The organism is Aquincola sp. J276 (assembly GCF_024700035.1).
GTDB classification, from domain to species: domain Bacteria; phylum Pseudomonadota; class Gammaproteobacteria; order Burkholderiales; family Burkholderiaceae_C; genus Aquincola; species Aquincola tertiaricarbonis.
Genome location: NZ_JAJONC010000002.1, coordinates 2347037 through 2401362, shown reverse-complemented (window position 1 = coordinate 2401362; position 54326 = coordinate 2347037). Strand labels below are relative to the sequence as shown.

Sequence of the window (54326 nt, the reverse complement as noted above, 5' to 3'; positions counted from 1 at the left end):
ATACAAGTTCAGGGCACCGGCGTGTAGCCGGATACGAATCGCTGGCGGCTGCCGTCCAGCCCGTAGGTGGCGCGCTCGATGGTGCCGATGTCGGCGCCGTACACATGGATGCTGATCGACACCTGGTCGTCGAAGGCGTTGTGCACGCGGTGGATGTCGCCCACGCGTGGCGACACCGCCTCCACCTGGCCCGGCGCCAGCCGCACCGGCGGGCCGGCCTCCACCAGCTTCGCGGGCCCGGCGAAGCGATAGCCCTGCGAGAACTCGGCCCCGCGCAGCATGCCGATCAGGCCCCATACCGTGTGGTCGTGGATCGGCGTGGCCTGGCCCGGCCCCCACACGAAGCTCACCACCGAGAAGCGGCCGGCCGCGTCGCGGTGCAGCGGGTACTGGCGGTAGCGGTCGCCCGGCGTGGCATATGCCGCGGGCAGCCAGCGGTCGTCGGCCACCAGCGCGCCCAGCAGGCGGCCGCCTTCGTCCAGCAGCCGCGGCTCGGGCGGCGCCTGCGCGACCAGCGCTTCGAGCGACGCGATGAACGACCGGAAGGCCGGTGCTTCAATCGTCATGGCAGGGTCCTTCCCAACAAGCCGGAGGAACCGGCATGGTGCCTCAAACCGGCGGCCTTCATGCCGCCGAGCCTTCGAAAGCCAGCAAGCCGGCCTGCTGCAGGATGCTGTCGTCCTGTGGCGTGTGGATGCGGCTGCACAGCACGTCGCGGTGGTGGCGCTCCAGCGGATTGCGCCGCGCCAGGCCGTGGTTGCCGCTCAATTCCAGCGCGATGTCGACCACGCGGATGGCGTTGCGGCTGAGGTTCCACTTCACGAGGCTGCTGTCGGCCACGCGCGGCACCGCGCCGCCGTCGGTGGCGCGCACCAGGCCGTCCAGCAGGGCGTCGTTGGTCCACAGCAGCGCCTCGATCTCGCCCACCTTCTCGCGCACCCGCGGCAGCGTGGACAGCGGCGCGCCCAGGCTGCCCGGCGCGCGCTGCGACAGGAAGTCGAGCAGCCAGCCGCGCGCGGCCCGGGCCACGCCGTCGTACAGCGCACCCAGCAGCACGATCATCCAGGCGTACTGGTCGTGATCGGGGCCGGCCGCCCAGTCGGCCGCGGGGCGGATGTCCACGGCCTGGTCCGCCGCCAGCGGCACGTCGGTGAACACCACCTCGTGGCTGCCAGAGGCGCGCAGGCCCAGGTGGTCCCAGCTCTCAATGACGCGGATGCCCGGCGCATCGCGCGGCACCAGGAACACGCCCACGCGCGGGTCGGGATCGTCGGTGCGGCCCCACACCGCCAGCCAGCGCAGCGCCGGGATGCCGGTGGTGTAGAGCTTGTGGCCGCTCAGGCGCCAGCCGTCGGCCGTGCGGCGCGCCACCGTGGCCGGCAGGCCGCCGCGGGCCGGCGAGCCGAGCTGCGGCTCCACCCGCAGCGAATTGGCCAGCGCGCCCTCGGCCACCGCGCTGCGCAGCACCGCGTCGCGCCAGTGCGCCGGCCAGCGGCTGTCGGCGCGGGTGATGCTGCGGTGGATCAGGAAGGTCATCGTGAGCACCAGCGCAGTGGCCGGCTCGCCGCGGGCCACTGCGCCCACGATGCGCCGTGCCGTGGCCAGCGAGGCGCCGCCGCCGCCCAGGGCCACCGGCACCACCGAGGCGACCAGCCCTTGTGCATGCAGGTCGTCGAAGTTGGCATGCGGGAAGCGCGCGTCGCGGTCGTGCTCGGCCGCGGTGGCCGCGAAGCGGCGCGTCAGCCGCGCCAGCACCGCGCCCAGCTCATCGGGGTGCGCCGCGGCCGGCGGCTGCAGATGGGCGGGGGCGGCCACCAGGTCACTGCTCATGGGGGGCTTCCTTCTACAAGAGCGTGCAGCGTAGGCGCCGCGGCCGCGTTGTGGAAACAAGCAAAACGCATAGACAACTTCGGTTTGCTTCGTTGGACATCGTGCCCTGCAGCCTTAGCGTGCCGCACCGGCCGCCAAGGCCACCAGGCCACCCAGGCCCAGCAGTGAGGGAACACGCCATGAGCATTGAATTCATCGGGATGATCCAGAGCCAGAAGGTCTCGGAGATCCATGCGGCCACCGGCCCGGCCATCGACCGCGAGTATGTGAAGGCCTTCGCCCGGGCCCACGAGGCCGCGGGCTTCGACCGCATCCTGGTGCCGCACCATTCCACCGGCCCCAGCGCCACGCTGACCATCAGCTATGCCGCGGCGCACACCGAGCGCATCCACTTCATGCTGGCGCACCGCCCGGGCTTCACCGTGCCCACGCTGGCGGCGCGGCAGATCGCCTCGCTCGACCAATTCAGCGGCGGCCGGCTGGGCGTGCACTTCATCTCCGGCGGTTCCGATTCGGAACAGCGGCGCGACGGCGACTACCTGGACCACGACCAGCGCTACGAGCGCACCGACGAATACCTGACGCTGCTGCGCCGCCTGTGGACCAGCGACGCGCCCTTCGACCATGAAGGCAAGCACTACCGCTTCGAGGCCGGCTTCTCGGAAGTGAAGCCGGTGCAGCGGCCGCATGTGCCCATCTACTTCGGCGGCGCCAGCGAGGCGGCCATTCCGGTGGCGGGCAAGCATGCGGACGTGTATGCGTTGTGGGGCGAATCGCTGGCGCAGGTGAAGGAGCTGACCACCCGCGTGAAGGCCGAGGCCGCGCGCCGAGGCCGCACGGTGCGCTTCTCGGTCTCGTTCCGCCCCATCCTGGCGGCCACCGAAGAGGCGGCCTGGGCACGTGCCGAAGGCATCCTGGAACGCACCCGCCAGTTGCGCCAGGAAGCCGGCTACAGCCGCGGCGGTCCGCAGCAGAGCGAAGGCGCGCGCCGCCTGCTGGCCGCCGCCGCCCAGGGCAGCCGGGTCGACAAGCGGCTGTGGACGGCCATCGCCCAGGAGACGGGCGCCCGCTCCAACAGCACCGCGCTGGTGGGCACGCCCGAGCAGGTGGCCGAAGCACTGCTGGACTACTACGACCTGGGCGTGACCACCTTTCTGATCCGCGGCTTCGACCCGCTGGAAGACGCCATCGACTATGGCCGCGAGCTGATCCCGCGCACCCGCGCGCTGGTGGCCCAGCGCCTGGCCGAACGCCCGCAACTCGCCGCCTGACCGGAGCCGCACGTGATCAAGCACCTCACCCGCCGCGGCCTGCTGCGCACCGCCGGCGCCGCCGCCGTCATCGGCCCCATCGGCATCGCCACCACCGGCGCGCTGGCGCAGCCGCGCAAGCTCACCTTCGCCTGGAATGCCAATGCCTTCTGCCTGTCGCCCGTGGTGGTGGCGCAGGAGCTGGGCTACTTCGAGCGCAACGGCGTCTTGGTTGATCTCATCAACTACACCGGCAGCACCGACCAGCTGCTGGAATCGCTGGCCACCGGCAAGGCCGACGCTGCGGTGGGCATGATCCACCGCTGGCTCAAGCCGCTGGAAGCCGGCTTCGACGTCAAGCTGATCGGCAGCTCCCACGGGGGCTGCGTGCGGCTGATCGGCGCCAAGGCCACCGGCGCCACCACGCTGCAGAGCCTGAAGGGCAAGACCATCGGCGTGCCGGACCTGGCCGCGCCGGGCAAGAACTTCTTCTCCATCCTGCTGGCCAAGAACGGCATCGATCCCGACAAGGACGTGACCTGGCGCCAGTACCCGGCCGACCTGCTGGGCGTGGCGGTGGACAAGGGCGAGATCCAGGCCATCGCCGACGGCGACCCCAACCTGTACCTGCTGGAAAAGCGCAAGCCCGGCCAGTACACCGAGATCGCCAGCAACCTGACGGGTGAGTACAAGGACAAGGTGTGCTGCATCGTCGGCGCCCGCGGCGACCTGGTGCGCAAGGAGCGGCCGGTGGCGGCCGGCGTGGCACGGGCCATCGTGCAGGCGTCGGACTACGTGGCCGACAACCCGAACGAATCGGCCAAGCTGTTCGCCAAGTACTCGCCCAAGGTGCCGGTGGAAGACCTGCGTGCGCTGCTGGGCACGCTGACGCACCGCCACCATCCGCTGGGCGGCGATTTCCTGAAGGAGATCGAGTTCTATGCGCGCGACTTCCGCTCGGTGGGCGTGCTGAAGCAAAGCACCGACCCGGCCAAGCTGGCGCGTCACGTGTACGCCGACGTGCTCGGCTGAAGGACCTGCGATGACCATCACCTCCGCGCCGCCGCTGCAGGCGCCGGCGTCCGCGCAGCCTTCGGCCTTTCCCGCCGTGTGGTCGCTGGGCCTCGTGGCCGCGGCCGCCTGGGCCGGCGTGGGCGCGCTCACGCTGCTGCTGCCCAACCAGGTGGAAGGTTTCACCGAATGGGTCTACACCCGGGAGTTCGGCCTGGTGGCGCTGGCCCTGGCCGCGCTGCTGGCCGCGGTGGCGCTGCTGGCACCGCTGGCCGGCCGCGCGGGCCGGGCGCTGCAGGCCACGCTGCGGCCGGCCGGTGCCTGGCTGGTGGCGCTGGCGCTGATCTTCGGCGCCTGGGAGCTGTTCACGGCCAAGCTGGCCTGGCTGCCCACGCCCTTCTTCGCGCCGCCCACCGCGCTGGCCGAGGTCTATACCGACGACTGGCGGCGGCTGGGCGACAGCGCCTTCAATTCGGTCAAGCTGCTGGCCTTCGGCGTGGCCTGGGGCGCCAGCGTGGGCTTTCTCATCGGCGTGGCGATGGGCTGGTCGCGGCTGGTGGGCTACTGGGCGCATCCGGTCATCCGCTTCCTGGGGCCGGTGCCGGCCTCGGCGCTGCTGCCGCTGGCGTTCTTCGTGTTTCCCAGCAGCTATGCAGCGGCCATCTTCCTGATCGCGCTGGCCACCGGCTTCCCGGTGGCGGTGCTCACCTGGTCGGGCGTGGCCGGCGTCAACCGCAACTACTACGACGTGGCGCGCACCATGGGCGCCTCGCCGCTGTTCCTGGTGCTGCGGGTGGCGATCCCGGCGGCGCTGCCGCAGGTGTTCGTCGGCCTGTTCATGGGCCTTGGCGGCGCGTTCTCCATCCTGGTCACGGCCGAGATGATGGGCGTGAAGTCGGGCCTGGGCTGGTACCTCACCTGGGCGCAGGGCTGGGCTTCGTACAGCAACATGTATGCAGCACTGATCGTGATGGCCGTGGTGTGCTCGGGCCTGATCACCCTGTTGTTCGCGGTGCGCGACCGCGTGCTGTCGTGGCAGAAAGGAACAGTGAAATGGTGAGCGCCGCCGCCGCGGGCGCTCGTATAGACATCCAGGCCGTCAGCCACCGCTTCGACCTGCCCGCCGGCCCGCTGCCGGTGCTGCAGCAGATCGACCTGAAGATCCAGCCTGGCGAGTTCGTGGCCCTGCTGGGCCCCAGCGGCTGCGGCAAGTCGACGCTGCTGCGGCTGGTGGCCGGGCTGGAGCCCGCAGCCGAAGGCACGCTGCAGCAGGACGGCCGGCCGATCGACCGGCCCGACCCGTCGCGCATCGTCGTGTTCCAGGACCCCACGCTGTACCCCTGGCGCACCGTGTGGGACAACGTGGCCCTGGGCCTGCAGGCGCGTGGCCTGCTCAAGCTGCGCCGCCACCGGGTGGACGAAGCGCTGGCCCTGGTGGGCCTGACCGACTATGCGCAGATGCATCCGCACCAGCTCTCGGGCGGCATGGCGCAGCGCGTGGCGCTCGCGCGTGCACTGGTCAACGACCCGAAGCTGCTGGTGCTGGACGAGCCGCTGGGCAAGCTGGATTCGCTCACGCGGCTGACGATGCAGAGCGAGCTGGTCGCGCTGTGGCAGCGTGCCGGCTTCTCGGCGCTGCTGGTCACGCACGACGTGGAGGAAGCGCTGTTCATGGCGCAGCGAGTGATCGTGTTCAGCGACCGGCCAGCGCGCATCCTGGCCGACATCGCCAACCCGCTGCCCTACCCGCGCCACCGCGGCCACCCGGAACTGGCCGCCCTGCGCCACCAGGTGCTGCGCCTGCTGGGGCTGGACGCCACCTGGTAGCCGGCGGCCAGGGTGGACACGACCACGCTGCAGAACCTGCTGCTGCAGGCGGCGCAGGCCGTGCAGCGCGGCGTGCTGCAGGCGTTGCATGCGCTGGGCTTGGCCGACACCGTGCACGGCCAGCCGGCCTGGCCGCTGGCCTGGCGCATCGCGGTCGAGAACCTGGTGATCGACGGCGGGCTGGCCCGGCAGGTGGCGCTGTGGGTGCTGATGGCGGGCCTGGCCCTGCTGTGGGCCGCGGCCGCCATGGCCTGGCGCCGCCGGCGGCTGCCGCTGGCCGCGGGCGCCCTCATCCTGCTGGCGCTGGCCCCGTGGCCGCCGGCCCATCTGCTCTGGGCGCCGGCGGTGCCGACCAGCTTCCACCGATCGCCCACGGGCTTCGAGGCCACGCGCATTGCGCAGGGCTTGAAGCTGTACCAGGCGCACTGCGCCGCCTGCCACGGCCACGACGGTCGCGGCGAAGGCCCGCTGGCCGCCAGCCTGCCGACCTGGCCCCCCACGCTCAGCGCCGGCCTGCTGTGGAAGCGGGCCGAAGGCGAACTGCTGTGGCGGGTGCAGCACGGCCTGCACGATCGCCAGGGCCGCCCCACGATGCCGGGCTTTGCGGGCAGCCTCAGCACCGACGACACCTGGGCCGTGCTCGACGCGATGAAGGTGCTGGCCGCCGGCGACGGCGCCACGCGCCAGGCCGCCTGGCCCTGGCCGGTGACCGCGCCGCAGACGGCCGTGGATTGCGCCGATGCCCCCGGCCCGCGCCCGCTGGCCCACTGGCGCGGCCAGCGGCTGCGCATCGTGCTGGCCGGCGCGGCGCTGCCGCAGCCGATCGAAGACCCGCGCTTCGTCACCGTGGTGGTGGGCAGCAGCCAGGCGCGGGCCGCGGGCGTCGAATGCACCGCTGCGTCAGCCGACGCCGCCACGGCCTACGCCCGGCTGGCCGGGCTGCCCGACGCCCAGCAGGCGGCCGGCCTGCAGTTCATCGTCGACCGCCAGGGCTGGGTGCGCGCGATGTCCCGGCCGGGTCGGGGCGGCTGGTCGGAGGACGACCTGCTCTGCCGGGCCGAAGCCGCACCCCCCGCGCAGAGCCGCGCCGCCGATGCGCCGCCGGCCGCCGGGCTCGACGCGCTGATCGCTCGGATGGAGGCGGAGCCGGTGGAGGTGGCGCGGCTGGGGGTGCCGCATGGGCGGTGAGTGGGCCGGCGGATAACAACGGGGCAGCCAGTGCCTGAGGAGACGGTCACTGTCAGGACTGCAGCCTTCACGCGTGAGTCGGTCGTATACGGACTTCGCGCATCATCTGCCGATGTTGCTGCCCTTGCCCATCCTCTACTCCTTCCGCCGCTGCCCCTACGCCATCCGCGCGCGGCTGGCGATCCGCGCGGCGGGCGTGCCGGTGGCGCTGCGGGAGGTAGTGCTGCGCAGCAAGCCGGCCGAGCTGCTGGCGGCTTCGCCCAAGGGCACGGTGCCGGTGCTGGTGCTGCCCGACGGCACAGTGCTGGACCAGAGCCTGGACATCATGCGATGGGCGCTGGCGCAGCACGATCCGCTGGGCTGGTTGCAGCCCGAAGAAGCTGACGAGGCGCACGCGCTGATCGACCTCAACGACCAACGCTTCAAGCCCCTGCTCGACGCCTACAAGTACGCGCCCGAGCGCGCGGCGGCCAGCCGCGACGAGGCCGTGGCGCTGATGCTGGCGCCGCTGGAGCAGCGGCTGCTGCGCCACAGCCATCTGCTGCGCGACACCGCCAGCCTGGCCGACATGGCCTTGCTGCCCTTCGTGCGGCAGTTCGCCGCGGTGGATGCCGCCTGGTTCGCTGCCGCGCCGCTGCCGAAGCTGCAAGCCTGGCTGCAGCGGCTGACCGGCGCCGGGCTGTTCGAGTCGGTGATGGCCAAGTACGCACCCTGGCAGGCGGGCGACGACGCGCCGGTGTTCGGGCGCTGACGCCTCGACCCGCCAAGGTGCTTTCGCCGCGCGCAGCGGCAGCCGATCAGCCACCCGCCCGACCTGGCCTTGCCCGCCTGCCCCAGGCCCCCAGCAGGGCGGCGCCGCCCAGCCACAGCGCCACCGCGCCGGGCTCCGGCACCGCCGACACGGTGGCCACGAAGCGGGCCGACTCGAAGCCGGCCGTGGCATAGCCATAGCTCACCGCCGTGCCGTCCTCGCCTTCCAGGTAGGCGGCATTGATCGTGAGCTCGGCACGCACTGCCGCATCGTCCGGGTTGATGGCGCCGCTGCCCGCAAAGCTGTCACCGTTGAACTGCAGCGCAAATGGCAGGCCGTAGGACCAGCTGGCGTCGCCCACCACATTGCGGCTGCCAATCACCTGCAGCTGCAAGCCGTCCAGCCGCCAGCCGGGCTTGGCCTGGAAGCTCAGACCACTGAACTCGAACCAGCCCCGCAGCTCGTGGTAGCCATTGCGGCCGCTGCCGCCAACGCGCAGCTGCAGTCCCGGCACGAACGAGAAGCCTTCGGTGGCACCGGCACTCGTGAGCGCCAGCGTGCTGAACAAGTTGGGCTGGAAGACGTAGTCGCCGTCCTCCCCGTTGAGGAACTCGGCGCCTGCCGCATACGACGCGGCGCCCTGGGCCAGGGTGACCATGACGCGGCCCAGGTCGAAGCTGCAGGGGTCGCTGGATCCGTCGCAGGTGCCGGGTGCGGCCCAGGCCGCGTGGGCCACGGCGCCCAGCAGGGTCGTGATGCAGATCCACCGGCCGGTTCTCAGAGCGTGTTGCATGACGTCGTCTCCTCGTGTTGGCTGCACTGGATGTGTGCCGTGCGATGTTGCGCCGCCCCGTGTCGAAAAACAAAGCGGCATAACCTAAGCCGCAAACCTTCGTTCGCAAGCGGCGCAGGGCTGCCTATGGTTCGGTGTCTTCGATGCAGCACCGGCCCTGGCCGGACATGAGATGAGCGCAGTACTGTCCCGCCCCGACCCGCACGACACCGACCCCATCACCGCCACCGGCCTGCGGCTGAACCCGCATCCGCAGCGCCAGGACTGGTTCGAGGACGAGGCGCCGCGCAGCCTGGAGGCCGAGCGCCTGCACCGCCAGCAGCGGCTGGCCGCGGCCTTCCGCATCTTCGCCCGCTACGGCTTCGACCAGGGCCTGGCCGGCCACATCACCGCGCGCGACCCGGAGCTGACCGACCACTTCTGGGTCAACCCCTTCGGCCTGCATTTCTCGCGCATCAAGGTGTCCGACCTGCTGCTGGTGAATGCCCGCGGCGAGATCGCGGTGGGCCGCGGTCCGTTGAACCGCGCGGCCTTCGCCATCCATGCCGCCATCCACGAGGCGCGGCCCGACGTGGTGGCCGCGGCGCACACGCATTCGCTGTACGGCAAGGCCTGGGCCTCGCTGGGCCGCAAGCTCGATCCGCTGACGCAGGACGGCTGCGCCTTCTACGAGGACCACGGCCTGTTCGAGGACTTCAACGGCGTGGTGTACGAGACCGACGAAGGCTTCCGCATCGCCGAGGCGCTGGGCCAGCGCAAGGGCGTGATCCTGAAGAACCACGGCATCCTCACCGCCGGCCCCACGGTGGAAGCCGCGGCCTGGTGGTACATCGCGCTGGACAACGCCTGCCACACGCAGCTGCTGGCCGAAGCCGCCGGCACGCCGCAGCCGATACCGCACGAGATGGCCACGCTGACGCACCAGCAGGTGGGCCGCGCCGCCGGCGCCGCGCGCGCCTTCGATGCGCTGTACCAGGGCCTGGTGGAAGCCGAGCCGGAGGTGCTGCGGTGAAGCGCCGGCAACTCGCGCTCGGCCTGCCCGCGTGGGCCGCCGCCTCGGCGATTGGCGCCGCGTCGATGACCGCACAGGCTCAGCCACGTACCGTGCTCAAGGCCGGCGACCAGAAGGGCTGCCTGCGCGCCCTGCTGGAAGCCGCCAACGAGTTGCAGGGCCTGGCCTACGACATCCAGTGGGCCGAGTTCCCGGCCGCCGCGCCGCTGGCCGAGGCCTTGAATGCGGAGGCCGTGGACTTCGGCCCCATCGGCGACGCGCCGCTGATCTTCGCGCTGGCCAACGGGGTGCGCATCAAGGCCTTTGCGGTCAACTGCTCCGATCCGTATGGCACCGCGGTGCTGGTGCGGCCCGATTCGACGCTGAAGACGGCAGCCGATTTGAAGGGCAAGCGCATCGGCACCAACCGCGGCTCCATCGGACACTTCATCGCGCTGAAGGCGCTGGCCTCGGCCGGCTTGAAGCCCGAGGCCGACACCTTCCGCTTCCTGCCGCCGCCCGATGCCAAGCTGGCCTTGACGCAGGGCGCCATCGACGCCTGGGCCACCTGGGAGCCCTACACCGCGATGGCCGAGACGGCCGGCCAGGCCCGGGTGCTGGTCAGCGGCCGCGGGCTGTCGTCGGGCCTGAGCTTCCTGGCCGCGACCGAGACGGCGCTGGCCGGCAAGCGCGCCGTGCTGCACGACTTCGCGCAGCGGGTGGTGCGGGCGCAGCGCTGGTCGTACCAGCACGTGCCGGAGTTCGCCGGTGCGCTGGCCCGGATCATCGGCATCGCGCCCGAGGCCGCGCGGCTGCAGTTCGAACGCCGCGCGCAGCGCTGGATCGCGGTGGATGCGCAGGTGCTGGCCGACCAGCAGCGCACCGCCGACTTCTTCCTCGAATCGGGGCTGCTGAAGCAGCGGCTCGACGTGCGCAACACCTTCGACAACGGCTTTGCGCCCGGCGCCTGAAGGCGCCCCCTCCTTTCTTGCAGTCACGCAGGTCCTGCCATGTCTTTCCATCGACGCACCCTTCTCACCCGCACCGGCGCGCTCGGCGGCGCTGCCGTCTTCGGCCTGCCGTGGTGGCATCCGTCCGCGCTGGCCCAGGCCAGCGGCGGCACGCCGGTCAAGGGCGGTGTGCTCAACATCGCGGTGTCGCCCGAGCCCACGATGCTCACCTCGGCCTTCATCACCACGATGAACATCGGCATGCTGTCGAGCAAGGTGCTGGAAGGCCTGGTGAGTTACGACCTCAACCTGCAGCCGGTGCCGGCATTGGCCACCTCGTGGGAACAGGCGGCCGACGGCCGCACGCTCACCTTCAAGCTGCGCCAGGGCGTGAAGTGGCACGACGGCGCCGACTTCACTTCGGCCGACGTGGAATACACGCTGCTGGAGGTGTGGAAGAAGCTGCATCCCTTCGGCCGCGCCGCCTTCGCCAACGTGGAGAAGGTGGACACGCCCGACAGGCACACCGTGGTGCTGCGCCTGAGTTCGCCCGCGCCCTACATCCTCAACTACATCAACACCTACGGCGCGCAGATCCTGCCGAAGCACCTGTATGCCGGCAAGGACGTGCTGACGAACCCGCTGAACAGCGCGCCGGTGGGCACCGGGCCCTTCGTGTTCAAGGAGTGGGCCAAGGGCAGCCATGTGCGGCTGGAACGCAACCCGAACTACTGGGGCAAGGGCCCCGACGGCACGCCGCAGCCCTACCTGGACGGCATCGTCTTCAAGTTCATCCCCGATGCGGCCGCCCGCACCGTGGCGCTGGAGGCCGGCGAGATCGACGTGGCGCTCGGCTCCATCATCCCGCTGACCAACCTGAACCGCTTCAAGGACAAGGCGCGCTACAGCATCAACACCGACGACGGCCGCTACCTGTCGACCATCTTCCTCACGCAGTTCAACGTGCGGCGGCCGCACCTGCAGGACAAGCGGGTGCGGCAGGCCTTCGCCCATGCCATCGACCGTGAAGCGTTGCTGAAGATCGTGTTCCTGGGCTACGGCAAGCCGGCCACCGGGCCGGTGCCCTCGTCGGTCGTCAACTACTACAGCGCCGACGTGCGCAAGTACCCGCTCGACCTGAAGAAGGCCGAAGCCCTGCTGGACGAAGCGGGCCTGAAGCGCGGCGCCGGCGGCAAGCGGCTGGCGGTCACGCTCGACTTCGATGGCGGCAGCGGGCCCACGGCCTCGCGCCCGGCGGAGTTCATCAAGCAGTCGCTGGCCAAGATCGGCGTGGACGTGGAACTGCGCGCTGGCGACACCGCCACCTACCTGCGCCGCATCTTCACCGACCAGGACTACGACCTGATGATCTCCAGCCTGCACCGGCTGCCCGACCCCACGCTGGGCGTGCAGCGGCTGTACTGGACGAAGAACATCATCAAGGGCGCGCCCTGGACCAACGGCTCGGGCTACAGCAACCCCGAGCTGGACCGCGTGATGGAGGCCGCCGCGGACGAGCCTGACCCGGCCCGGCGCAAGGCGCTGATCGTGCAGTGGCAGCAGATCGTGCAGGAAGAGGTGCCGCTGCTGGAGCTGATCGAGCAGACCTGGGTCACCGTGGCCAGCGCGCGCTACCGCAAGCTCAAGCCGCAGGGCGACGGCCTGTTCGCCTCGCTGGCCGATGCCTGGCTGGAGCCGAAGTCCGCATGACCGCCTGGCGCTACCTGAGGAGCCGGCTGCTGCAGGTGCTGCCGGTGGTGCTGGGCATTGCCCTGCTCAACTTCCTGGTGCTGCAGCTCGCCCCCGGCGACGTGGTGGACGTGCTGGCCGGCGAGGCGGGTGCCGCCACGCCCGAGCAGATGGCGGCGCTGCGCGCGCAGTTCGGGCTCGACCAGCCGGTGCTCGTGCAGCTGGGCGCCTACCTGGGCCGGCTGCTGACGCTGGACCTCGGCTTCTCGTACCGGCAGAACATGCCGGTGCTCGACCTGATCCTGAGCCGCCTGCCGGCCACGTTGCTGCTGATGGTGCTGGCGCTGGTGTTCGCGCTGCTGCTGGGCATGCTGCTGGGCACCTTGTCCGCGCTCAAGCCCGGCGGCTGGTTCGACCATGCGGTGGCGGTGCTGGTGCTGTTCGCCTATGCCATGCCCACCTTCTGGCTGGGCCTGATGGCGCTGGTGCTGTTCGCCGGCAAGCTGGGCTGGCTGCCGGCCGGCGGCATGGTCACCGTGGGCTTGGTTGGTCCCTGGTGGGTGCATGCGCTGGACGTGGCCCATCATGCGGTGCTGCCCGCGTTGACGCTGTCCACCTTCTTCCTGGCGGTGTATGCGCGGCTGATGCGCGGCTCGATGCTCGAGACCCTGGGCGCCGACTTCATCCGCACCGCACGGGCCAAGGGCGCCTCGGAGCCGCGGGTGCTGGCCGGCCATGCGCTGCGCAATGCCTCGCTGCCCATCGTCACCATGCTGGGCTACCAGGTGGCCTCGCTGCTGAGCGGCGCGGTGCTGGTGGAGTCGGTGTTCTCCTGGCCCGGGCTGGGCCGGCTGGCCTTCGAGGCCATCCTGGCGCGCGACTTCAACCTGCTGCTGGGCATCCTGCTGCTCAGCTCGCTGCTGGTCACCGTCATCAACATCGTGGTGGACGGGGCGACCGCCCTGCTCGATCCGCGGGTGCAGCTGCAGGCGGTGCGCACATGACCACGCTGGTTCCGCAAGCCGCCGCCCCGACGCACCCGGCCCGCGCCGCCGCACGCCTGCGCAGCGCCGCCGCGCTGCTGCTGCGCAAGCCCGCGCTGCTGGTCGGCAGCCTGATGCTGCTGGCGCTGGCCGCGGTGGCGCTGTTCGGCCGCTTCTGGTTCAGCGCCGATCCCTGGGACATGGCCGGCCCGCCGATGCTGTGGCCGGGCGAGGACGCCGCCTACCCGCTGGGCACCGACCTGATGGGCCGCGACATCGTCACCGGGCTGGTGTCGGGCGCGCGGGTGTCGCTGCTGGTGGGGCTGGTGAGCACCGCGCTGTCGGCGGTGCTGGGCGTGGCCATCGGCGCGCTGGGCGGCTTCTACCGCGGCTGGGTGGATGCGCTGCTGGGCCGGGTGACCGAGGTGTTCCAGACCGTGCCCAAGTTCGTGCTGGCGGTGGTGCTGGTGGCCTTGTTCAAGCCGTCCATCGCCACCGAGGTGATCGCCATCGGCATCGTCAGCTGGCCGGCCACCGCGCGGCTGGTGCGGGCGGAGTTCCTGCGGCTGCGCGAACGTGAGTTCGTGCTGGCCGCCGAGACCCTGGGCATGGGCGACCTGCGGCTGATGCTGACGCAGATCCTGCCCAATGCGCTGCCGTCCATCGTGGTGGTGTCCACGCTCACCATCGCCAACGCCATTCAGACCGAGGCCGCGCTGGCCTTCCTGGGCCTGGGCGACCCCAACGTGATGAGCTGGGGCACGATCATCGGCGCCGGCCGCGAGCAGGTGGTGGACGCCTGGTTCATCTGCGCGCTGCCGGGCGCGGCCATCGTCGTGGCGGTGCTGGGCTTCAACCTGGTGGGCGAAGGCTTGAGCGACGCAATGAATCCGCAACTCCAGCGCCGGGTGCAGCCATGACCGACGTGCTGCTGCAAGTGCGCGGCCTGCGCACCTGGTTCCACACGCCGGCCGGCACCGCCAAGGCCGTGGATGGCGTGGACCTCACGCTGCATCGTGGCCAGACGCTGGCGCTGGTGGGCGAAAGCGGCAGCGGCAAGTCCGTGACCGCCGCTTCGCTGCTGCGGCTGGTGGCGCCACCTGGGCGCATCGTGGCCGGTGAAGTGCTGCTGGAGGGCACCGACGTGCTCAAGCTCGATGCCGCGGCGCTGCGCCGTGTGCGCGGCGGCCGCATCGGCATGGTGTTCCAGGACCTGTCGGCGCTGAACCCGGTGCAGACCATCGGCCAGCAGATCGCCGAAGCCGTGATGCTGCACCGGCCGGACCTCGGCCGCCGCGCGGCCTGGGCACGCGCGGTGGCGCTGCTGGCGCAGGTGAGGCTGCCGCGCCCGGCCGAGCAGGCGCAGGCGGTGCCGCACCGGCTGTCGGGCGGGCAGCGGCAACGCGCCCTGATCGCGCTGGCCCTGGCCGGCGAGCCGGCGGTGCTGGTGGCCGACGAGCCCACCACCGCGCTGGACGTCACCACCCAGGCCGAGATCCTGGCGCTGCTGGCCGAGCTGCAACGCGCCACCGGCATGGGCCTGCTGCTGATCACGCACGACCTGGGCGTGGTGGCGCAGGTGGCCGACCGCGCCGCGGTGATGTATGCCGGCCGCATCGTCGAGGAAGGTCCGGTGGCCGAGCTCTTCGGCGCGCCGCGCCATCCTTACACCGCCGGGCTGCTGGCCTCGGTGGCGCTGGAGGGCGTGGCGCCGGGCACGCGGCTGCCGGAGATCGGCGGCACCGTGCCTTCGCTGCTGGCGCTGCCCGCGGGCTGCGCCTTCGCGCCGCGCTGCAGCCGCGCTTCGGCGCGCTGCACGCAGGCCGCACCGCTGCTGCAGCGCCATGCCGGCCGCGGCCTGGCCTGCCACGAGCCGCTGCCGCTGCCCGTGGCCCTGCCCGCACGCGCGAGGGTGGCCGCATGACGCAGGCGACCCTGGCAAGCCACCCCACCGCGGCCGGGCCGCTGCATGCGGCCGCCAGCCGGCCGCTGCTGGCGCTGCAGGCCGTGGGCAAGCGCTACACCGGCCACGGCGGCACTGCGGTGCACGCGCTGGACGGCATCGACCTGCACGTCGGCCGCCACGAGACGCTGGGCCTGGTGGGCGAGAGCGGCTGCGGCAAGTCCACCCTGGCCCGCGCAGTGATGCGGCTGGTGAGCGTGGACGAAGGCCGCATCGTCTTCGACGGCGACGACATCACCCACCGCCCGCGCCGGGCGCTGGCGCCGCAGCGCGCGCGCATGCAGATGGTGTTCCAGGACCCGTATGCCTCGCTCAATCCGCGGCTGACGATCGGCCGCGCGCTGGAGGAGCCGCTGCGCGTGCAGGGCCGGGGCGGCAGCAGTGCGGAGCGGCGCGAGCGGGTGCAGGCGATGCTGGCCCGCGTGGGCCTGCGGCCCGAGATGGCGCAGCGCCATCCGCACGAGTTCTCCGGCGGCCAGCGCCAGCGCGTGGCCATCGCCCGCGCGCTGATGCTGGAGCCCGAGCTGCTGGTGTGCGACGAGGCGGTGTCGGCGCTGGACGTGTCGGTGCGCGCCCAGGTGCTCAACCTGCTGCTCGACCTGCGCGAGCACTTCGGCCTGGCGGGCCTGTTCATCTCGCACGACCTGGCGGTGGTGCGCCACATGGCCGACCGCGTGGCAGTGATGTTCCGTGGCCGCGTGGTGGAACTGGCCCCGCGCGACAGCCTGTGGCGCACGCCGCTGCACCCCTACACCCGCACGCTGATCGCCGCCACGCCCGGCCTGCACCGGCCGGCCGCCCCCGTGGCGCCCGCTGCAGTGGCCGAGGCGCCGGCTGCCGCCGAGGGCTGCGCCTTCCGCCACCGCTGCCCGCTGGCCAGCAGCCGCTGCCGCGCGGAAGCCCCGCCGCTGCGCCCGATGGACGGCGGCCACCAGGTGGCCTGCCACCACGTCTGAACACCCCCGAGGAGTACCCGATGACGCATGCCCTTGCCCTGCCCCGTCGCGCGCTGGTCGCCAGCCTGCTGGCCGCCGCGTTGCCGCTGATGGCGCAGACCGCGACGCCGGCCACCGACATCCTGCGCGTGGGCTTCATGCCCGGGCCTTACCGCGATGCCTTCCGCATCGGCATCGAGCCGCAGCTCAAGCGCCAGGGCTACGAGGTGCAGTACGTGGAGTTCAGCCAGGGCGTGCAGCCCAACGACGCGGTGGAGCGTGGGCAGATCCACGCCAACATCTTCCAGCACTCGGTGTACCTGGAGGCGAGCAACCAGCGCCAGAAGTTCGACCTGGTGCCCATCGTGCACGTGCCCACGCCGCCGATGGGCCTGTACAGCAAGCGCTGGAAGTCGCTGGCTGAGGTGCCCGACGGCGCCACCGTCACGGTGCCCTCGGACCCGGTGAACACCGCCCGCGCACTGCGCATCCTGGAAGCGGCCGGCTGGCTCACGCTCAAGCCCGGCGTGGACGCGGCCAGCGTCTCGGAGCGCGACCTGGCCAGCAACCCGAAGAAGCTGAAGATCGTGCCGCTGGATGCCGCGCAGGCCCCGCGCTCGCTGGACGACGCCGACCTGGCCGCCATCCAGGGCAACTTCGCGGTGGCCTATGGGCTGAAGCTCACCGAGTCGCTCAAGCTGGAGGCGATGACGCTGCCCTACGTGAACGTGGTGGCCGTCAAGCGCAGCCAGCAGAACGCGAAGTTCGCCAAGGACATCGTGGCCGCGTACCAGAGCCCGCAGTTCCAGCAGGCCTTCGAGGCCAATCCGGTGTGGAAGGGCTACCGGCTGCCCGACTACTTCAAGCCGTCCAGCGTGGCGACCGCCAAGCCATGAGGCGGCAGCTCAAGCTCGGCGCGTACTTCACCGGCTCTGCGGTGCAGGGCGACAGCTGGCGCCACCCCGCGGCCGACATCGACGCCGCCTGGAACGTGCAGCGCTACGTCTCGTATGCGCGCAAGCTGGAGGCGGCCTGCTTCGACGCCATCTTCTTCTACGACAACGTGTTCGCGGCCACCGACCCGGCCACGGTGGCGCACAGCCCGCAGGCCCCGCGCTGGGAGCCGATGGTGCTGCTGGCCGCGCTGGCCACCGCCACCGAGCGCATCGGCCTGGTGGGCTCGGTGAGCACCAGCTACAGCGAGCCCTACAACGTGGCCCGCGCCTTTGCCTCGCTCGACCACCTCAGCGGCGGCCGCGCCGGCTGGAACGTGGTGACGTCCACCGGCGGCGGCGAGAACTTCAACCTCGACGGCCACCGCGACCATGCCGACCGCTACGAGCGGGCGCACGAATTCGTCGACGTGGTCACCGGCCTGTGGGACAGCTGGGCCGACGATGCCTTCCTCACCGACAAGGCCAGCGGCCGCTGGGCCGACCCGGCCCGGCTGCATGTGCTGCACCACCGCGGCAAGCACTTCCAGGTGCGCGGCCCGCTGAATGCGCCGCGCCCGCTGCAGGGCTGGCCGGTGATCTCGCAGGCCGGCGCGTCGGAAGACGGCAAGGCCCTGGCCGCCCGCGTGGGCGAGATGCTCTACACCGCCGCGCAGGACATCGACGAAGCGCGCGCCTTCTATGCCGACGTGAAGCGGCGCGCCGCGGCCCACGGCCGGGCGCCGCAGCAGATACAGATCCTGCCGGGCGTGATGCCGGTGATCGGCCGCAGCCAGGCCGAAGCCGACGACAAGTGGGGTGCGCTGCTGCAGGCGCGCGATGCCGACGTGGTGCTGCGCGCGCTGGGCAGCTATGCCAGCCTGGGCATCGACCTCACGCGGCTGCCGCTGGATGCGCAGGTGGAGCTGCCCGAGCACATCCCGCTGACCAACAGCCACCAGAGCCGGCAGAAGCTGCTGGTGGACTGGATCCGCAAGGAGCGGCCCACCGTGCAGCAGCTCTACACCCGCTGGAGCGCCGGCGGCCACCGCATGCTGGTGGGCACGCCACAGGCCATCGCCGACGACTTCGAGCACTGGTTCTCCACCGGAGCGGCCGACGGCTTCAACGTGATGTTCAGCAGCACGCCCGGCGGGCTGGACGACTTCGTGCAGCTGGTGGTGCCCGAGCTGCAGCGGCGCGGCCTGTTCCGCAGCGCCTATTCGGGCCGCACGCTGCGCGAGCACCTGGGGCTGGCGCGCGTGCCGAATCGCTACTTCGCCTAGGCCGCCACGCGGAAGCGCGCGGCCACGCCGGCCAGGCGTTGCGCCTGATCCTGCAGGCTTTGCGCTGCGGCGGCGGACTGCTCCACCAGCGCCGCGTTCTGCTGCGTCATGTGGTCCAGCTCGCTCACCGCGCGGCCGATCTCGCCGATGCCGGTGCTCTGCTCGCCCGAGGCATGGCTGATCTCGGCCACGATGCCGTTGACACGCCGTACGCTCTCCACGATCTCGGCCATCGTGCTGCCCGCGCCCTGCACCAGGCGCGCGCCCGATTCCACGCTCTGCACCGAGTCGCCGATCAGCTGCTTGATCTCCTTGGCCGCCTCGGCACTGCGCTGGGCCAGGCTGCGCACCTCGCCGGCCACCACCGCAAAGCCCCGGCCCTGCTCGCCGGCGCGGGCGGCTTCCACCGCGGCATTCAAGGCCAGGATGTTGGTCTGGAAGGCGATGCCGTCGATCACGCCGATGATGTCCGCGATCTTGCGCGAGCTGTCGCTGATGGACTGCATGGTGTTCACCACGTCGCCCACCACCGCGCCGCCCTGCTCGGCCACCTGGCAGGCCGTGCCGGCCAGTGCATTGGCCTGCGCGGCCGCCTGGGCGCTGTGCTGCACCGTGCCGGTGAGCTGCTCCATCGCGCTGGCGGTTTCCTGCAGGTTGCTCGCGGTCTGCTCGGTGCGCTGGCTCAGGTCGGTGTTGCCGGTGGCCACCTCGCGGCTGGCGGTGGCGATCGAATCGCTGGCCACCTGCACTTCGCGCACCAGCTGCGACAGCGTGCCCTGCATGGCCTGCAGCTCGTCCACCACGCCGATGACCTCGTCGCGGCCACGCGGCGCGTCAGGCTCGGGCGTCAGGTCGCCGGCGGCCACGCGGCGTGCCAGGCGCGATGCATGGTTCAGCGGCTTGAGGATGGAGGCCGTGAGCGCCCAGCCCAGCGCGGCCGAGGCCAGCATGCCCGCCAGCACGCCGGCCAGCAGCAGGCCCTGCCCGGTGCGGGCCGAGGCCACCGCCTGGTCGCGCTGCGCGGCCACCAGGTCGGCCTCGTGCCGGGCCAGCGCATCGACTGCTTCCACATAGGCACCGGCGGCCGGGCGAAGCTGGCTTTCCAGCTCCGCGGCGGTCACCTTCTCGCCGGCCGCATCGCGCTTGACCAGCGCGGTGCGCACCTCGCGGAAGCGGTCGCCGGCGCTGTCGATGTCCTTCATCAGCCCGGCCGAGCGTTCATCGTCGATCAACGATTCCAGCCGCTTGCGCAGCTCGGCCGAGCGCTTGGAGGTGCGCTTGCGGTCTGCATCCACGCGGGCGGCCAGGGCCTTGTCGTCGCTGGCCAGCAGCGCTTCGGCGCGAAAGGCGCTGATCTCCACGATGCCGTGCAGCTCGCGGGCCAGCATGGCGCGCTCCGCCGCCGCGCCGCCAAGCTGCGCGGCCGCATCGCCCAGCTGCTGCAGGCGCCAGATGCCCACGCCGGAGGCCATCGTCATCAACCCGGCCACGGCGGCCAGGCACAAGGTGAGGCGGGCACGCAGCCGGAGCTGCAGCAACAACGAAGTCATGGAGGGTCGGGGACTGCTACGACCTGTTGCTTATCGTTCGGCCGGCACCGCAACTTGAGCACCGGCCTACAGCAGCGCCTGCGCCGGCCAGGCCTCGGCGCCCAGCGGCTCGAAGCCGTCGATCAGCAACGCCTGCCGGGCCGCGGCCAGGTGGGGTGCGGCGCAGGCTGCCTGCAGCGCACGGCGCAGCACGGCCAGCTCCTGCGGCGACGTGCCCAGCGCGGTGATGAGCGGCAGCCCCGGCGCGGATGCGGTGCGCGCCAGCACCTGCAGGCCGTGCAGCAGCGCCGGCTGGTGGCGCGCGACCAGCGCATGGGTCACGGCATCGATGGCCGCGATGTCCGCCCGGCCCTCGCGCACCGCCGCCAAGGAGGCGCGATGCGATCCGGTGAACAGCAGGCGGCCGAAGAAGGCCGGTGGCGGCAGGCCGGCCACCGACTGCACCGCCCGGCGCAGCGCCACGCCGCCCGAGAAGGAGCCGGCATCATTGACCGCCGCCACCCGGCCCGACCAGCCGGCCAGGGCCTGCAGCCCCTCGGCCGGCAAGGCTTCCCCGTCCCGCACCACCAGCAGGCTGCAGTAGCGCGTGCCTTCGCAGCCCGGCGCTGCATACCGCATCGCGCCCACCACCTGCACCTGGCCCTGCAGCGTCGTCACCAGTGGATGGCCGCAGGCCTGGCTGAGCAGCAGCCGCGGATGCAGCCAGTGGGCCGGCAGGTCCGCAGGCCAGTCGGGCGTGCCCGGCACGCCGGCCAGGCCTTCGGCCTGCAGCGCGCCGGCGATGCCTTGCCACCAGGCCTGCACCGCCTGCCGCGGCAAGTCGTACATCGGCAACGAGGCCGGGCGCGGCACCGCGCCGGCGAGGTCGGGGGTGGGCTTCACCGGCGGCATGGTCGCATGCGGGCCGGGCCGCGGCGTGCTTCAGGGCTGATGGCGGTGCACCGGCGAATCGATGGGCCGCAGCGCATGGCGGCGCAGCAGGCTGCCGTAGCCCGGCACCAGGAAGCCGCCGTTGCGCACCAGCACCTCGGCCCGCCGGGCCAGGTACTCGCGACGGATGCGCCACCACGGCAGGCCGGGCTGCGCATGGTGCACCGCGTGGTAGTTGTTGTTGAGGAAGAGCCAGCGCCAGAACCAGCCCGCCTCGTTCACCACCACCCGGTGCGCTGCCTGCTCGGCGGGCCGGTGCTCGTAGAACGACCGCAGCATGGCCAGGCCCAGCGCGGGATAGCACACCCCCAGCAGGTAGTGCAGCGGGTGGATGCCGGCCTGCTGCTGCAGCAGCCACAGCAGGCCGGCGAGCAGCGCCAGGTGCTGCAGCCAGCAGCCCAGCTGCGAGAAGTCGCCGCGCAGCGGCCGGCGCAGCATGTCGGCCCAGGTCGGCAGGATGACCATGGCCGGACCCAGCAGCACCCGGCCCAGCACGGTGCGCTGCGCATGGCGCAGCCAGCGGCCGGCGCGGCCCAGGCGGGCATAGTGGTCGGCGCTGACGTAGTTGCTCTCGGGGTCGATGCCGGGCTGGGTGAGCAGCTCATCCCGGTGGTGCGCCAGGTGGGTATCGCGGTACAGGTCGTAGGGATACCAGGCGGCCAGCGGCAGCAGGCCCAGCCAGCGGTTGATGCGCTCGCTGCGCGTGGGGTGGCCGTGCAGCAGCTCATGCTGCAAGCTCATGTGCCAGCAGCAGGCCAGCGCCAGCAGCCCGCTGCCGGCCAGCGGCCCCAGCACCGGCAGCGCGACCACCGCGGCCAACCAGGCCGCATGCACGACGACGATCAAGGCCCAGGTGGGCCATTCGATGGCGGCTGATCTCATGGCCCCCACCGTAGACACCGGCGCTTCATCGGCCAACGAATGGATGCGCGCTTGGTTATGCGCAAAGCCTGCCAACGGTCGGGCCACCGCCATATTCGGCCGCCGCATGCGGGCATGCACAAAGATTCGGCGCCAGCCGCGGCCGGGCTGGCTACGCTGCAGGCGAGACAGCAAACGGCAGAACAAGAGCGGCATGTCTCCTGGCCCCCAGCGGTGGGCGGCCTTTTTCAGGGCCCGCGCAAGCGGGCCCTTCTTTTGCCCTCCAGCGTCCGCATGTCGATCGAAGGAAATCGCGCTTCGGTTCGCCGCGCCGCGGCCGAAGAATGGGGCACGGCTTCTCACGCGCGCCATGTGCCAACTGCTTGCGATCAACAGCAACGTGCCTACCGCGGCCACGTTTTCGTTCACCGGCTTTTCCGCGCGCGGCGGCGCCACCGACCACCATGCCGACGGCTGGGGCATGGCCTTCCACGATGGCGAGGCGCCGCGGCTGTTCCATGACGCCGGCCGCGCCTGCGATGCGCCGCTGGCCGAGTTCCTGCGCCAGCATCCGGTGCGCGCGCGCACGGTGCTGGCGCATGTGCGCAAGGCCACGCAGGGCGCGGTGGGCCTGGCCAATTGCCATCCCTTCACCCGTGAGTGGCGCGGCCGCAGCTGGGTGTTCGCGCACAACGGCGACCTGAAGGGCTTCCGCCCACCCCTGGACGGCAGCCACCTGCCGCTGGGCCAGACCGACAGCGAGCATGCGTTCTGCTGGCTGCTGCAGCGGCTGCGCCAGGCCTTCGGCGGCGGCCAGGGCCCGGCGCCGCACTGGCAGGCGCTGGCGCCGGTGCTGGCCGAGCTGCTGCCGCAGGTCAGCCGCCACGGCAGCTTCAACATGCTGCTGACCGACGGCCATGCGCTGTATGCCCACGGCAGCACCCACCTGCACTGGGTGGCGCGGCAGCATCCCTTCCCGCGCGCGCGCCTGGTCGATTGCGACCTGGAGCTGGACCTGGCCGGCGCCAACGGCCCCGGCGACCGCATGGTGGTGGTGGCCACCCAGCCGCTGACCAGCACCGAGCCCTGGCAGCCCTTCCAGCCCGGCGAGCTGCAGGTCTTCGAGGCCGGCCGCAGCGTGTGGCGGCAGGCGCCGCCGGTGCTGGCGGCAGCAGCCTGAGCGGCCCGGCCCTCGCGCCGGGCCGTTCCAATCACCCCGCCTGGTGCACCCGGCTGCGCTGCCCGTCCACCGACACGGGCACGTCGCCGGCCACCGTCACCCGGCGCACCACGCGGTGCTGGTCGCCGTAGTCGTTGGTGGCGTAGTGCTGGGTGGCGCGGTTGTCCCAGATGGCCACATCGCCCTGCTGCCAGCGCCAGCGCACGGTGTTCTCCAGCCGCGTGATGTGGTTCTGGAACAGCTGGAACAGCAGGTCGCTGTCCTGCGTGTTGTAGCCGATGAAGCGCTGGATGAAGTGGCCCGAGACCAGCGTACGCTCGCCCGTCACCGGATGCACCCGCACCAGCGGATGCTCGGCCTCGATGCGCTTGCGGGTGAACACCTCCTGGTACTTCTTCGCGCCATGGGCATCGGGCTCGATGCGGGTGGCGGCATAGTCGTAATGGTTGCCGTGCAGCGCCCACAGCTGGTCGGCCAGCGACTTCAGCGAGGCCGGCAGCTCGTCATAGGCCAGCGCGGTGTTGGCCCATACGGTGTCGCCGCCATACGGCGGGATGACCACCGCCCGCAGGATGCTGACCTGCGGATAGTCCACCTCGAAGGTGACGTCGGTGTGCCAGGAGTTGGCGCGGCCGCCGTGGCGCGAGTCCAGCTCCAGCAGCCGGGTGCCGTCCTTCGACGGCACGGTGGGGTGCTCCACCAGCTCGCCGAACAGGCGGGCGAAGGCCTCCTGCCCCGCATCGTCCAGGTGCTGCTGGCCGCGCACGAAGAGCACCTTGTGGCGGTACAGCGCCTGCCGCAGCGCGTCGAAGGTCTCGGGTGCCAGCTGGCCCGACAGCCGCAGGCCGCGCACTTCGGCGCCGATGCGGCCGGCCACCGGCACGATGTCCAGGTTCACTTGATCGATGACTGCACTCATGGTTCTCCTCCTGGGGTTCAGATGACGACGCGGGTGCCGTCGAAGCGGGTGAAGGCGAAGCCTTCGAACGGTTCGCGGAAGGTGGCCTTCTGCTCGCGCAGCAGGCTGATGACGAGGTTCTCGCCCTGGGCATACGAGGCCGCCGCGTCGGAGCGCCAGTGGATGCCGGCGGCGGTGCGGCCGGAGCCGTAGTTCAGCGCCAGCTTGTTCAGCTCGCCGCCCAGCGTGAGCGGCGGGCCGGCGTAGGGCACCAGCCGCGTGGGGTCCGCGGGGTCGGGCTGCACCGGGTTGGGGATGACCAGGCTTTCGTCGTAGAAGGCCTTGAGCAGCGTGACCGTGACGGCGCCGATGATGGCCGCGCCGCCGGGATACGACGAGTGGATGGGTGCGCCTTCCGGGTACACCTGCGGCAGCAGGAAGCTGCCGTTGCGCGCACGGCTGCGCTCCAGCGCCTGCGAGCCGAGAAAGGCCTCGTGGATCGGGTAATCGGCCACGCCGCCCGCCAGCCGGTGCTGCACCAGGCCGCCGAAAGCCTCGGGCCGCAGGATGCGCTGCTCATACCACTTCTGGTAGTAATTGACGCGGATGCCCAGCGAGCTGGCCAGCGAGATCAGCGACTGGAAATAGGCCGCCCCGAAGGTGCCCGAGGCACCGCCCTGCGTCTTCGAGCGCAGGTACGGATTGCCTGGCGCCAGCGTGTTCTGCGAAGCGGGGAAGATGCCGCCGAACGATGGGTCGGCCGCCGAGGCCGCGGTGGAAAGCAGCTGGTTGGCGATGACGCCGAAGGCCGCGGCCGAGTGCACATAGGCCGCCAGGTCGCGGGTGCTGCTGATGTAGCGGCGCTGGTTGTCGTAGGCGATGCGGGCCTTGGGCGACTGGCCGTTCTGGATGGCCAGCCAGTCGTCGTACTGGGTGAGGAATTCATTGGCCGGCGTGTAGCTGCGGATGCGGGCCGACAGCGTCTGCGAGCCCAACGGCACGTCGCGCAGCAGGAACTGCGAGACATAGGGCCCGTCGGTCACGCCGGGCGGCGTGGCCCAGCGGCCGGTGCGTCCGCTGGCGTCGCGCTCGTCCACGTACAGCACCGCGCCGCGCAGCAGGGTTTGCGGCGTCACGCGGCCGCCGACCTTCGGGCCCTGGAAGTCGGGCGCGCGGCTCAGCTCGGCGGCCGCGGCCAGCACGTCGCGGTGCTGCGTTCCGTCGTGGAACTCGTTGAAGGGCACGTCGCGCAGCAGCGCGGCCCAGTAGATCTCGATGGCCTCGCTGGCGCGCTGGGCGCTGGCCAGCGCGGGCGCCGGCGGCAGCGCGAACTGCGAGGCGTTCAGGCCGTCCAGGCTCACCGCCAGCGTGCCCACCGGATTGAGCAGCTTGCGCGTGCCGCCCAGCGGGATCTTCTCGAAGTCGGCCGGGTCGCGGCTGGCGAAGGCCGCGGTGGCCAGGCGCCAGGCTTGCGGATCGACCTCGCCGCGCGCGTTGTGCGGCAGGCCGCGGCTGTCGGAGCCGATGCGGTTGGCATAGCGCGCCTCGTCGCCGTTGGTGGGATGCGGCGGCACCGGCTGCTCGGCCGCGGCGCGGGCCAGCGCACTGCGCACCTCGAAGGCGCGGCGGCGGAACTGCTCGTCGTAAGGCAGGCGGTCGGGCAGGTCGGCGGGTGCGGCCGGCGGCGCGCTGCCGCCGGCGGTCTGGGCGGAGGCAGGCAGCAGGCTGCCGGCGGCCAGGCCGGCACTGGCCTGCACCAGGAAGCCGCGGCGGGTGGCGGATGGGGATGCGCTCATGGGGGGCTCCTTCAGGCGGCCTGTGCGGCCACGGTGGCGTAACGGCTGGCGGGGCGCTGCAACCCCAGGTTCTCGCGCAGCGTGCGGCCTTCGTAGGCGGTGCGGAACAGGCCGCGGCGCTGCAGCTCGGGCACCACCAGGTCGACGAATTCATCGAGCGACTGCGGCAGCACCGGCGGCATCACGTTGAAACCGTCGGCCGCGCCGTTCTCGAACCACTGCTGCATCTGGTCGACGATCTGCATCGGCGTCCCCACCACCACCCAGTGGCCGCGGGCGCCGGCCAGGTATTCGTAGAGCTGGCGCACGGTGAAGCGCTCTCGCCGCGCCAGCTCGATCACCACGTGCGCGCGGCTGTTCACGCCCTTGGGCGGCTCGGGGTAGTAGGGCGGCGGCGCGTCCAGGTCCCAGCGGGCCAGGTCGTCGTTCGGCCAGAAGGGCTGCAGCGTGTTCAGCCCCACCGCGGGGTGGATCAGCGCCTGCAGCTCGGCCCACTTCTCGCGCGCCTCCTCCTCGGTGCGGCCGATCACCGGCGAGATGCCGGGCAGCACCAGCAGTTGCTCCGGCCGGCGGCCGTACTTGGCCATGCGGCCTTTCACGTCGGCGTAGAAGGCCTGCGCCTCGGCCAGGCTGGTCCAGGCGGTGAAGATGGCCTCTGCGGTGGCCGCGGCCAGCTCCTTGCCGTCCTCCGACGAGCCGGCCTGCACGATCACCGGGTGGCCCTGCGGCGGCCGCTCGATGTTGAGCGGCCCCTCCACCTTGAAGTGCCTGCCGACGTGGTTCAGCGCATGCAGCTTGCGCGGGTCGAAGTACACGCCCGAGGCGGCGTCGCGCACGAAGGCATCGTCCTCGAAGCTGTCCCACAGGCCCTTGACCACCTCGACGAACTCGTGCGCCCGGGCATAACGAGCGGCGGGGTCGGGGTGCGCGGCCAGGCCGAAGTTGCCATGCACGTTGTCGGCGCTGGTGGTCACCACGTTCCAGGCCGCGCGGCCCTTGCTGATGTGGTCCAGCGAGGCGAACTTGCGCGCCAGCAGGTAGGGGTCTTCGTAGGTGGTGCTGGCGGTGGCCACGAAGCCGATGTGCCGGGTCACCTGCGACAGCGCAGCCCACAGCGTCACCGGCTCGAAGTAGGAGACGCGGCCCTGGCGGCTCAGCGATTCGTCGTCGCCCTTGTGGCGTTGGCCGGGGCTGTCGGCCACGAACACCTGGTCGAACAGGCCGCGCTCGGCGGTCTGCGCCACCTGCACGTAGTGGTCGATGTTGATGCCCGAATCGATCTGCGATCCGGGGTGCCGCCAGGCGGCCACGTGGTGGCCGGTGGCCATGATGAAGGCGCCGAGGCGCATCTGCTTGCGGGTCATGAACGGTCCTCCCTCCAGAGATGGGTGCGGCGCCTCAGGCCGCGCCAGCGAATTCGGCAAGCACGCCTTCCTTGGCCTGCGTGAAGGCGGTACTCAGGCGGTCGCGCGGGTAGCTCAAGGGCACCGGCACCGTGCGGCGGATGCGGCCCGGCCGCGGCTCCATCACCACCACCTTCTGGCCCAGGTACACCGCCTCTTCCACGTCATGGGTGACGAGGATCATCGTGATGCCCTCGGCCTGCCAGATGCGGTGCAGCTCCTGCTGCAGGTGCGCGCGGGTGAGGGCGTCCAGCGCGCCGAAAGGCTCGTCCAGCAGCAGCACCTCGGGTCGGCTGACCAGCGCCCGCGCAATGGCCACGCGCTGCGACATGCCGCCGCTGAGCTGGTGCGGATGCGCCTTCTCGAAGCCGGTGAGCCCCACCAGCGCGATGTGCTCGCGCACCGCGCGGGCCTTGTCGGCCTCGGGCAGCTCGGCGTTGAGCAGGCCGAGTGCAATGTTCTGCTCCACGTTGAGCCAGGGGAACAGCCGGTGCTCCTGGAACACGATGCCGCGGTCGAGGCTGGTGCCCACGATGCGGCGGCCGTCCAGCAGCACCTCGCCCTGGTAGTCGGCCTCCAGGCCCACGATCAGGCGCAGCAGCGTGCTCTTGCCGCAGCCGCTGCTGCCCACGATGCTGACGAACTCGCCCGGGTTGACGGTGAGGGTGATGTTCTGCAGCACCGGCAGGGGCTGGCCCTCGACCTCGAACTGCTTGCTCAGGTTGCCGATGTGCAGCGTGCCTGCATGGGCCATGGTGTGTGCTCCTTGGTTCGGGGATGCGGTTCAGAACTGCGCGACCGAGCGGCCGCGCCAGGCCAGCGCACGCGCCTCGATGCGGCTGGCGATCCAGTTGAGGGCGAAGCCCACCGCGCCCACCACGATCACGCCGAACAGCACCAGGTCCATCCAGAAGTGCTCGCGGCCGTCGATCATGGTGTTGCCGATGCCCTGGCCCGAGACCAGCAGGTACTCCGCGCCCAGCGTGGCCAGCCAGGCGTAGATCAGCGCCAGGTGGATGCCGGCGAAGATCGACGGCGAGGCCGAAGGCAGGATCAGCAGCCGCCAGGTCTGCCGGCGGTTGAACTTCAGGACACGCGCCACCTCCAGCAGGTCGGCCGGCACGCTGCGGATGCCCTCGTAGGTGTTGAGCACCACCGGGAAGAAGGCGGCCAGCGACAGGAAGGCCACCTTGGCCGCATCGCCCAGGCCGAACCACACCGACAGCAGCGGAATCCACGCGAACAGCGAGATCTGCTTGAGCGTGTGGAAGCTTGGCCCCAGCAGCCGGTCCGCCAGGCGCGAGGCCCCCAGCAGTGCGCCGAACAACAACCCGGCCGTGCTGCCGATCGCAAAGCCGATCAGGTCGCGGCGCAGGCTGGCGCCGAGTGCGGCGGACAGCTTGCCGCTGCTCACCTGCTCCACCGCCGTGACCCACACCTTCTCCGGCGGCACCAGCAGCGGCGAGGTGGTCCATCCCCAGCGTGTGGCCAGCCACCAGGCCGCCAGCAGCAGCGCCGGCAGCACCCAGCCGCGCACGGCCTTCGGCACGATCACGAGGCGGCGCGCCATCACAGGCCCGCCTTGCGCCAGCCGAGCAGGCGCTGCTCGGCCACGGCCAGCAGCTTGTCGAGCGACCAGCCCACCGCGCCCACCACCACCACGGCGGCCAGCACCACGTCGAGCTGGAAGAGCTGGCGGCCGAACACGATCATGTAGCCCAGGCCTTCGCTGGAGGCCAGCAGCTCCACCACCACCAGCGCCAGCCAGGCATGGGTGAGACCGTAGCGCACGCCGTTCCAGATGGGCGCCAGCGCGGCCGGGAACACCACCTTGCGCAGCATCTGCCAGCGGGTGAAGCGCAGCACCCGCGCCACCTCGATGTAGCGGGTGGGCACGCCCTGGATGCCCTTGTAGGTGTTGAGCGCGATGGGCACCAGCGCGGCCTTGCTGATGAGGATGATCTTCAGCGCCTCGTCGATGCCCACCAGCAGCATCAGCAGCGGCAGCCAGCCCAGCACCGGCACCTGGCTGAAGGCCTTGAAGGTGGGATAGAGGTAGTCCTTCACCGTGGGCGACAGGCCCATCGCCACGCCCAGCGCCAGCCCGCCGGCCAGGCCGAGCGCGAAGCCGCCCAGCACCCGCAGCAGGCTCACCTGCAGGTGGGCCCACAGCTCGCCGCTGCGCGCGGCTTCCAGGAAGGTGGCGGCCACCGCCTCGGGCGAGGGCAGCACCTGCGGCGCGATCCATTCGTTGCGAGCGGCCAGCCACCACAGCGCCAGCACCGCCAGCGGCACCGGCCAGGCCAGCAGCCAGCGGCCGATGCGGCCCGGCGCCGCCGAAGGACGCCACGGTGCGGCGCCAGTGCGCGGCCGGGCGGCCACGGCGGGGGCCCGTTCCAGGCCGATGTGCAGGGGTTGTTCCATCGCTTCAGGCTCCCAGTGCCTTGCCGTCGGCCTGGTACACCGGCCAGAAGTTCTGCAGCCCTTGCTGGCGCAGTGCGGTGTCCAGCCAGCGGGTGTCGATCCACTGCGCCACGTCGAAGCGCTTGCGCGTGAGCTTGAAGCGGTAGGCCTGCGCCTCCGCGTCCTTGTAGCGGGCCACCAGGAAGGGGTCGAAGTTGGGGTTCAGCCGCACGCGCAGCGGCTCGCCGGCGTAGTCCTCCTTCCAGTGCTCGTAGGGCGTGCCGGCGCGCGCCCACAGGCGCAGCACCTCCTCGCGGTTGGCTTCGTCGGAGGCCCAGCGCGCGGTGCGCACCGCTGCGTCGATCAGCCGCTGCACCCGCTGCGGATGCGCCGCGGCATAGGCCTCGGTCACCAGTACATGGCTCTGCCGGGTGAACACCGGCGAATCGCCCTTGCTGGCATACAGCACCCGCACCTGGCCCTTGTCGCGCAGCCGCAGGATGTCCATCGCGCCGATGGCCGCGTCGATGTCGCGGGTGGACAGCGCGGCCAGGTAGCCCGCGGTGTCCAGGTTGAGGATCTTCAGGTCCTTCTCGGCCAGGCCATGCGCTTCCAGCAGCCGCAGCGCGGGCAGGTGCATGTTGGTGCCGCGGAACAGCGAGACCCGCTTGCCGCGCAGGTCGGCCACCGTCTTCAGCGGCGAATCGGGCGGCACGCCGATGTAGATGTTGCTGCGCACGCCGGTGGCGAAGATCAGCTGGGTCTTCAGGCCCGCGGACTTCGCCACGATGGCCGGCAGGTCGCCCTGGAAGGCGAAGTCCAGCTGGCCGGTGGTCAGCGCCTCGTTCACCGCCGGGCCGGCGCCCTTGAAGAACAGCCACTCCACCTTCACGCCGTCGGCCTGCAGCGCCTCGTCGATCCAGCCCTTGGCATGGGCGATGGCCATCGAGCTGCCGGCCACGCTGGGCGGCTGGCCCACCGCGGGCTGGGCCACGCCGATGCGCAAGATGGGCGCCGACTGGGCCAGGGCGGGCAGGCCGAGCGAGGCCGCGGCCTGGGCCACCGCACCGGCGGCCGCATGCTTCAACGCGGAGCGTCGTGTGAGCTTCATGGGGAGGGTCCTGCGTGTGGGGTCAGCGGGCGGCAGCCAGCTTGCTGCCGATGAGTTCGCCATCGGCGCCGTACTCGTGCCAGTAGCCTTCGAGCTTCAGTTCCTTCAGCGCGGCGTCCAGCCAGCGGCGGTCGAACCAGCTGTCGATCTCAGGTTGGCTGCGGGTGAGCTTCAGCGCATGGGCCTGCGCCGCCGCGTCCTTGTAGCGGGCCACCAGGAAGGGATCGAGCAGCGGCGACAGGCGCACCCGCAGCGGCTGGCCGACGAAGTCCTCGCGCCAGAAGCGCTCGGGCAGCTCGGCCTGGCCCCACTGCGCGAACAACTCGCCGCGCTGCTGTTCATCCGAATAGACCTTGGCCGCCTTCACCAACGTGGTGACCACGCGCTGCACGACCTGCGGCTGGCGCTGCGCGAAGTCGTCGGTGACCAGCAGCACCGTCTGCCGCGTGAAGCGGTAACTGTCCTGCGCGGCCGACCACACCACCTTGGCCGCGCCCTTCTCGCGCAGCGAGAACAGCTCCACGTAGCCGAAGGCGGCGTCGATGTCGCGCGTGGCCAGCGCGGCCTGGGCGCTGGCGGTGTCCAGGTTGATGAGCTTGAGGTCGCTTTCCTTGATGCCCTTGGCCGCCAGCGCGCGCACCGCGGCCAGGTGCAGGTTGGTGCCCTTGAACACCGCCACCCGCTTGCCCTTCAGGTCCTCCAGCCGGGTGATGGAGGAGTCGGGCGGCACGCCCAGGTACAGGCCGTTGCGCACGCCGCTGCCGGCGATGATCCGCGTCTTCACGCCGCCGGCGCGGTGCACGATGCTGGGCAGGTCGCCCTGCCAGGCGAAGTCGAGCTGCCTGTTCACCAGCGCCTCGTTCACCGCCGGGCCGGCGCCCTTGAAGAAGATCCACTGCACCTGGATGCCGTCGCGCTCGAACTCCTTTTCCAGCAGGCCCTGCGCATTGACGATGCCGGTGGTGGAGCCGCCGGTGCGCGGTGGCGCGCCCACGCCGCCGGTGGCCACGCCGATGCGCACGGTGGTGGGCTTCGGCCCCGGGTTCTGCGCCTGCGCCGCCAACGTGAAGACGGCCAGCAGCAGGGTGGCCAGGCCCAGGCCCAGCCAGCGTTGCAAGGTCATGATCGGCATCCCTGTGCGTCGATGAGGTGGATGCACGATAGGCAGCTTGCCTAGACAGGTGAACCTCTGATTTCGAGTTTGGTTATGCAATGCCGCGTGGCTTGCTACAGTGCCGCCCCTTCCTTCGCCCGCCTGCCTTCGCACCTGCCATGAGCCTTGCCGACCTGCGCGCCGCCATCGAGGCCGAGCTGGCGGCCACGCCCGAGTTCTATGACTTCAAGGTGCTGCGCAGCCAGCGCGATGGCGCGCTGTGGCGGGTGACGCTGGAGCCGGGCTATGTGTATGCCGAAGGCCAGCGGCCCGGCGCCGCCTCGGCCCAGGCCCTGCTGGACGACAGCCTGGACGGCGCCGCCGCGTGGTGGGGCGCGCCGGCCAAGGGCGGGGCCAGCGTGCTGGCCGTGCTGGCCGAGGACGACCAGCTGGTGCTGCAGAACGCCACCACGCCGCCGCCGGGGCCGGACCTGCTGATCCGCCTGTATCCCACGCGCTTTCTCAAGGCGGTGGCCGATGCCTGGTGGGACACGCCCTGGGCCGAGCAGGCGCTGGGCACGCTGCCCGACCTGGCGCAGCCGCCCGCGGTGCCCGATGCACCCGCGCTGACCGGCGCCCCCTTCCGCTGGCTGCGGCCGGCGCAGCGGCAGGCGCTGCAGCTGCTGCGGCACGGCAGCAGCTTCCTGTGGGGTCCGCCGGGCACCGGCAAGACGACCACGCTGGGCGTGCTGCTGGCCGAATACCTGGATGCCCGGCCGCAGGCGAAGGTGCTGCTGCTGTCCACCACCAACCAGGCGGTGGACCTGGCCACGCTGGCGGTGGACAAGGCGCTGGACAAGGGCCGCCGCGGCCAGTGGCGGGCCGGCGTGCAGCGGCTGGGCACCCGCTTCGATGCGGCAGCCTATGCCGGGCGCGAGCACCTCATCCCCACCGACGACCATGACCTGATCGGCCGCCTGGCGCGGGCCGAGGCGGCCCGTCCATCGGCCCGCGACGCCGCGGCGCTGAAGGCCTGGGCCGACCGCGTGGCGGCGCTGCGCGACGAGCTGCGCAGCGCCTCGCTGCAGGTTCTGCGCCGCTGCCGGCTGGCCAGCATGACCACCACCCGCGCCGCATTCACGCTGAAGACGCTGCGCGAGCTGTCGGCCGACGGCAGCCCGCCCTTCGACCTGCTGGTGTTCGACGAGGCCAGCCAGGTGAGCCTGGCCCATGCGCTGGCGCTGATGCCGCTGGGCCGCAGCCGGCTGTTCGCGGGCGATCCGCAGCAGCTGTCGCCGGTGCTGCGCAGCACCGATGCGGCCGCGCGCCGCTGGCTGGGCCGCTCGCCCTTTGCGCAGATGCCGGCGCGTGGCGGCTCGGTGGCGCTGCTGGATGAACAGTCGCGCATGGCGGGCCCGGTGTGCGCGCTGGTCAGCGACCTGTTCTACGACGGCGCGCTGCGCGTGGCCGCCGATGCGCAGGCCTCGCCCGCGTGGCAGGCGGCACGGCAGCGGGCGCTGGGCGAGCACATCGGCGCCGAGGTGCATGTGCATGTGCACCGCATCGCCTCCGATGGCGCCTGGTCGGCCGCCGAGCGCGGGCCGGTGCGGCGTGAATCGGCGGAGGCCATCGCACGGCTGGTGGCGCAGGCGCTGGCCAGCGGCCAGTGGCAGCCGCAGGAGCTGATCGTGCTCACGCCGTTCCGCGCGCAGCGGGCCTTGATCCGCCGCCGCCTGGCCGCCCATGGCGTGGGCGAGGCGGTGAAGGTGAGCACGGTGCACCGGGCCCAGGGCAGCGAGGCGCCGGTGGTGGTGTTCGACCCCGCCGACGGCGCCCAGCCCTTCCTGCAGACGGAGGAGGCGCGCCGCCTGCTGAACGTGGCGCTGAGCCGCGCGCAGGCCAAGGTGGTGGTGATGCTGTCGGCGGCCGATGCGGCCAACCCGCTGCTGGCGACCATCGTGCACAAGCTGCGGCTGGCCGACGACCCGCGCCCCGCACAGCCGCTGGAGCTGCTGGCCGGCCGGCCGGGCTTTCCCGCCAATGCGCTGGGCCTGCGGGTGCAGGCTGGCCGCCACACCGGCGAGGTGGTGCGCATCAGCCCCGATGGCCGGCAGCTGTGGCTGGTGAACGAGCGCAGCGGCGCCGAGCAGCTGTTCGATGCCGGCTTCTGGCGCGCCCGGGCCGCCGCATCGCGTCCACCTTCCGGATGACAGCCGCGGGGCCGGCCGCGCAGTACCGTGCCGGCATGCATGCCCCGCCGTTGCCGCCCCTGCCGCCCCTGCCGCGCATCGCCACGCTGGCCGACGTCCGCCGCGTGGAGCAGCAGCCCTACCGGCAGTTCATGCCGCATGCCACGGTGCAGGCGGGGCTGGAGGCCGCGGCGCAGCGGCACGGCGGGCGCGTCGCGATCACCAGCATCGACGAGCCCGACCTGCGGGCCACACCGCGGCGCTGGACCTACCAGGCCCTGCTGCAGGACATCCGCCGCGCGGCCAACCTGTTCCATGCGCTGGGCGATGGCCGGCCGCCGCGCATCGCGCTGATGCTGCCGCCCACGGCCGAGGGGCACATCGCGCTGTGGGGCGCGGAGGCGGCCGGCACCGCCTGCCCCATCAACTACCAGCTGGGGCCGGGCCACATCGCCGAGCTGCTGCGGGCCTGCGGCGCCCAGCTGCTGGTGGCGCTGGGCCCGGCGCCCGACCTGGACATCTGGCCGCAGGTGGACCGCATCCGCGCCGCCTGCCCCGGCCTGCGCCATGTGCTGGCGGTGCCGGCCGGACCCGGCCTGCCGCTGCCGCCGGGCGTGCGCAACCTGCTGCAGGAGATGCAGGCCCATCGGGCCGATGCGCTGGACTCCGACACCCCGGCCACGCCGCTGGCCGCGCTGTTCCACACCGGCGGCACCACCGGCGCGCCCAAGCTGGCGCAGCACAGCCATGCCAACCAGCTGCATGCGGCCTGGGGCGCTGCCTGCATGTTCGGCACCACCGAGCACGACGTGGTGCTCAGCGGTTTCCCGATGTTCCACGTGGCCGGCTCCTTCGTGTATGGCCTGTCCACGCTGCTGTCGGGCGGCGAGCTGGTGCTGCCCACGCGGCTGGGCCTGCGCAATGCCGCTTTCATGGCGCGGTATGCGGAGTTCGTGCAGCAGCACCGCGTCACCTTCCTGGCCGCAGTGCCCACGGTGATGGCCAGCCTGCTGTCGCTGGACCTGCCCACCGGCCTGCTGGGCAGCGTGCGCGGCCTGCTCACCGGCGGCTCGCCGCTGCCCAACGAGCTGGCGGCGGCCTTCGAGGCGCGGCACGGCACCCCGGTGCGCAACATCCTCGGCATGACGGAAAGCGCCGGCGTCATCAGCATCGAGCCGCTGGCCGGCCCGCGCACGCCGGGCTCCTGCGGCCTGCCGCTGCCCTATACGCAGGTGCAGGTGCAGCGGGAGGACGGCACGCCGGCCGCGCCCGGCCAGCCCGGCGTGCTGCGGGTGCGCGGGCCCAACGTGAGCCCCGGCTATACCGATGCGGCCCGCGATGCCGGCACCTTCGAGGCCGACGGCTGGCTGGTGAGCGGCGACATCGGCCATGTGGACGAGGCCGGCCGCCTCTTCGTCACCGGCCGCGCCAAGGACGTGATCATCCGCGGCGCCCACAACATCGACCCCGGCCTGATCGAGAGCGCGTTGCTGCGCCACCCGGCGGTGCTGATGGCCGCTGCGGTCGGCCAGCCCGACGCCTATGCGGGCGAGCTGCCGGTGGCCTTCGTCTCGCTCAAGCCCGGCGCGCAGCTCGACGCGCAGAGCCTGGCCGCCTTCGCCGCACCGCACATCGCCGAGCGGCCGGCCATGCCCAAGCGCATCGACATCCTGCCCGGCATCCCGGTCACGGCGGTGGGCAAGGTGTACAAGCCGGCGCTGCGGGTGCTGGCCACCCAGCGAACCATCGACGAGCAGCTGGCTGCCGCCGGCATCACGCCCGCGCAGGCGCGGGCCGAGGTGCGCGACGAGGCCGGCGGCCTGTGCGTGTGCTTCCACCTGCACGACGAAGCCGCCGCGCCCGCGCTGCACATGCTGATGAAACCCTACGCCCTGCGCTACCAGCTGCTGCCCGCGGCGGCCGCCACCCCATGAACCTGCCTATACAAGTGGCGGCGCACGGCGCTGTGCTGTGCATCACCCTGCACCATCCGGCGCGGCGCAATGCGCTCACGCCCGAGATGCTGTGCCGCCTGGCCGATGCGGTGGTGGCCTTTGCGGCAGACGATGCGCTGCGGGTGGCGGTGATCACCGGCAGCGGCGACCAGGCCTTCTGCGCGGGCGGCGACCTGGCGCGCACCCTGCCCCTGCTGACCGGCGCCCGCCCGCCCGAGGACGACTGGGACCGCCGCGTGCTGCAGGAGCCGCAGGTGATGGCCGCCTCCGGGCTGCGCGACCATCCGCTGCACAAGCCGGTGATCGCCGCCCTCAACGGCAGCTGCATGGCCGCCGGCTTCGAGCTGATGCTGGGCACCGACATCCGCATCGCGGCCGAGCATGCGCTGTTCGGCCTGCCCGAGGTGCAGCGTGGGTTGCTGCCGTTCGCCGGCTCGATGGCGCGGCTGCCGCGGCAGGTGCCGCAGGCGCTGGCGATGGAGCTGCTGCTCACCGGCGAGCCCATCGACGCCGCCACCGCGCTGCGCATCGGGCTGGTGAACCGGGTGCTGCCCGGCCCGCAGGTGCTGCCCGCCGCGATGGCGATGGCCGAGCGCATCGCGGCCAACGGCCCGCTGGCGGTGCAGGCGGTCAAGCGCACGGTGCTGGGCGCCAGCGGCCAGCCGCTGGCGCAGGCCTATGCGCTGGAGGACGAGGCCAGGCGCCTGGTGCTGGCCAGCGACGATGCCCGCGAGGGCCCGCGTGCCTTCATCGAGAAGCGGCCGCCGCGCTACACCGGGCGCTGAACGGGCCGGCCGGCCCGGTCAGATCGACACGCCGCCGCTCACCTCCAGCACCGCGCCGTTGATGTAGCCGGCCTCGTCGCTGGCCAGGAAGGCATGGGCGGCGGCCACGTCCTCGGGCTGGCCGATGCGCTTCATCCAGCAGGCCTGCTCGATGCCGGCACGCACCGCATCCGGCACCGCCGCCAGCATCGGCGTGGCGATGGCGCCCGGCACCACCACGTTCACCCGCACGCCCTTGGGTCCCAGTTCGCGGGCCCAGGTCTTGGTCAGGCCGATGAGGGCCGACTTGCTGGCCGCATAGTTGCCCTGGCCGAAGTTGCCGTACACGCCGCTGATGCTGGCGGTGTTGACGATGGCGCCGCGGCCCTGCCGCAGCAGCGCGGGCAGCACCGCCTGCGTGCACTGGAACACGCCCTTGAGGTTGACGTCGATCACCGCATCCCACTGCTGCTCGGTCATGTGCTGCAGGCGCGCGTCGCGGGTGATGCCGGCGTTGTTCACCAGCACGTCGATGCGGCCCCAGCGCTGCAGCACGGCGGCCACCATCGCATCCACGGTGTCGCGGCGGGCCACGTCTACCGCCTGCGCCATCGACTGGCCGCCCTGCTGCGCCAGCGCATCCGCGGCCTGCTGCGGCGCCTGTGGATCCACGTCGCACAGCACCACCTGTGCACCTTCCTGCGCAAACCGGCGCGCGGCCGCCAGGCCTATGCCCTGCGCCGCACCGGTGACGATGCACACCCTGCCCTGGAACCGCATGCGGCCTCCTCCGATGTGGAAGCCGCAGGCTAAGCGCGGCGGCGGCGCCTGTCTGTCAGCCGCGAGAACGACACGTGACGGCCCGGTGGTAAGGTGCGGCGCATGGCCCTCGACCTCAGCCGTGTGCGTGCCCTGTGCTTCGACATCGACGGCACGCTGTCCGATACCGACGACCACCTGGTGGCCCGGCTGGCCGCGCTGCTGGATGCGCTGCCGCTGGTGAGCGGCCGGCGCGCCGAGCGGCTGGCCCGGCAGGTGGTGATGGCCGCCGAGACGCCGGTGCATGCGGCCTATGCGCAGCTGGATGCCCTGGGCCTGGACGTGCCGCTGGGCTCGCTGCGCGACCGCCTGCGCCGCATCAAGCGCCTGGGTGCCGACCCGGCCCACACCCGCAACGTGGCTGCCGCCGACGAGCTGCCGCACGAGATGGTGGCCGGCGTGCAGCAGATGATCACCACGCTGGCCGCGCACTTCCCGATGTGCACCATCTCCACCGGTGGCGCACCGCGGGTGGAGCGCTTCCTGGCGCATTACGGCGTGCGCCAGCACTTCGTGCAGGTGATCGGCGCGCAGACCACCCGCCGCATGAAGCCGCACCCGGAGCCGTTGCTGTTTGCCGCGCAGTCCATGGGCGTGGCGCCGGAGCAGTGCCTGATGATCGGCGACACCACCATCGACATCCGCACCGGCACCTCGGCCGGCGCGCAGACGGTGGGCGTGCTGTGCGGCTTCGGCACCGAGGCCGAGCTGCTGCAGGCCGGCGCGCACCTGATCCTGCCCACCACCTCCGACCTGCTGCAGGTGCTGCGCCCGGCCAGCGACACCCTGCACGGCTCGGCCGCGCCGGCCGGATAAGCAGCCTCGGAAATCTTCGTTGCGTGGCCGGCGGGCCCGGGCTGCAATGCCCGCTTTGCCCATGGCGCGCATCCCGCACATCCTGCTCAACGCATTCGAGATGAACTGCGTGGGCCACATCAACCACGGCCTGTGGACCCATCCGCGCGACCGCTCGGCCGACTACACCACCCTGCCCTACTGGACCCGGCTGGCCAGCACGCTGGAGCGTGGCCTGTTCGACGGCCTGTTCCTGGCCGACATCGTGGGCGTGTACGACGTGTACCAGGGCAACGTGGACCTGCCGCTGCGCGAGGCCATCCAGCTGCCGGTGAATGATCCGCTGATGCTGGTCTCGGCCATGGCCGCCGTCACCCGGCACCTGGGCTTCGGCGTCACCGTCAACCTGGGCTACGAGCAGCCCTACCTGCTGGCCCGCCGCTTCTCCACGCTGGACCACCTGAGCGAAGGCCGCATCGGCTGGAACATCGTCACCGGCTACCTGGACAGCGCCGCCCGTGCCATGGGGCAGGCCGGCCAGGCCGCGCACGACGAGCGCTACGACCGTGCCGATGAATTCATGGAAGTGGTCTACCAGCTGTGGGAAGGCAGCTGGGAGGACGGCGCCGTGCGGCGCGACAAGGCCCGGCGCCTCTATGCCGACCCCGCCCGCGTGCACCAGGTGCGGCACCACGGCCGCTGGTTCGACGTGGAGGGCTACCACCTCGCCGAGCCTTCGCCGCAGCGCACGCCGGTGCTGTTCCAGGCCGGCAGCTCCGGCCGCGGCCAGCGCTTCGCGGCGCGTCACGCGGAATGCGTGTTCATCTCGCCGCCCGACAAGGTCACCGCAAGGCGCATGGTGCACAGCCTGCGCCAGGCGCTGGTGGAGGCCGGCCGCCGGCCCGACGACGTGAAGGTGCTGATGGGCACCGCGGTGGTCACCGGCGCCACTGAGGCCGAGGCCCGGGCGCTGCATGCCGAGTACCTGCACCATGCCAGCACCGAGGCCGGCCTGGCGCATTTCGCCGCCTCGGTGGGCGTGGACTTCGCGCGCTACGAGCTGGACGAGCCGGTGGACTACCGCCCCGGCCAGGCCATCGAATCGGCGCGCGCCAGCGCGCAGGAACACGGCTGGACCCGCCGCAAGCTGCTGCAGATGTTTGCGCTGGGCGGCCGCTACCCGGCCATCGTGGGCAATGCGAGCCAGGTGGCCGACGAGCTGCAGTCGTGGGTGGTGGACACCGGCATCGACGGCTTCAACCTGAGCCGCACCGTGGTGCCGGAAAGCCATGAGCGCTTCGTCGACCTGGTGGTGCCCGAGCTGCAGCACCGCGGCCTGTACAAGACCGCCTATGCCGAGGGCACGCTGCGCCACAAGCTGCATGCGCAGGGGCCGCGCCTGCCCACGCGGCATGCCGCCGCGGCCCATCGCCGGCCGCCCCGGGACTGAAGGCGCCGGGGCGCTTCTCAGCTTTCCGAGCAAGCAGCGTCGGAAACATTCGTTGGCTGCACAAGCCCGGCTGGCAACACTGCCGGGATGTGCAGTGCTTCCATCGACGAGAGAACCGAACAGCTGGCGCGCCGGCTGGAGGCCACCGCGGTGGAACGCGACCGCCGAGGCGGCCATGCCGCCGACGAGCGGCAGGCCATCCGCGACAGCGGCCTGCTGGGCCTGCTGATCCCGCGGGAGGCCGGCGGCCTGGGCGCCGACTGGCCCACGCTGTACCGCGTGGTGCGCCGGCTGGCGCAGGCCGACAGCGCCCTGGCCCATGTGTTCGCCTTCCATCACCTGCAGGTGGCCACGGTGCTGCTGTGGGGCACGCCTGCGCAGCAGCGGGTGCTGCTGCCCCGCTCGCAGGCCGAAGGCTGGTTCTGGGGCAATGCACTCAATCCGCAGGACACGCGCCTGGTGGCCACGCCGGTGGCAGACGGCTGGCAGCTGAACGGCGCCAAGAGCTATGCCTCGGGCTCGGTGGGCGCCGACCGGCTGGTGGTGGGCGCGCTGGTGCATGGCGCCGACGGCAGCAGCACGCGGCTGGTGGGCCACCTGCCCACCCGGGCCCCCGGCGTGGTGGTGCAGCCCGACTGGGATGCCTTCGGCCAGCGCCAGACCGACAGCGGCCAGGTGCATTTCCACGACGTGTTCCTGCCCGCGCGCGACGTGCTGCAGGGCCCGTCCCACGTGCCCACGCCGCGGGCCACGCTGCGCACGCTGGTGTCGCAGCTCATCATGGCCAACCTGTACCTGGGCATCGGCCAGGCCGCCTTCGAGGCCGCGCGGCGCTACACGCTGGAGAAGTCACGGCCCTGGCCGCAGGGCAGCACCGCCCGCCTGGCCGAGGAGCCGCAGCTGCAGCAGCGCTACGGCGAGCTGTGGCTGCTGATCCGCCCCGCCGAGCTGGCCTGCGATGCCGCCGCGCTGGCGCTGCAGGCCGCCTTCGATGGCGGCGACGCACTGACCGCCGAACACCGCGGCGCGCTGGCCGGCCGCGTGGCCGAGGCCAAGGTGCTGGCGCACCGCGCGGGCATCGAGGTGAGCTCGCAGATCTTCGAGCTCACCGGCGCCGGTGCCACCAGCACCCGGCTGGGCCTGGACCGCTTCTGGCGCAATGCCCGGGTGCACACGCTGCACGACCCGGTGGACCTGAAGCTGCGCGACATCGGCCGCCACCGCCTGCTGGGCCAGCTGCCCGAACCCACTTCGTATTCCTGACCCGAGCTTTCCTCATGGCCACTGCTTCCGACGAGCCGCTGATCCGGCTCGACAATGTTTCCAAGCGCTTCGTGCTACCCGATGGCCGGCCCTTCGATGCGGTGCATCCCACCTCGCTCGACATTCCGCGCGGCGACGTGTTCGGCCTGGTGGGCAAGAGCGGCGCCGGCAAGTCCACGCTGCTGCGGCTGGTCAACCTGCTGGAGCGTCCCGACCAGGGCCGGGTGTTCGTCGCCGGCCGCGAGCTCACCGCGCTGGACAAGCGCGCGCTGCGCGAGGCACGGCAGCACATCGGCATGATCTTCCAGCAGTTCAACCTGCTGCAGAACGCGACGGTGGCCGAGAACGTGGCCTTCCCGCTGCGCATCCACGGCCGGCACGGCGCGGCGCAGATCGATGCACGGGTGCGTGAATGCCTGGCGCTGGTGGGCATCGCCGACAAGCTGCACAGCCATCCGGCGCAGCTCTCGGGCGGGCAGAAGCAGCGCGTGGCCATCGCCCGGGCGCTGGCCAGCCAGCCCGACGTGCTGCTGTGCGACGAACCCACCTCGGCGCTGGATGCCGAGACCACCGAATCGCTGCTGGCCACGCTGCGCGACATCAATGCGCAGCTCGGCGTGACCATCGTCATCGTCACGCACGAGTTGCCGGTGGTGACGGCGCTGTGCCGCCACGTGGCCGTGGTGGAAGAAGGCCGCATCGCCGAGCGCTTTGCGGTGGACGACACCAGCCGCCTGCCCGTCACCCGGCTGGGCCGCGACCTCGTCCGGCTGAAGGCCAGCCCCGAGCGGCATGACGACAGCCGCCAAGACCTCGACCGCCTGGAGGCCGCCCATGCCTGAGAACATCGCCGCCATCCTGCCCGAGCTGTGGACGGCCATCGGGCAGACCTTCCTGATGCTGGGCATCGGCCTGGCCGCGGCACTGGTGATCGGCGGTCCGCTGGGCGTTTGGCTGTTCCTGCTGAGCCCGGGGCAGACGCTGGAGAACCGCCCGCTGTTCACCGTCGTCAGCTGGCTGGTGAACACGGTGCGCTCCTTCCCCTTCATCATCCTGCTGGTGGCGCTGGTGCCCATCACGCGGGTGATCGCGGGCAGCTCCATCGGGCCGGTGGCCGCGGCGGTGCCGCTGTCGTTCGCGGCCATCCCGTACTTCGCGCGGCTGGTGGAACAGTGCCTGCGCGACGTGCCGCGCGGCGTGATCGAGGCCGCCCATGCAATGGGCGCCTCCGACCTGCAGATCGTGGCCCGGGTGCTGCTGGTGGAGGCCCGCTCGGGCCTGGTGCTGGCGCTCACGGTGCTGGCCATCAGCTTCCTGTCGTATTCGGCGGTGGCCGGCGTGGTGGGCGGCGGCGGCATCGGCGACCTGGCCATCCGCTACGGCTACTACCGCTTCCAGACCGATGTGATGGTGCTCACCGTGGCCATCCTGGTGGTGCTGGTGCAGGGCATCCAGTTCGGCGGCAATGCGCTGGCGCGCCGCCTCGACAAACGTTGATCCAGTCAAGGACTTTCATCATGAGCTTCACCCGCCGCGACCTCGTCGCCTCGCTCGCCTTCACCGGCACGCTGGCGCTGGCCGCCGTGCTGTCGCCCGCGCATGCACAGGCGCAGGACAAGAAGGAACTGGTGTTCGGCGCCACCGCCGGGCCCTATGCCGACCAGATCAAGCTGGGCATCAAGCCGCTGCTGGAGAAGAAGGGCTACCGCGTGAAGGTGGTCGAGTTCAATGACTACATCCAGCCCAACTTCGCGCTGGCCCAGGGCGCGCTGGATGCCAATGCCTTCCAGCACATCGTCTACCTCACCAAGTTCGCCACCGAGAACAAGCTGGCGCTGAGCGAGCTGCTGAAGGTGCCCACCGCGCCCATCGCCATCTACAGCAAGCGCCACAGGACGCTGGACGTGAAGGAAGGCGCCACCGTGGCCCTGCCCAACGACCCCACCAATGCGGCGCGGGCGCTGCTGGTGCTGCAGGAGATCGGCTGGCTGAAGCTGCGCGAGGGCTACGACCCGATCCGCGCCTCGGAGAAGGACGTGGCGCAGAACCCGAAGAAGCTCAAGCTGATCCCGATCGAGGCGGCGCAGCTGCCGCGCAGCCTGGACGACACCGACTATTCCTTCGTGAACGGCAACTTCGCGCTGGCCTCGGGCCTCAAGCTCACCGAGGCGCTGGCGCTGGAGAAGACCGGGCCCACCTACCAGAACCTGGTGGCCATCCGCACCGACGACAAGGACAAGCCCTGGGTGAAGGACATCGCCGAGGCCAACCGCTCGCGCGAGTTCCTGGCCGTGACTGACCAGAAGTTCGCCGGCTTCGTGAAGACCGACTACCAGCAGGCGCTGCAGGCGGGGGCGGCCAAGTGAAGCACTTGTCTGGACAAGCCGTGCCGGTGGGCAAGGGGCTGTCGAAGCGCACCCTGGTGCTGGGCGCGCTGGCCGCGGCCGTGCTGGCCGCCACCGGCACGGCACACGCGCAGGACACCACCATTCGCATCGCCGTCACCGCCGGCCCGCATGCGCAGATCGCCGAGGTGGCGAAGAAGGTGGCCGCGCGCGACGGCCTGGTGCTGAAGATCGTGGAGTTCCAGGACTACATCCAGCCCAATGCCGCGCTGGATGCGGGCGACGTGGAAGCCAACAGCTACCAGCACCGGCCGTTCCTCGATTCGCAGGTGCAGGCGCGCGGCTACAGGATCACCGCAGTGGGCAACACCGTCACCTTCCCGATGGGCTTCTATTCCAAGCGTTTCAAGTCGCTGGCCGACCTGCCGGCCGGTGCGCGCGTGGGCATCCAGAACGACCCGTCCAACAGCGGGCGCGCGCTGCAGCTGCTGCAGAAGGCCGGCGTGATCCAGCTCAAGTCCACGGCCGGCATCAGCGCCACGGTGGCCGACGTGGTGGCCAACCCCAAGGGATTGAAGATCGTGCAGGTGGAAGCGGCCCAGCTGCCGCGCAGCCTGGACGACCTGGACGCCGCGGCGATCAACACCAACTACGCCCTGCAGGCCGGGCTGGTGCCCACCCGCGACGCCATCGCCATCGAGGCGCCCGACAACCCCTATGCCAACCTGCTGGCGGTGCGCACCGCCGACAAGGACAAGCCCTGGGTGCCCAAGCTGGTCAAGGCCTTCCAGTCGCCGGAGGTGCGGCAACTGGTGCAGAGCCAGTTCAGCGGCTCGATGGTGCCGGCGTTTTAAAGCGGCTCAGCGCTGGCGCCCGTTCGCCAGCCGCTGCACCACCGCCACCATGCGGTCCACTTCCTCGCAGGTGTTGTAGAAGGCCAGCGAGGGCCGCACGGTGGTTTCCAGGCCGAAGCGGCGCAGGATGGGCTGGGCGCAGTGGTGGCCGGTGCGCACGGCGATGGCTTCGCGGTTGAGGGCCTGGCCCACCTCCTCGGTGGTGTAGCCCGCCAGCACGAAGCTCAGCACGCTGGCCTTGTGGGCCGCGGTGCCCACCAGCCGCACGCCCGGGATCGGCCGGATGCGGTGGGTGGCGTAGTCCAGCAGCGCATGTTCATACGCGCCGATGGCCTCGATGCCGATGCGCTCCACGTACTCCAGCGCGGCGCCCAGGCCCACCGCGTCGGCGATGTTGCCGGTGCCGGCCTCGAAGCGCGAGGGCGGGCCGTGGTACACGGTGCGCTCGAAGGTCACGTCGGCAATCATGTTGCCGCCGCCTTGCCAGGGCGGCATGTCCTCCAGCACCTCGCGCTTGCCGTACACCGCGCCGATGCCGGTGGGCCCGAAGACCTTGTGGCCCGAGAACACGAGGAAGTCGGCGTCCAACGCGCGCACGTCCACCCGCATGTGCGAGACGGACTGCGCCGCATCCACCAGCGCCCGCGCGCCGGCCGCATGGGCCATGGCCACGATCTGCTGGACGGGCGTGACGGTGCCCAGCGCATTCGACACCTGCGTGCACGAGACGAGCTTGGTGCGCGGGCCCAGCAGCCTGGCGTACTCCGACAGGATGACCTGGCCGTCGTCGTCCACCGGGATCACGCGGATCACCGCGCCCTTCTCGGCCGCCAGCTGCTGCCAGGGCACGATGTTGGCGTGATGCTCCAGGTGCGACACGATGATCTCGTCGCCCGCGCCGATGTGCCTGGCACCCCAGCTCTTGGCGATGAGGTTGATGCCCTCGGTGGTGCCGCGCACGAAGATGACCTCGTCCACCGAAGCCGCGCCGATGAAGCGGCGCACCGTCTCGCGCGCGCCTTCGTAGGCGTCGGTGGCGCGGGCGGCCAGCGTGTGCGCCGCCCGGTGGATGTTGGAGTTCTCGTGCGCGTAGAAGTACGCCAGCCGGTCGATCACCGCCTGCGGCTTGTGAGTGGTGGCCGCGTTGTCGAACCACACCAGCTGCCGGCCGTTGATGCGCTCCTGCAGGATGGGAAAGTCGCGCCGCACCGCATGCACGTCGAAGGCCGGCTGCGCGGTGGCGCTGCCGTGCCGCGCGGGCTGGGCGGCCGGCACCGCGCCGGGCACCGTGGCCCCCGGGCCGTCGATGAAATAGAAGCCGGTGGCACCTGCCGGCGTGGTGCGCCAGCCTTCGCGGCCCGCGAAGCCCGGCGCGGCCACGGGCTGTTGCGGCACGCCCAGCAGCTGGCTGCCCAGGCGGCCGTCGTAACCCGGGGCGGCCACCAGCGCGTGGTCGGGCACGCCGTTGGCCGCCTGCGCATGCGGCAGCAGCGCCGGTGCCTGCGCCAGCACGTTGGCCGGCGATGACGGGGAGGTAGGCAGCAGGTTGGCACCGGGTGCCGCCGCGCCCATCGGCTGCAGCGACGGTGTGGCCGGGCCGGCCGCGCCCGGCGGCAGCGTGAGGCCCGCCGGCTGCGGATGGGCCGGCAGCGGCACGCCGCCGGTGGCCGGCGCGCTGCCCGGCAGCGCCGAGAAGAACTCGCCGGCCATGCGCGCCAGCGCGGCGGCATCGGGCAGGCCGGGCGGCGGGGCCGGGTGGGCCACGTCGTCGAGCAGGGATTGCAGGCTCATGGCGTCGCCGGTCACTTGTAGGTGTCGGGGTACTCGTGGTACTTGCCCACTTCCACGTCTTCCAGCACCGCCAGCGCATCGTCGGTCTGCACCGCCAGCGAGCAGTACAGCGAGATCAGGTACGAGGCGATGGCATTGCGGTTGATGCCCATGAAGCGCACGCTCAGGCCCGGGCTCTGCTCACCGGCCAGACCGGGCTGGTACAGGCCCACCACGCCCTGGCGCTTGTCGCCCACGCGCAGCAGCAGGACCTTGGTCTTGCCGTCGGCCAGCGGCACCTTGTCGCTGGGGATCAGCGGCAGGCCGCGCCAGGTGAGGAACTGCGAGCCGAACAGGCTGACCGTGGGCGGCGGCACGCCGCGGCGGGTGCATTCGCGGCCGAAGGCGGCGATGGCCAGCGGATGGGTGAGGAAGAACGCGGGCTCCTTCCACACCTTGGTCAGCAGCTCGTCCAGGTCGTCCGGCGTGGGCGCGCCGGTCAGCGGGTACACCACCTGGTCGGGATGCACGCTGGCCAGCAGGCCGTAGTCGGGGTTGTTGATCAGCTCGCTTTCCTGCCGCTCCTTGATCGTCTCGATCGTCAGGCGCAGCTGTTCCTTGATCTGGTCGTGCGGGCTGCTGTAGAGGTCGGACACGCGGGTGTGCACGTCCAGCACCGTGCTCACCGCATTCAGGAAGTACTCGCGCGGCTGCTCTTCGTAGTTGACGAAGGTGCTGGGCAGGCGCGATTCGTCGCGCTGGGTGCAGGCCACCAGCACGTCGTTGGGGTTGCTGACCTTGTTCAACCGGTAGATACCGGCTTCCACCGGCAGCCACTGCAGCAGGTGCGTCAGCCAGCGCGGGCTGATGGTGGACAGGATGGGCGCGGTCTTGGTGGCATTGGCCAACTGGCGCGCGGCGTTGTCGCCCAGCGCCAGTTGCGGCGCGGCGGAAGCTTCTGACATGGATCCTCCTGGAACGGAAATACTTCTTGTGATGAACGAACGAAGCAAACCGAATTAGCGGCCAGGCACCGCACCGCTTCAACCGGCTATAGCCGTCTATGTGGCGTGTTCGCAGCGCTGCAGCAGCTGCCACAGCGGCACTTCCAGCGCGGCGGCCAGCTTGGCCGCGGTGGCCAGCGAGGGCATGACCACGCCGCGCTCGATCTCGCCCATGTAGGAGCGGTTGAGCTCGGCCTGCCCGGCCAGGCGCTCCTGCGACCAGCCCCGGCCTTCGCGCAGCCGCCGCACCACCGCGCCGAAGCGGCCGATGGCCAGCGCCGGTGCGGGCGGTCCTTCGCGCGCCAGCAGGGCGCCGTCTTCCAGCGTGGCCATCACGTGGCCTCCGCGCCCGGGCCGGCGCCGGTGTGCTGCGCCTGGTTGATCCGGCTGCCGGGCGGCACGCTGTGGGTCAGCCACACGTTGCCGCCGATGGTGGAGCCGCGACCGATGGTCACCCGGCCGAGCACCGTGGCGCCGGCATAGATCACCACGTCGTCCTCCAGCACCGGATGGCGGGCGCCGCCCTTCTGGATATGGCCGGCCTCGTCGGTCTCGAAGCGCTTGGCACCCAGCGTGACGGCCTGATACAGCCGCACGTTGCGGCCGATCTCGGCCGTCTCGCCGATGACGACGCCGGTGCCGTGGTCGATGAAGAAGCCGGCCCCGATGCGCGCGCCGGGGTGGATGTCGATGCCGGTCTCGCCATGCGCCAGCTCGGCCACCATGCGGGCCAGCAGCGGCGTGCCCAGCATGTGCAGCCGGTGCGCGATGCGGTGGTGGATCATCGCGTGGATGCCGGGGTAGCACAGCAGCACCTCGTCCACGCTGCGGGCCGCGGGGTCGCCCTGGAAGGCGGCCAGCACGTCGCTGTCCAGCAGCTGGCGTAGGGTGGGCAGCGAGCTGCCGAAGGCCCGCACCAGCGCCAGCGCGCGCGCCTGCGAATCGGCCTCGGTCTCGCCGCTGTCGCGGGTACGGGCCTGGTGGCGCAGCTCCAGCCGCACCTGCTCCAGCAGCGCGCCCAGCGCGGTGTGCAGCGTGGCGGCGATGTATTCGTCCTCATGCTCCTGGCGCAGGTCGGGCGGCCCCAGCCGCATGGGAAACAGCGCGCCGCGCAGCTGGCCCACCACCTCGGCCAGTGCCTCGCGCGCGGGCAGCTCGCGGCCGCCCACTTCCTGCAGCCGGTGCTGCGAGGTGCGCCAGCGCTCGCGCGCGGCACGCAGCTCGGCCACCACGCCGGGCACGCCCAGTGCGCTGGGGCTCAGTCCTGTTGCCATGGCAGCCCCCGGTAGCGCCAGCCGTCGGCGGTGCCGCGCTGCTGGGCGTCGTTCAGTTCCCCTTCGAAACCTTCACGGATGTTGAACACCTGGCTGAAGCCGGCCTTGGCCGCGGCCTCGGCGGCCAGGGCCGAACGCTTGCCGCTGCGGCACAGCAGCAGCACCGGCGCATGCCGCGGCACCTTGGCTTCCAGCTCCCGCACGAAGCGCGGGTTGCGCGTGAGCGCGGTGCCGGTGGCCCAGGCCACGTGCAGCGTGCCGGGCACATGGCCCACGAACTTGCGTTCCTCGGCGGTGCGCACGTCCACGATGCGCACGGCGCCGGCCTGCGCCAGCTGCCAGGCTTCCTGCGGGCTCACGCTGCCGACGAACGGCAACCCCTGGCTGGCGGCCTGCTGACGGGCCTGCTGCAGGATCGGATGGACGACAACTTCTTCGAGTACGGCGGACATGCGGGCTCCTGTGGCCTGATTGGTGGCGATAGACGGCAGCCGCAGCTTAGGCAGGCCGCGGCGCGCGGCCAAGGAAGGGATTCGAGCTTGCATATGCGACATCTGTAACAAGAGGCCCCTCCACCGCAGCCCGCGGGCAGGCCGCGATATGCGTCGGCCGCCTGTGCATAGCCAAAGCGATTCCTTCCCCCGTGGCGGCGGCGCGCCTAGCCTTCGATCGCATCCCTTGGAGACCACCGCTGTGAACGACCGCCTGCGCCAAGCCTTCACCTGGATCGAGGGCGTGGACCACATCCAGCTGCCCATCGACCCTGGCGGCAGCGCCGTGGCCCGTGCCTTCTATCAAGACCTGCTGGGCCTGGCGGAGGTGCGCAGCCCGCTGCTGGACCGGCCGGGCACGCTGCGCTTCGCGCTCGGTGCGCACCGCCTGGACCTGACCGAGGGCCACTACACCGGCGTGGCGCCGCAGGCGCACCTGGCACTGCGGGTGCATGGCCTGGAGGCGTTGGCGCAGCGGCTGCGTGCGGCCGGCCTGCCCATCGACCGCGCCCCGCTGCCCAGCGGCGAGGACCGGCTCTACGTGGAAGACCCGTTCCGCAACCGGCTGGAGTTGATCGGCCTGCCGTTGCAGCCGTCGGCGGCACCTCCCCTGGGCAACCTGCGCATCAGCCGTTGACGCAGCACATTTGCATATCTGTTTTCGTTTCTTATCAATTAGGCGGGCGCTGGATAGCGTACGCGGCTTCCCAACACAGCGCCCCCACCGGGCCACCGAGTCCATGCAACGCCGCAGCTTCCTGCCCCTCGTCCTTGCCGCCGCCGCCCTGTTCGCCGGCACCGCCCGCGCCGACCAGCTGGCCGACATCCGCCAGAAAGGCCAGATCGTCATCGGCGTGCTGGCCACCGACGAGCCCAACAGCTTCTTCGACCCCAAGACGCGCGAGATCGTGGGCTACGAGGTGGACCTGGGCCATGCCATCGCCCGCAAGCTGGGCGTCAAGCCGGTGTTCAAGCCGCTGGCCGTGGCCGCCCGCATCCCCGAGCTGCAGCAGGGCCACGTCGACCTGCTGGCCGCATCGCTCACCCACACCAAGGAGCGTGAATCGCAGGTGGACTTCTCGCTCACCACCTTCCTCACCGGCCAGAAGGTGATGGTGAAGAACGGCGCCGGCATCACCAGCCTGCCGCAGCTGGCGGGCAAGCGCGTGCTGACGGTCAAGGGCGGCACGCAGGAGCCCAACGTGCGCAAGGCGGTGCCGGGCGTGGACGTGGTGACCTTCGAGACCACGCAGCAGGCCTTCCTGGCGCTGCAGCAGGGCAAGGGCGTGGGCTACGTGAACGACGAGTCCTCGCTGATCAACGACTACAACAAGCTGGGCGACCGCAGGAAGGACTACACCATCCTGCCCACCAACCTGAGCACCGAGCCGCTGGCGCTGGGCATCCGCAAGGGCGAGACCGGCCTGAAGCAGCTGGTGGACGGCGTGCTGCGCGAGCTGGAGACCAGCGGCGAAGCCGAGAAGATCTTCTTCAAGTGGTATGGCCCGGGCACCCGCCTGGGCTTCGAGAAGCGCAACTTCCGCATCGAATCCGACAAGCTCGACGGCTGACCCCGTGCCGGGCTTCGATCCTTCCCTGCTGGTGGCGGGGCAGTACCACGACTGGCTGGTGGCCGGGTTGGTGCTGTCGCTTCAGCTGGCGGCGGCCACGCTGGGCCCGGCGCTGCTGCTGGGCCTGGCGGTGGCGCTGCTGCGGCTGGCGCCCCACCCGGTGCTGCGCGGCCTGGGCGCCGCCTTCGTCGACGGCATCCGCAACGTGCCGCTGCTGGCGCACATGCTCTTCTGGTACTTCGGCGCACCCGAGCTGCTGCCCGAGGCGGCCCGCCAGTGGCTGTACGACGGCAACGTGGAAGCCACCAGCGCGGTGATGGCGCTGACGCTCTACACCGCGGCCTACATGGCCGAGGACATCCGCAGCGGCCTGCGTGCGGTGCCGGCGGTGCAGTTCGAGGCCGGCCGCGCGCTGGGCTTCGGCTTCCTGGCCACCATGCGGCTGGTGGTGCTGCCGCAGGCGCTGCGCGTGACGGTGCCGCCGCTCGTGTCGCAGACCCTCAACCTCTGGAAGAACACGAGCATCGCCACCGCCATCGGCACGGCCGAGCTGATGTACCAGGCCGCCCGGGTGGAGACCGCCAGCTTCCGCAGCGCGGAGGCCTTCCTGTTCGCCACCGCGGCCTACCTGTCGGTGTCTCTGGCCATCACCGCGCTGGCTGCCCTGTATCAAAGGCGTTATCCGGTGCGCCCCGCATGATCGAGATCATCCAAACCTATTGGCTGTACTTCCTGGTGGGCCAGTACCCCAACGGCCCGTTGGGCGGGTTGGCGCTCACGGTGCTGCTGGCCTCGCTGGCCCTGGTGCTCGCGCTGCCGCTGGGCGTGCTGCTGGGCCTGGCCAGGCTCAGCCCCTGGGCCTGGCTGCGCTGGCCGGTCACCGGCCTGGTGTCGGTGGTGCGCGGCGTGCCGCTGCTGATGGTGCTGTTCTGGGCCTACTTCTTCCTGCCCAGCATCACCGGCCACAAGACCGACCAGTTCACCACCATGCTGCTGGCGCTGGTGCTGTTCGACGGCGTGTACCTGGCCGAGATCGTGCGCGCCGGCATCCAGGCGGTGCCGCGCGGCCAGACCGAGGCCGCGCGCTCGCTGGGCCTGGGCTACGTGCGCACCATGGCGCTGGTGGTGCTGCCGCAGGCCGTGCGCCACATGCTGCCTTCGCTGGTGAACCAGTTCGTCTCCACCATCAAGGAAACCTCGCTGGGCTACATCATCGGCCTGAACGAGGTGGCCTTCATCACCACGCAGATCAACACCCAGGTGTTCACACGTCCGGCCGAGATGTACCTGGTGCTGGGCCTGACCTACTTCGTGCTGTGCTTCGGCCTGTCGCGTCTGGCCTTGCGGCTGGAACGACGCCTGTCGCAGCGACCCCGCTCCCCCGCCCCTGTCCCTGCCCCCACGCCCGCCACATGATCCGGTTCACCCAAGTCAACAAGCACTACGGCAGCTACCACGCGTTGGTGGACGTCGACGAGCACATCCGCCGCGGCGAAGTGGTGGTGGTGTGCGGACCCTCGGGCTCGGGCAAGTCCACGCTGATCCGCACCGTCAACCGGCTGGAGCCCATCCACAGCGGCCGCATCGAGGTGGATGGCCAGGACATCCACCAGCCCGGCCTGCGGGTGGATGCGCTGCGCTCGCGCATTGGCTTCGTGTTCCAGCAGTTCAACCTGTTCCCGCACCTCACCGCGCTGCAGAACTGCACGCTGGCGCCCACGCGGCTGCGCGGGCTGTCGGCCGCCGAGGCGCGCCAGCAGGCCCTGGATCTGCTGGACGGCGTGGGGCTGGCGCACAAGGCGCAGGCCTATCCGGGCGAGCTGTCGGGCGGCCAGCAGCAGCGCGTGGCCATCGCCCGTGCGCTGGCGATGCGGCCGCCGCTGATGCTGTTCGACGAGCCCACCAGCGCGCTGGACCCGGAGATGGTGGGCGAGGTGCTGCAGGTGATGCGCGGCCTGGCCCGCGACGGCATGACCATGGTGTGCGTGACGCACGAGATGGGCTTCGCGCGCGAGGTGGCCGACCGCGTGCTGTTCATGGACGCCGGCCGCGTGCTGGAGCGGGCGACGCCCGACGAATTCTTCCAGCGGCCCACGCACCCGCGGGCGCGACAATTCCTGTCGGACATCCGCACGCCGTTCCAGCCCGCCTGATCTCAACCGAGGAGTACACGAGATGAGCCATGCCCTGCCCACCGCCGATGACGGCTGGACCTACTACAGCGCGCCCGGCACCTGCGCGCTGGCGGTGCACATCGCGCTGCACGAGGCGCAGGCGCCGTTCCAGCTGGTCACGCTGGACTTCGGTGCCCAACAGCAGCAGAGCCCGGACTACCTGGCCATCAACCCCAAGGGCCGGGTGCCGGCATTGAAGACGCCGCAGGGCGTGCTCACCGAGACGCCGGCGCTGCTGCTGTTCGTGGCGCAGAGCTTTCCGCAGGCCGGCCTGGCACCGCTGGACGATGCCTTCGCGCTGGCGCGGCTGCAGTCCTTCAACAGCTACCTGGCCTCCACCGTGCACGTGGCCCATGCGCACAAGCGCCGTGGCGCGCGCTGGGCCGACGATGCCGCCGCCATCGAGGCGATGAAGGCCAAGGTGCCGCAGACCATGACCGCCTGCGCGCAGCAGCTGGAATCGACGCTGGCCGCCACTGCGGCGCAGGGCCCCTTCGTGATGGGCGCGCAGTACAGCGTGGCCGATGCCTACCTCTACACCCTCAGCAGCTGGCTGGAAGGCGATGGCGTGGACATGCAGGCCTTCCCGCTGCTGCTGGCCCACCGGGAGCGGATTGGCCAGCGGCCCGCCACGCGGCGGGCGCTGGAAGAGTCAGGCGGTTGAAGCCGGCTGGCCGGGCTGCGTGCCCGGCTGCGGCGTCAGCCGCAGGTAGGGCGTCACCGCGGTGTAGCCCCGCGGGAACTTCTTCGCGATCACCTCCGGGTCCTGCAGCGAAGGCACGATCACCACGTCCTCGCCCTGCTTCCAGTTGCCGGGCGTGGCCACGCTTGTGGTGGTCGGTCAGCTGCAGCGAATCGATTACCCGCAGGATCTCGTCGAAGTTGCGGCCGGTGCTGGCCGGGTAGGTGATGACCAGCCGCACCTTCTTCGCCGGGTCGATCACGAACAGCGAACGCACCGTGGCCGTGGTGCTGGCGTTGGGGTGGATCAGGTCGTACAGCTCGCTGACCTTGCGGTCGGCGTCCGCGATGATGGGGAAGTTGACCTGCGTGTTCTGCGTGCGGTTGATGTCCTGGATCCATTCGCCGTGCTTGTCCACCGGGTCCACCGACAGCGCGATCACCTTCACGTTGCGCTTGGCGAATTCGTCCTTCAGCTTGGCCGTCAGGCCCAGCTCGGTGGTGCACACCGGCGTGAAGTCGGCCGGGTGCGAGAACAGCACGCCCCAACTGTCGCCCAGCCATTCATGGAAGCGGATGGTGCCGACGGAGGAGGCTTGTTCGAAGTCGGGGGCGGTGTCGCCAAGGCGGAGCGAGGGCATGTCGGTTCCTTTCGCGGTGGGAGGTCACAGCGCGAACGACCATTCGGCAAAAGCCGCACGGTCGGCGCGCTGAGTGCGTTCCAGGCGCTGGCTCATGGTGGTGATCCAGCGCCGGGCCAGCGGCAGCGGGCCGAAGCCTGCTTCCGTGTTGATGTGCCCGGCATTGCCGAGATTGATGGTGTGGCTGCCCCAGCGCTGCGCCCAGCGACGGGCGTTGGCGGCCGTCATCCAGGGGTCGGTCTCGCTGATCAGCAGGGTGCTGGGCACGGCCAGCGGCTGCGTGGGCAGCAGCGCGGCCACGCCGAACTTGTCGGGGTCGGCCGGCGCCACCAGCAGGGCCGCGGCGATGGGCGATGCCGGCTGCAACGCCAGGTGCCGGGCCACCGCCAGGCAGCCGAAGCTGTGCGCCACCGCGATCCACGGCCCCGGGCCGGCACGCTCCAGCGTGCTGTCGATGCGCGAGGCCCAGCGGTCCAGGTCGGGCTGTGTCCAGTCGCGCTGCACCACGCGCACCGCGCGGCGGTCGGCCTGCTGCAGCCAGCTCTGCCAGTGGGCCGGGCCGCTGTCGTGCAGACCCGGCACGATCAGCAGCCGCGGCGCCGAGCGGGGATGGCGGCTCACGAAGGCGGGCACCATCGCGCGGCCTACAGCGTGGCGATCGACACCTCGGTCGACTTCACCA

Annotated in this window: 54 protein-coding genes and 1 pseudogene (1 of these 55 cut by a window edge); 32 read left to right on the top strand and 23 right to left on the bottom strand. The window is 71.5% G+C overall.

What is annotated here, in order from left to right; genetic code table 11:
* Positions 1-8: 8 nt before the first annotated feature.
* The gene (locus LRS14_RS29040) at positions 9-566 is read right to left on the bottom strand and encodes a cysteine dioxygenase (RefSeq protein ID WP_257802065.1); all 558 of its coding nucleotides are present in this window, start codon (positions 564-566) and stop codon (positions 9-11) included.
* A 58-nt stretch (positions 567-624) separates the two neighbouring features.
* Positions 625-1830, bottom strand: coding sequence for an acyl-CoA dehydrogenase family protein (locus LRS14_RS29035; protein ID WP_257802064.1), 1206 nt, complete (start codon positions 1828-1830; stop codon positions 625-627).
* 179 nt (positions 1831-2009) lie between these two features.
* On the opposite strand from LRS14_RS29035, the gene LRS14_RS29030 reads away from it, so the two are divergent.
* The 6 genes from LRS14_RS29030 to LRS14_RS29005 all read left to right on the top strand — a co-directional run bounded on the left by LRS14_RS29030 (position 2010) and on the right by LRS14_RS29005 (position 7857).
* Positions 2010-3101 (top strand): LLM class flavin-dependent oxidoreductase, encoded by a 1092-nt coding sequence (locus LRS14_RS29030; protein ID WP_257802063.1) that lies wholly within the window; start codon positions 2010-2012, stop codon positions 3099-3101.
* A 12-nt stretch (positions 3102-3113) separates the two neighbouring features.
* Positions 3114-4112, top strand: coding sequence for an ABC transporter substrate-binding protein (locus LRS14_RS29025; protein ID WP_046113939.1), 999 nt, complete (start codon positions 3114-3116; stop codon positions 4110-4112).
* A 10-nt stretch (positions 4113-4122) separates the two neighbouring features.
* Complete coding sequence (locus tag LRS14_RS29020; protein WP_257802062.1) at positions 4123-5151, top strand: ABC transporter permease; 1029 nt, start codon at positions 4123-4125, stop codon at positions 5149-5151.
* A complete protein-coding gene (locus LRS14_RS29015; protein WP_257802061.1) occupies positions 5145-5918 on the top strand; it encodes an ABC transporter ATP-binding protein in 774 nt (257 codons plus the stop codon). Before LRS14_RS29020 ends, LRS14_RS29015 begins: the two co-directional genes overlap by 7 nt.
* 12 nt (positions 5919-5930) lie before the next feature.
* Positions 5931-7106, top strand: coding sequence for a c-type cytochrome (locus LRS14_RS29010; protein WP_257802060.1), 1176 nt, complete (start codon positions 5931-5933; stop codon positions 7104-7106).
* A 112-nt stretch (positions 7107-7218) separates the two neighbouring features.
* A complete protein-coding gene (locus tag LRS14_RS29005; RefSeq protein ID WP_257802059.1) occupies positions 7219-7857 on the top strand; it encodes a glutathione S-transferase N-terminal domain-containing protein in 639 nt (212 codons plus the stop codon).
* Between the two features lie 46 nt (positions 7858-7903).
* On the opposite strand, the gene LRS14_RS29000 is transcribed toward LRS14_RS29005, so the two are convergent.
* Positions 7904-8650, bottom strand: a complete 747-nt coding sequence (locus LRS14_RS29000; RefSeq protein ID WP_257802058.1) for a hypothetical protein — start codon at positions 8648-8650, stop codon at positions 7904-7906.
* A 172-nt stretch (positions 8651-8822) separates the two neighbouring features.
* Here LRS14_RS29000 and LRS14_RS28995 point away from each other — a divergent pair, with 172 nt between their 5' ends.
* The 9 genes from LRS14_RS28995 to LRS14_RS28955 all read left to right on the top strand — a co-directional run bounded on the left by LRS14_RS28995 (position 8823) and on the right by LRS14_RS28955 (position 18379).
* Positions 8823-9662, top strand: coding sequence for a class II aldolase/adducin family protein (locus LRS14_RS28995; RefSeq protein ID WP_257802057.1), 840 nt, complete (start codon positions 8823-8825; stop codon positions 9660-9662).
* A gap of 65 nt (positions 9663-9727) precedes the next feature.
* Positions 9728-10612, top strand: coding sequence for an ABC transporter substrate-binding protein (locus LRS14_RS28990; protein WP_257802247.1), 885 nt, complete (start codon positions 9728-9730; stop codon positions 10610-10612).
* 39 nt (positions 10613-10651) lie between these two features.
* Positions 10652-12301, top strand: coding sequence for an ABC transporter substrate-binding protein (locus LRS14_RS28985; protein WP_257802056.1), 1650 nt, complete (start codon positions 10652-10654; stop codon positions 12299-12301).
* Positions 12298-13284 (top strand): ABC transporter permease, encoded by a 987-nt coding sequence (locus tag LRS14_RS28980; protein WP_257802055.1) that lies wholly within the window; start codon positions 12298-12300, stop codon positions 13282-13284. The genes LRS14_RS28985 and LRS14_RS28980 overlap by 4 nt, the downstream gene beginning before the upstream one ends.
* On the top strand, positions 13281-14183 hold the full coding sequence (locus LRS14_RS28975) for an ABC transporter permease (RefSeq protein WP_257802054.1): 903 nt from the start codon (positions 13281-13283) through the stop codon (positions 14181-14183). Before LRS14_RS28980 ends, LRS14_RS28975 begins: the two co-directional genes overlap by 4 nt.
* Entirely contained in the window at positions 14180-15187 is a 1008-nt protein-coding gene (locus LRS14_RS28970; protein WP_257802053.1) for an ABC transporter ATP-binding protein, read from the top strand. The genes LRS14_RS28975 and LRS14_RS28970 overlap by 4 nt, the downstream gene beginning before the upstream one ends.
* Positions 15184-16182, top strand: a complete 999-nt coding sequence (locus LRS14_RS28965; RefSeq protein WP_257802052.1) for an ABC transporter ATP-binding protein — start codon at positions 15184-15186, stop codon at positions 16180-16182. The genes LRS14_RS28970 and LRS14_RS28965 overlap by 4 nt, the downstream gene beginning before the upstream one ends.
* A 20-nt stretch (positions 16183-16202) precedes the next feature.
* Positions 16203-17057, top strand: coding sequence for a MetQ/NlpA family ABC transporter substrate-binding protein (locus LRS14_RS28960; RefSeq protein ID WP_257802051.1), 855 nt, complete (start codon positions 16203-16205; stop codon positions 17055-17057).
* Positions 17054-18379, top strand: a complete 1326-nt coding sequence (locus tag LRS14_RS28955) for an LLM class flavin-dependent oxidoreductase (protein ID WP_257802050.1) — start codon at positions 17054-17056, stop codon at positions 18377-18379. The genes LRS14_RS28960 and LRS14_RS28955 overlap by 4 nt, the downstream gene beginning before the upstream one ends.
* Here the strand turns inward: LRS14_RS28955 and LRS14_RS30505 are convergent.
* From LRS14_RS30505 to LRS14_RS28935, 3 genes are all read right to left on the bottom strand, one after another.
* On the bottom strand, positions 18376-19929 hold the full coding sequence (locus LRS14_RS30505) for a methyl-accepting chemotaxis protein (protein ID WP_310740896.1): 1554 nt from the start codon (positions 19927-19929) through the stop codon (positions 18376-18378). The genes LRS14_RS28955 and LRS14_RS30505 overlap by 4 nt on opposite strands.
* Before the next feature lie 66 nt (positions 19930-19995).
* Positions 19996-20820, bottom strand: coding sequence for a phosphate/phosphite/phosphonate ABC transporter substrate-binding protein (locus tag LRS14_RS28940; protein ID WP_257802049.1), 825 nt, complete (start codon positions 20818-20820; stop codon positions 19996-19998).
* 30 nt (positions 20821-20850) lie between these two features.
* On the bottom strand, positions 20851-21741 hold the full coding sequence (locus LRS14_RS28935; protein WP_257802048.1) for a fatty acid desaturase: 891 nt from the start codon (positions 21739-21741) through the stop codon (positions 20851-20853).
* A gap of 349 nt (positions 21742-22090) precedes the next feature.
* Here LRS14_RS28935 and LRS14_RS28930 point away from each other — a divergent pair, with 349 nt between their 5' ends.
* On the top strand, positions 22091-22900 hold the full coding sequence (locus LRS14_RS28930; RefSeq protein ID WP_046113954.1) for a class II glutamine amidotransferase: 810 nt from the start codon (positions 22091-22093) through the stop codon (positions 22898-22900).
* Positions 22901-22931: 31 nt separating this feature from the next.
* On the opposite strand, the gene LRS14_RS28925 is transcribed toward LRS14_RS28930, so the two are convergent.
* Genes LRS14_RS28925 through LRS14_RS28890 form a run of 8 tightly spaced genes read right to left on the bottom strand, consistent with a single transcriptional unit; the run spans position 22932 to position 31634 of the window.
* Positions 22932-23819, bottom strand: a complete 888-nt coding sequence (locus tag LRS14_RS28925) for a TauD/TfdA family dioxygenase (RefSeq protein WP_257802047.1) — start codon at positions 23817-23819, stop codon at positions 22932-22934.
* A 17-nt stretch (positions 23820-23836) separates the two neighbouring features.
* Positions 23837-25594: a twin-arginine translocation pathway signal protein gene (locus LRS14_RS28920; protein ID WP_257802046.1), complete on the bottom strand. Its 1758-nt coding sequence runs from the start codon at positions 25592-25594 to the stop codon at positions 23837-23839.
* Positions 25595-25605: 11 nt separating this feature from the next.
* Positions 25606-26958 carry an LLM class flavin-dependent oxidoreductase gene (locus LRS14_RS28915; protein ID WP_257802045.1) on the bottom strand — a complete coding sequence of 451 codons (1353 nt, stop codon included), beginning with the start codon at positions 26956-26958 and terminating at the stop codon, positions 25606-25608.
* Between the two features lie 34 nt (positions 26959-26992).
* Entirely contained in the window at positions 26993-27751 is a 759-nt protein-coding gene (locus LRS14_RS28910) for an ABC transporter ATP-binding protein (RefSeq protein ID WP_257802044.1), read from the bottom strand.
* A 30-nt stretch (positions 27752-27781) separates the two neighbouring features.
* Positions 27782-28567: an ABC transporter permease gene (locus LRS14_RS28905; protein WP_257802043.1), complete on the bottom strand. Its 786-nt coding sequence runs from the start codon at positions 28565-28567 to the stop codon at positions 27782-27784.
* A complete protein-coding gene (locus LRS14_RS28900; RefSeq protein WP_046113960.1) occupies positions 28567-29421 on the bottom strand; it encodes an ABC transporter permease in 855 nt (284 codons plus the stop codon). Before LRS14_RS28900 ends, LRS14_RS28905 begins: the two co-directional genes overlap by 1 nt.
* A gap of 4 nt (positions 29422-29425) precedes the next feature.
* Complete coding sequence (locus LRS14_RS28895; RefSeq protein ID WP_257802042.1) at positions 29426-30511, bottom strand: ABC transporter substrate-binding protein; 1086 nt, start codon at positions 30509-30511, stop codon at positions 29426-29428.
* Positions 30512-30533: 22 nt separating this feature from the next.
* Positions 30534-31634, bottom strand: a complete 1101-nt coding sequence (locus tag LRS14_RS28890) for an ABC transporter substrate-binding protein (RefSeq protein WP_257802041.1) — start codon at positions 31632-31634, stop codon at positions 30534-30536.
* A gap of 149 nt (positions 31635-31783) precedes the next feature.
* On the opposite strand from LRS14_RS28890, the gene LRS14_RS28885 reads away from it, so the two are divergent.
* The 3 genes from LRS14_RS28885 to LRS14_RS28875 are packed head-to-tail and all read left to right on the top strand — an operon-like array spanning position 31784 to position 36533.
* Positions 31784-33814: a DEAD/DEAH box helicase gene (locus tag LRS14_RS28885; RefSeq protein ID WP_257802040.1), complete on the top strand. Its 2031-nt coding sequence runs from the start codon at positions 31784-31786 to the stop codon at positions 33812-33814.
* 35 nt (positions 33815-33849) lie between these two features.
* Positions 33850-35727, top strand: a complete 1878-nt coding sequence (locus LRS14_RS28880) for an AMP-binding protein (RefSeq protein ID WP_257802039.1) — start codon at positions 33850-33852, stop codon at positions 35725-35727.
* Entirely contained in the window at positions 35724-36533 is an 810-nt protein-coding gene (locus LRS14_RS28875) for an enoyl-CoA hydratase/isomerase family protein (RefSeq protein WP_257802038.1), read from the top strand. The genes LRS14_RS28880 and LRS14_RS28875 overlap by 4 nt, the downstream gene beginning before the upstream one ends.
* A gap of 18 nt (positions 36534-36551) precedes the next feature.
* Here the strand turns inward: LRS14_RS28875 and fabG are convergent, their stop codons facing one another.
* Positions 36552-37292 carry a 3-oxoacyl-ACP reductase FabG gene (fabG, locus tag LRS14_RS28870; RefSeq protein WP_257802037.1) on the bottom strand — a complete coding sequence of 247 codons (741 nt, stop codon included), beginning with the start codon at positions 37290-37292 and terminating at the stop codon, positions 36552-36554.
* Between the two features lie 102 nt (positions 37293-37394).
* Here fabG and LRS14_RS28865 point away from each other — a divergent pair, with 102 nt between their 5' ends.
* The 7 genes from LRS14_RS28865 to LRS14_RS28835 all read left to right on the top strand — a co-directional run bounded on the left by LRS14_RS28865 (position 37395) and on the right by LRS14_RS28835 (position 44038).
* Positions 37395-38147, top strand: a complete 753-nt coding sequence (locus LRS14_RS28865; RefSeq protein ID WP_257802036.1) for an HAD family hydrolase — start codon at positions 37395-37397, stop codon at positions 38145-38147.
* A gap of 61 nt (positions 38148-38208) precedes the next feature.
* Positions 38209-39576, top strand: coding sequence for an LLM class flavin-dependent oxidoreductase (locus LRS14_RS28860; protein ID WP_257802246.1), 1368 nt, complete (start codon positions 38209-38211; stop codon positions 39574-39576).
* An 87-nt stretch (positions 39577-39663) separates the two neighbouring features.
* Positions 39664-40839 (top strand): acyl-CoA dehydrogenase family protein, encoded by a 1176-nt coding sequence (locus LRS14_RS28855; protein WP_257802035.1) that lies wholly within the window; start codon positions 39664-39666, stop codon positions 40837-40839.
* A gap of 14 nt (positions 40840-40853) precedes the next feature.
* Positions 40854-41681 carry a methionine ABC transporter ATP-binding protein gene (locus LRS14_RS28850; protein WP_257802034.1) on the top strand — a complete coding sequence of 276 codons (828 nt, stop codon included), beginning with the start codon at positions 40854-40856 and terminating at the stop codon, positions 41679-41681.
* Positions 41674-42336, top strand: a complete 663-nt coding sequence (locus tag LRS14_RS28845; RefSeq protein WP_046113967.1) for a methionine ABC transporter permease — start codon at positions 41674-41676, stop codon at positions 42334-42336. Before LRS14_RS28850 ends, LRS14_RS28845 begins: the two co-directional genes overlap by 8 nt.
* A gap of 20 nt (positions 42337-42356) precedes the next feature.
* On the top strand, positions 42357-43205 hold the full coding sequence (locus tag LRS14_RS28840; protein WP_257802033.1) for a MetQ/NlpA family ABC transporter substrate-binding protein: 849 nt from the start codon (positions 42357-42359) through the stop codon (positions 43203-43205).
* A 38-nt stretch (positions 43206-43243) separates the two neighbouring features.
* On the top strand, positions 43244-44038 hold the full coding sequence (locus LRS14_RS28835; RefSeq protein ID WP_404977630.1) for a MetQ/NlpA family ABC transporter substrate-binding protein: 795 nt from the start codon (positions 43244-43246) through the stop codon (positions 44036-44038).
* Positions 44039-44044: 6 nt separating this feature from the next.
* Here the strand turns inward: LRS14_RS28835 and LRS14_RS28830 are convergent, their stop codons facing one another.
* From LRS14_RS28830 to LRS14_RS28810, 5 genes are all read right to left on the bottom strand, one after another.
* Positions 44045-45829, bottom strand: coding sequence for a family 2A encapsulin nanocompartment cargo protein cysteine desulfurase (locus LRS14_RS28830; protein WP_257802032.1), 1785 nt, complete (start codon positions 45827-45829; stop codon positions 44045-44047).
* A gap of 11 nt (positions 45830-45840) precedes the next feature.
* Positions 45841-46773, bottom strand: coding sequence for a family 2A encapsulin nanocompartment shell protein (locus LRS14_RS28825; RefSeq protein WP_046113970.1), 933 nt, complete (start codon positions 46771-46773; stop codon positions 45841-45843).
* A 96-nt stretch (positions 46774-46869) separates the two neighbouring features.
* The gene (locus LRS14_RS28820; RefSeq protein WP_083440657.1) at positions 46870-47145 is read right to left on the bottom strand and encodes a helix-turn-helix domain-containing protein; all 276 of its coding nucleotides are present in this window, start codon (positions 47143-47145) and stop codon (positions 46870-46872) included.
* Positions 47145-48086: a serine O-acetyltransferase EpsC gene (gene epsC, locus LRS14_RS28815; protein ID WP_257802031.1), complete on the bottom strand. Its 942-nt coding sequence runs from the start codon at positions 48084-48086 to the stop codon at positions 47145-47147. Before epsC ends, LRS14_RS28820 begins: the two co-directional genes overlap by 1 nt.
* A complete protein-coding gene (locus LRS14_RS28810; RefSeq protein ID WP_257802030.1) occupies positions 48071-48538 on the bottom strand; it encodes a rhodanese-like domain-containing protein in 468 nt (155 codons plus the stop codon). Before LRS14_RS28810 ends, epsC begins: the two co-directional genes overlap by 16 nt.
* A 226-nt stretch (positions 48539-48764) precedes the next feature.
* On the opposite strand from LRS14_RS28810, the gene LRS14_RS28805 reads away from it, so the two are divergent.
* The 6 genes from LRS14_RS28805 to LRS14_RS28780 all read left to right on the top strand — a co-directional run bounded on the left by LRS14_RS28805 (position 48765) and on the right by LRS14_RS28780 (position 52986).
* On the top strand, positions 48765-49214 hold the full coding sequence (locus tag LRS14_RS28805; protein WP_052736398.1) for a VOC family protein: 450 nt from the start codon (positions 48765-48767) through the stop codon (positions 49212-49214).
* 103 nt (positions 49215-49317) lie between these two features.
* Positions 49318-50148, top strand: a complete 831-nt coding sequence (locus tag LRS14_RS28800; RefSeq protein ID WP_257802029.1) for an ABC transporter substrate-binding protein — start codon at positions 49318-49320, stop codon at positions 50146-50148.
* Positions 50149-50152: 4 nt separating this feature from the next.
* Positions 50153-50848 (top strand): amino acid ABC transporter permease, encoded by a 696-nt coding sequence (locus LRS14_RS28795; protein WP_257802028.1) that lies wholly within the window; start codon positions 50153-50155, stop codon positions 50846-50848.
* Entirely contained in the window at positions 50845-51564 is a 720-nt protein-coding gene (locus LRS14_RS28790; protein ID WP_046113975.1) for an amino acid ABC transporter permease, read from the top strand. Before LRS14_RS28795 ends, LRS14_RS28790 begins: the two co-directional genes overlap by 4 nt.
* The gene (locus tag LRS14_RS28785) at positions 51561-52301 is read left to right on the top strand and encodes an amino acid ABC transporter ATP-binding protein (RefSeq protein WP_257802027.1); all 741 of its coding nucleotides are present in this window, start codon (positions 51561-51563) and stop codon (positions 52299-52301) included. The genes LRS14_RS28790 and LRS14_RS28785 overlap by 4 nt, the downstream gene beginning before the upstream one ends.
* A 22-nt stretch (positions 52302-52323) precedes the next feature.
* Entirely contained in the window at positions 52324-52986 is a 663-nt protein-coding gene (locus tag LRS14_RS28780; protein WP_257802026.1) for a glutathione S-transferase family protein, read from the top strand.
* On the opposite strand, the pseudogene LRS14_RS28775 reads toward LRS14_RS28780, so the two are convergent.
* The 3 genes and pseudogenes from LRS14_RS28775 to LRS14_RS28765 all read right to left on the bottom strand — a co-directional run.
* Positions 52975-53644: pseudogene (locus tag LRS14_RS28775) on the bottom strand (peroxiredoxin). The gene LRS14_RS28780 and the pseudogene LRS14_RS28775 overlap by 12 nt on opposite strands.
* Before the next feature lie 24 nt (positions 53645-53668).
* Positions 53669-54280 carry an alpha/beta hydrolase gene (locus LRS14_RS28770; RefSeq protein ID WP_257802025.1) on the bottom strand — a complete coding sequence of 204 codons (612 nt, stop codon included), beginning with the start codon at positions 54278-54280 and terminating at the stop codon, positions 53669-53671.
* Between the two features lie 8 nt (positions 54281-54288).
* Positions 54289-54326, bottom strand: the 3' end of a protein-coding gene (locus LRS14_RS28765) for a molybdopterin-binding protein (RefSeq protein ID WP_046113979.1). It continues 181 nt past the right edge of the window; 38 of the gene's 219 nt are visible here — the last part of the coding sequence; its start codon lies beyond the right edge, outside the window — the gene reads right to left on this strand; its stop codon occupies positions 54289-54291.

What these genes read in the sequence shown, in the direction of transcription:
- LRS14_RS28790 (WP_046113975.1), top strand. Translation starts at nt 50,845, where the DNA reads ATGATCGAGATCATCCAAACCTATTGGCTGTACTTCCTGGTGGGCCAG.
- LRS14_RS28810 (WP_257802030.1), bottom strand. Translation starts at nt 48,538, where the DNA reads ATGTCCGCCGTACTCGAAGAAGTTGTCGTCCATCCGATCCTGCAGCAG.
- LRS14_RS29035 (WP_257802064.1), bottom strand. Translation starts at nt 1,830, where the DNA reads ATGAGCAGTGACCTGGTGGCCGCCCCCGCCCATCTGCAGCCGCCGGCC.
- LRS14_RS28900 (WP_046113960.1), bottom strand. Translation starts at nt 29,421, where the DNA reads ATGGAACAACCCCTGCACATCGGCCTGGAACGGGCCCCCGCCGTGGCC.
- LRS14_RS28890 (WP_257802041.1), bottom strand. Translation starts at nt 31,634, where the DNA reads ATGACCTTGCAACGCTGGCTGGGCCTGGGCCTGGCCACCCTGCTGCTG.
- LRS14_RS30505 (WP_310740896.1), bottom strand. Translation starts at nt 19,929, where the DNA reads ATGACTTCGTTGTTGCTGCAGCTCCGGCTGCGTGCCCGCCTCACCTTG.
- LRS14_RS28850 (WP_257802034.1), top strand. Translation starts at nt 40,854, where the DNA reads ATGGCCACTGCTTCCGACGAGCCGCTGATCCGGCTCGACAATGTTTCC.
- LRS14_RS28865 (WP_257802036.1), top strand. Translation starts at nt 37,395, where the DNA reads ATGGCCCTCGACCTCAGCCGTGTGCGTGCCCTGTGCTTCGACATCGAC.
- LRS14_RS29015 (WP_257802061.1), top strand. Translation starts at nt 5,145, where the DNA reads ATGGTGAGCGCCGCCGCCGCGGGCGCTCGTATAGACATCCAGGCCGTC.
- LRS14_RS28920 (WP_257802046.1), bottom strand. Translation starts at nt 25,594, where the DNA reads ATGAGCGCATCCCCATCCGCCACCCGCCGCGGCTTCCTGGTGCAGGCC.
- LRS14_RS28980 (WP_257802055.1), top strand. Translation starts at nt 12,298, where the DNA reads ATGACCGCCTGGCGCTACCTGAGGAGCCGGCTGCTGCAGGTGCTGCCG.
- LRS14_RS28875 (WP_257802038.1), top strand. Translation starts at nt 35,724, where the DNA reads ATGAACCTGCCTATACAAGTGGCGGCGCACGGCGCTGTGCTGTGCATC.
- LRS14_RS28940 (WP_257802049.1), bottom strand. Translation starts at nt 20,820, where the DNA reads ATGCCGCCGGTGAAGCCCACCCCCGACCTCGCCGGCGCGGTGCCGCGC.
- LRS14_RS28955 (WP_257802050.1), top strand. Translation starts at nt 17,054, where the DNA reads ATGAGGCGGCAGCTCAAGCTCGGCGCGTACTTCACCGGCTCTGCGGTG.
- LRS14_RS28895 (WP_257802042.1), bottom strand. Translation starts at nt 30,511, where the DNA reads ATGAAGCTCACACGACGCTCCGCGTTGAAGCATGCGGCCGCCGGTGCG.
- LRS14_RS28995 (WP_257802057.1), top strand. Translation starts at nt 8,823, where the DNA reads ATGAGCGCAGTACTGTCCCGCCCCGACCCGCACGACACCGACCCCATC.
- LRS14_RS28975 (WP_257802054.1), top strand. Translation starts at nt 13,281, where the DNA reads ATGACCACGCTGGTTCCGCAAGCCGCCGCCCCGACGCACCCGGCCCGC.
- LRS14_RS28855 (WP_257802035.1), top strand. Translation starts at nt 39,664, where the DNA reads ATGTGCAGTGCTTCCATCGACGAGAGAACCGAACAGCTGGCGCGCCGG.
- LRS14_RS28845 (WP_046113967.1), top strand. Translation starts at nt 41,674, where the DNA reads ATGCCTGAGAACATCGCCGCCATCCTGCCCGAGCTGTGGACGGCCATC.
- LRS14_RS28925 (WP_257802047.1), bottom strand. Translation starts at nt 23,819, where the DNA reads ATGAGTGCAGTCATCGATCAAGTGAACCTGGACATCGTGCCGGTGGCC.
- LRS14_RS28800 (WP_257802029.1), top strand. Translation starts at nt 49,318, where the DNA reads ATGCAACGCCGCAGCTTCCTGCCCCTCGTCCTTGCCGCCGCCGCCCTG.
- LRS14_RS28825 (WP_046113970.1), bottom strand. Translation starts at nt 46,773, where the DNA reads ATGTCAGAAGCTTCCGCCGCGCCGCAACTGGCGCTGGGCGACAACGCC.
- LRS14_RS28770 (WP_257802025.1), bottom strand. Translation starts at nt 54,280, where the DNA reads ATGGTGCCCGCCTTCGTGAGCCGCCATCCCCGCTCGGCGCCGCGGCTG.
- LRS14_RS28830 (WP_257802032.1), bottom strand. Translation starts at nt 45,829, where the DNA reads ATGAGCCTGCAATCCCTGCTCGACGACGTGGCCCACCCGGCCCCGCCG.
- fabG (WP_257802037.1), bottom strand. Translation starts at nt 37,292, where the DNA reads ATGCGGTTCCAGGGCAGGGTGTGCATCGTCACCGGTGCGGCGCAGGGC.
- LRS14_RS29040 (WP_257802065.1), bottom strand. Translation starts at nt 566, where the DNA reads ATGACGATTGAAGCACCGGCCTTCCGGTCGTTCATCGCGTCGCTCGAA.
- epsC (WP_257802031.1), bottom strand. Translation starts at nt 48,086, where the DNA reads ATGGCAACAGGACTGAGCCCCAGCGCACTGGGCGTGCCCGGCGTGGTG.
- LRS14_RS28990 (WP_257802247.1), top strand. Translation starts at nt 9,728, where the DNA reads ATGACCGCACAGGCTCAGCCACGTACCGTGCTCAAGGCCGGCGACCAG.
- LRS14_RS28930 (WP_046113954.1), top strand. Translation starts at nt 22,091, where the DNA reads ATGTGCCAACTGCTTGCGATCAACAGCAACGTGCCTACCGCGGCCACG.
- LRS14_RS28915 (WP_257802045.1), bottom strand. Translation starts at nt 26,958, where the DNA reads ATGACCCGCAAGCAGATGCGCCTCGGCGCCTTCATCATGGCCACCGGC.
- LRS14_RS28840 (WP_257802033.1), top strand. Translation starts at nt 42,357, where the DNA reads ATGAGCTTCACCCGCCGCGACCTCGTCGCCTCGCTCGCCTTCACCGGC.
- LRS14_RS29030 (WP_257802063.1), top strand. Translation starts at nt 2,010, where the DNA reads ATGAGCATTGAATTCATCGGGATGATCCAGAGCCAGAAGGTCTCGGAG.
- LRS14_RS28885 (WP_257802040.1), top strand. Translation starts at nt 31,784, where the DNA reads ATGAGCCTTGCCGACCTGCGCGCCGCCATCGAGGCCGAGCTGGCGGCC.
- LRS14_RS29000 (WP_257802058.1), bottom strand. Translation starts at nt 8,650, where the DNA reads ATGCAACACGCTCTGAGAACCGGCCGGTGGATCTGCATCACGACCCTG.
- LRS14_RS28905 (WP_257802043.1), bottom strand. Translation starts at nt 28,567, where the DNA reads ATGGCGCGCCGCCTCGTGATCGTGCCGAAGGCCGTGCGCGGCTGGGTG.
- LRS14_RS28880 (WP_257802039.1), top strand. Translation starts at nt 33,850, where the DNA reads ATGCATGCCCCGCCGTTGCCGCCCCTGCCGCCCCTGCCGCGCATCGCC.
- LRS14_RS28965 (WP_257802052.1), top strand. Translation starts at nt 15,184, where the DNA reads ATGACGCAGGCGACCCTGGCAAGCCACCCCACCGCGGCCGGGCCGCTG.
- LRS14_RS28820 (WP_083440657.1), bottom strand. Translation starts at nt 47,145, where the DNA reads ATGGCCACGCTGGAAGACGGCGCCCTGCTGGCGCGCGAAGGACCGCCC.
- LRS14_RS28860 (WP_257802246.1), top strand. Translation starts at nt 38,209, where the DNA reads ATGGCGCGCATCCCGCACATCCTGCTCAACGCATTCGAGATGAACTGC.
- LRS14_RS28780 (WP_257802026.1), top strand. Translation starts at nt 52,324, where the DNA reads ATGAGCCATGCCCTGCCCACCGCCGATGACGGCTGGACCTACTACAGC.
- LRS14_RS29020 (WP_257802062.1), top strand. Translation starts at nt 4,123, where the DNA reads ATGACCATCACCTCCGCGCCGCCGCTGCAGGCGCCGGCGTCCGCGCAG.
- LRS14_RS28960 (WP_257802051.1), top strand. Translation starts at nt 16,203, where the DNA reads ATGACGCATGCCCTTGCCCTGCCCCGTCGCGCGCTGGTCGCCAGCCTG.
- LRS14_RS28970 (WP_257802053.1), top strand. Translation starts at nt 14,180, where the DNA reads ATGACCGACGTGCTGCTGCAAGTGCGCGGCCTGCGCACCTGGTTCCAC.
- LRS14_RS29005 (WP_257802059.1), top strand. Translation starts at nt 7,219, where the DNA reads ATGTTGCTGCCCTTGCCCATCCTCTACTCCTTCCGCCGCTGCCCCTAC.
- LRS14_RS28985 (WP_257802056.1), top strand. Translation starts at nt 10,652, where the DNA reads ATGTCTTTCCATCGACGCACCCTTCTCACCCGCACCGGCGCGCTCGGC.
- LRS14_RS28935 (WP_257802048.1), bottom strand. Translation starts at nt 21,741, where the DNA reads ATGAGATCAGCCGCCATCGAATGGCCCACCTGGGCCTTGATCGTCGTC.
- LRS14_RS28785 (WP_257802027.1), top strand. Translation starts at nt 51,561, where the DNA reads ATGATCCGGTTCACCCAAGTCAACAAGCACTACGGCAGCTACCACGCG.
- LRS14_RS28910 (WP_257802044.1), bottom strand. Translation starts at nt 27,751, where the DNA reads ATGGCCCATGCAGGCACGCTGCACATCGGCAACCTGAGCAAGCAGTTC.